54 protein-coding genes (1 of these 54 only partly in view) are annotated in these 55796 nt (G+C 69.7%); 30 read left to right on the top strand and 24 right to left on the bottom strand.

Going from position 1 to position 55796, the window contains the following annotated elements:
- Positions 1–525, bottom strand: the 5' portion of a protein-coding gene (locus QOL69_RS12700) for a radical SAM protein (RefSeq protein ID WP_283403465.1). The gene continues 1338 nt to the left of window position 1, outside the view; 525 of the gene's 1863 nt are visible here — the first part of the coding sequence; it begins with the start codon at positions 523–525; its stop codon lies beyond the left edge, outside the window.
- A 122-nt stretch (positions 526–647) separates the two neighbouring features.
- Here QOL69_RS12700 and QOL69_RS12695 point away from each other — a divergent pair, with 122 nt between their 5' ends.
- The 3 genes from QOL69_RS12695 to QOL69_RS12685 all read left to right on the top strand — a co-directional run bounded on the left by QOL69_RS12695 (position 648) and on the right by QOL69_RS12685 (position 1730).
- Positions 648–1055 (top strand): hypothetical protein, encoded by a 408-nt coding sequence (locus QOL69_RS12695; RefSeq protein ID WP_048077481.1) that lies wholly within the window; start codon positions 648–650, stop codon positions 1053–1055.
- Positions 1056–1154: 99 nt separating this feature from the next.
- Positions 1155–1310: a DUF7559 family protein gene (locus QOL69_RS12690; RefSeq protein ID WP_195155769.1), complete on the top strand. Its 156-nt coding sequence runs from the start codon at positions 1155–1157 to the stop codon at positions 1308–1310.
- Between the two features lie 3 nt (positions 1311–1313).
- A complete protein-coding gene (locus tag QOL69_RS12685) occupies positions 1314–1730 on the top strand; it encodes an Hsp20/alpha crystallin family protein (RefSeq protein ID WP_283403464.1) in 417 nt (138 codons plus the stop codon).
- Positions 1731–1737: 7 nt separating this feature from the next.
- Here the strand turns inward: QOL69_RS12685 and QOL69_RS12680 are convergent, their stop codons facing one another.
- The gene (locus tag QOL69_RS12680) at positions 1738–3009 is read right to left on the bottom strand and encodes an NAD(P)/FAD-dependent oxidoreductase (RefSeq protein ID WP_283403463.1); all 1272 of its coding nucleotides are present in this window, start codon (positions 3007–3009) and stop codon (positions 1738–1740) included.
- 488 nt (positions 3010–3497) lie between these two features.
- Here QOL69_RS12680 and QOL69_RS12675 point away from each other — a divergent pair, with 488 nt between their 5' ends.
- Positions 3498–4529 (top strand): glutathione S-transferase family protein, encoded by a 1032-nt coding sequence (locus tag QOL69_RS12675; RefSeq protein ID WP_283403462.1) that lies wholly within the window; start codon positions 3498–3500, stop codon positions 4527–4529.
- 707 nt (positions 4530–5236) lie between these two features.
- Here QOL69_RS12675 and QOL69_RS12670 read toward each other — a convergent pair.
- From QOL69_RS12670 to QOL69_RS12660, 3 genes are read right to left on the bottom strand one after another with little or no spacing between them, the layout of a single operon-like run.
- On the bottom strand, positions 5237–6304 hold the full coding sequence (locus tag QOL69_RS12670) for a sugar ABC transporter permease (RefSeq protein WP_283403461.1): 1068 nt from the start codon (positions 6302–6304) through the stop codon (positions 5237–5239).
- The gene (locus QOL69_RS12665; protein WP_048077485.1) at positions 6301–7296 is read right to left on the bottom strand and encodes a carbohydrate ABC transporter permease; all 996 of its coding nucleotides are present in this window, start codon (positions 7294–7296) and stop codon (positions 6301–6303) included. Before QOL69_RS12665 ends, QOL69_RS12670 begins: the two co-directional genes overlap by 4 nt.
- Positions 7297–7311: 15 nt before the next feature.
- A complete protein-coding gene (locus tag QOL69_RS12660; protein ID WP_283403460.1) occupies positions 7312–8580 on the bottom strand; it encodes an extracellular solute-binding protein in 1269 nt (422 codons plus the stop codon).
- Positions 8581–8845: 265 nt separating this feature from the next.
- On the opposite strand from QOL69_RS12660, the gene QOL69_RS12655 reads away from it, so the two are divergent.
- The 6 genes from QOL69_RS12655 to QOL69_RS12630 all read left to right on the top strand — a co-directional run bounded on the left by QOL69_RS12655 (position 8846) and on the right by QOL69_RS12630 (position 17022).
- Positions 8846–9979 (top strand): ABC transporter ATP-binding protein, encoded by a 1134-nt coding sequence (locus QOL69_RS12655; RefSeq protein WP_283403459.1) that lies wholly within the window; start codon positions 8846–8848, stop codon positions 9977–9979.
- Between the two features lie 589 nt (positions 9980–10568).
- Positions 10569–12950, top strand: coding sequence for a DNA mismatch repair endonuclease MutL (gene mutL, locus QOL69_RS12650; RefSeq protein WP_283403458.1), 2382 nt, complete (start codon positions 10569–10571; stop codon positions 12948–12950).
- A gap of 104 nt (positions 12951–13054) precedes the next feature.
- Complete coding sequence (locus QOL69_RS12645) at positions 13055–14605, top strand: methyl-accepting chemotaxis protein (protein WP_283403457.1); 1551 nt, start codon at positions 13055–13057, stop codon at positions 14603–14605.
- Positions 14602–15318, top strand: coding sequence for a bacteriorhodopsin (locus QOL69_RS12640; protein WP_283403456.1), 717 nt, complete (start codon positions 14602–14604; stop codon positions 15316–15318). The genes QOL69_RS12645 and QOL69_RS12640 overlap by 4 nt, the downstream gene beginning before the upstream one ends.
- Positions 15319–15397: 79 nt before the next feature.
- A complete protein-coding gene (locus QOL69_RS12635) occupies positions 15398–16558 on the top strand; it encodes a thiolase family protein (protein ID WP_283403455.1) in 1161 nt (386 codons plus the stop codon).
- Positions 16555–17022: a PhlB family protein gene (locus QOL69_RS12630; protein ID WP_006629766.1), complete on the top strand. Its 468-nt coding sequence runs from the start codon at positions 16555–16557 to the stop codon at positions 17020–17022. Before QOL69_RS12635 ends, QOL69_RS12630 begins: the two co-directional genes overlap by 4 nt.
- A 21-nt stretch (positions 17023–17043) precedes the next feature.
- Here the strand turns inward: QOL69_RS12630 and QOL69_RS12625 are convergent, their stop codons facing one another.
- The 4 genes from QOL69_RS12625 to QOL69_RS12610 form a co-directional block, all read right to left on the bottom strand.
- Positions 17044–19098: a histidine kinase N-terminal 7TM domain-containing protein gene (locus QOL69_RS12625; protein WP_345782485.1), complete on the bottom strand. Its 2055-nt coding sequence runs from the start codon at positions 19096–19098 to the stop codon at positions 17044–17046.
- Between the two features lie 328 nt (positions 19099–19426).
- Positions 19427–20230, bottom strand: a complete 804-nt coding sequence (locus QOL69_RS12620; protein ID WP_283403453.1) for a metallophosphoesterase — start codon at positions 20228–20230, stop codon at positions 19427–19429.
- Complete coding sequence (locus QOL69_RS12615; protein WP_283403452.1) at positions 20230–22020, bottom strand: hypothetical protein; 1791 nt, start codon at positions 22018–22020, stop codon at positions 20230–20232. Before QOL69_RS12615 ends, QOL69_RS12620 begins: the two co-directional genes overlap by 1 nt.
- Entirely contained in the window at positions 22017–23291 is a 1275-nt protein-coding gene (locus QOL69_RS12610; RefSeq protein WP_283403451.1) for a Single-stranded DNA binding protein, read from the bottom strand. Before QOL69_RS12610 ends, QOL69_RS12615 begins: the two co-directional genes overlap by 4 nt.
- 128 nt (positions 23292–23419) lie before the next feature.
- Between QOL69_RS12610 and QOL69_RS12605 the strand changes: the two genes are divergently transcribed.
- Entirely contained in the window at positions 23420–23740 is a 321-nt protein-coding gene (locus QOL69_RS12605) for a DUF7510 family protein (protein WP_048077490.1), read from the top strand.
- 335 nt (positions 23741–24075) lie between these two features.
- Here the strand turns inward: QOL69_RS12605 and QOL69_RS12600 are convergent, their stop codons facing one another.
- The 6 genes from QOL69_RS12600 to QOL69_RS12575 form a co-directional block, all read right to left on the bottom strand.
- Positions 24076–25104, bottom strand: coding sequence for a glycosyltransferase family 4 protein (locus tag QOL69_RS12600; protein ID WP_283404244.1), 1029 nt, complete (start codon positions 25102–25104; stop codon positions 24076–24078).
- 168 nt (positions 25105–25272) lie between these two features.
- Positions 25273–25551, bottom strand: coding sequence for a DNA-directed RNA polymerase subunit L (locus QOL69_RS12595; protein ID WP_283403450.1), 279 nt, complete (start codon positions 25549–25551; stop codon positions 25273–25275).
- Between the two features lie 163 nt (positions 25552–25714).
- Positions 25715–26356 (bottom strand): 30S ribosomal protein S3ae, encoded by a 642-nt coding sequence (locus QOL69_RS12590; RefSeq protein ID WP_048078499.1) that lies wholly within the window; start codon positions 26354–26356, stop codon positions 25715–25717.
- Positions 26353–26757 (bottom strand): KEOPS complex subunit Pcc1, encoded by a 405-nt coding sequence (locus tag QOL69_RS12585; RefSeq protein WP_283403449.1) that lies wholly within the window; start codon positions 26755–26757, stop codon positions 26353–26355. Before QOL69_RS12585 ends, QOL69_RS12590 begins: the two co-directional genes overlap by 4 nt.
- A gap of 1 nt (position 26758) precedes the next feature.
- A complete protein-coding gene (locus tag QOL69_RS12580; protein WP_283403448.1) occupies positions 26759–27967 on the bottom strand; it encodes an exonuclease RecJ in 1209 nt (402 codons plus the stop codon).
- A 46-nt stretch (positions 27968–28013) separates the two neighbouring features.
- Complete coding sequence (locus tag QOL69_RS12575; RefSeq protein ID WP_283403447.1) at positions 28014–28481, bottom strand: 30S ribosomal protein S15; 468 nt, start codon at positions 28479–28481, stop codon at positions 28014–28016.
- A gap of 334 nt (positions 28482–28815) precedes the next feature.
- On the opposite strand from QOL69_RS12575, the gene QOL69_RS12570 reads away from it, so the two are divergent.
- From QOL69_RS12570 to QOL69_RS12555, 4 genes are all read left to right on the top strand, one after another.
- Complete coding sequence (locus QOL69_RS12570; protein ID WP_283403446.1) at positions 28816–30384, top strand: Na+/H+ antiporter NhaC family protein; 1569 nt, start codon at positions 28816–28818, stop codon at positions 30382–30384.
- Positions 30381–30659, top strand: coding sequence for a DUF7513 family protein (locus QOL69_RS12565; protein ID WP_048077492.1), 279 nt, complete (start codon positions 30381–30383; stop codon positions 30657–30659). The genes QOL69_RS12570 and QOL69_RS12565 overlap by 4 nt, the downstream gene beginning before the upstream one ends.
- A 565-nt stretch (positions 30660–31224) precedes the next feature.
- Positions 31225–31908, top strand: a complete 684-nt coding sequence (locus QOL69_RS12560; protein ID WP_283403445.1) for a PHP domain-containing protein — start codon at positions 31225–31227, stop codon at positions 31906–31908.
- Positions 31909–31913: 5 nt separating this feature from the next.
- Entirely contained in the window at positions 31914–33158 is a 1245-nt protein-coding gene (locus tag QOL69_RS12555; RefSeq protein WP_283403444.1) for an asparagine synthase C-terminal domain-containing protein, read from the top strand.
- 276 nt (positions 33159–33434) lie between these two features.
- Here the strand turns inward: QOL69_RS12555 and QOL69_RS12550 are convergent, their stop codons facing one another.
- Complete coding sequence (locus QOL69_RS12550; protein WP_283403443.1) at positions 33435–34115, bottom strand: uracil-DNA glycosylase family protein; 681 nt, start codon at positions 34113–34115, stop codon at positions 33435–33437.
- A gap of 312 nt (positions 34116–34427) precedes the next feature.
- On the opposite strand from QOL69_RS12550, the gene QOL69_RS12545 reads away from it, so the two are divergent.
- Positions 34428–34604 (top strand): hypothetical protein, encoded by a 177-nt coding sequence (locus QOL69_RS12545; protein WP_283403442.1) that lies wholly within the window; start codon positions 34428–34430, stop codon positions 34602–34604.
- 232 nt (positions 34605–34836) lie between these two features.
- A complete protein-coding gene (gene psmB / locus QOL69_RS12540; protein WP_283403441.1) occupies positions 34837–35568 on the top strand; it encodes an archaeal proteasome endopeptidase complex subunit beta in 732 nt (243 codons plus the stop codon).
- Between the two features lie 97 nt (positions 35569–35665).
- Here the strand turns inward: psmB and QOL69_RS12535 are convergent, their stop codons facing one another.
- From QOL69_RS12535 to QOL69_RS12525, 3 genes are all read right to left on the bottom strand, one after another.
- Positions 35666–36406 carry a protein sorting system archaetidylserine synthase gene (locus tag QOL69_RS12535; RefSeq protein ID WP_283403440.1) on the bottom strand — a complete coding sequence of 247 codons (741 nt, stop codon included), beginning with the start codon at positions 36404–36406 and terminating at the stop codon, positions 35666–35668.
- A gap of 66 nt (positions 36407–36472) precedes the next feature.
- Complete coding sequence (locus QOL69_RS12530; protein WP_283403439.1) at positions 36473–37525, bottom strand: Brp/Blh family beta-carotene 15,15'-dioxygenase; 1053 nt, start codon at positions 37523–37525, stop codon at positions 36473–36475.
- 122 nt (positions 37526–37647) lie between these two features.
- Complete coding sequence (locus QOL69_RS12525; RefSeq protein ID WP_283403438.1) at positions 37648–38028, bottom strand: SlyX family protein; 381 nt, start codon at positions 38026–38028, stop codon at positions 37648–37650.
- A gap of 178 nt (positions 38029–38206) precedes the next feature.
- Between QOL69_RS12525 and QOL69_RS12520 the strand changes: the two genes are divergently transcribed.
- Both QOL69_RS12520 and QOL69_RS12515 read left to right on the top strand, forming a co-directional pair.
- The gene (locus tag QOL69_RS12520; protein ID WP_079890635.1) at positions 38207–38983 is read left to right on the top strand and encodes a bacteriorhodopsin; all 777 of its coding nucleotides are present in this window, start codon (positions 38207–38209) and stop codon (positions 38981–38983) included.
- A gap of 64 nt (positions 38984–39047) precedes the next feature.
- Positions 39048–39272, top strand: a complete 225-nt coding sequence (locus QOL69_RS12515) for a hypothetical protein (RefSeq protein WP_048077494.1) — start codon at positions 39048–39050, stop codon at positions 39270–39272.
- Between the two features lie 19 nt (positions 39273–39291).
- On the opposite strand, the gene QOL69_RS12510 is transcribed toward QOL69_RS12515, so the two are convergent.
- On the bottom strand, positions 39292–41385 hold the full coding sequence (locus QOL69_RS12510) for an AAA family ATPase (protein ID WP_283403437.1): 2094 nt from the start codon (positions 41383–41385) through the stop codon (positions 39292–39294).
- Positions 41386–41703: 318 nt separating this feature from the next.
- Between QOL69_RS12510 and QOL69_RS12505 the strand changes: the two genes are divergently transcribed.
- The 4 genes from QOL69_RS12505 to QOL69_RS12490 all read left to right on the top strand — a co-directional run bounded on the left by QOL69_RS12505 (position 41704) and on the right by QOL69_RS12490 (position 46116).
- On the top strand, positions 41704–43707 hold the full coding sequence (locus QOL69_RS12505) for a bacterio-opsin activator domain-containing protein (protein WP_283403436.1): 2004 nt from the start codon (positions 41704–41706) through the stop codon (positions 43705–43707).
- Positions 43704–44207, top strand: coding sequence for an SRPBCC family protein (locus QOL69_RS12500; RefSeq protein WP_283403435.1), 504 nt, complete (start codon positions 43704–43706; stop codon positions 44205–44207). Before QOL69_RS12505 ends, QOL69_RS12500 begins: the two co-directional genes overlap by 4 nt.
- Positions 44208–44269: 62 nt before the next feature.
- Positions 44270–45418 (top strand): SPFH domain-containing protein, encoded by a 1149-nt coding sequence (locus QOL69_RS12495; RefSeq protein WP_283403434.1) that lies wholly within the window; start codon positions 44270–44272, stop codon positions 45416–45418.
- Positions 45419–45507: 89 nt separating this feature from the next.
- Complete coding sequence (locus tag QOL69_RS12490; RefSeq protein ID WP_283403433.1) at positions 45508–46116, top strand: winged helix-turn-helix transcriptional regulator; 609 nt, start codon at positions 45508–45510, stop codon at positions 46114–46116.
- 49 nt (positions 46117–46165) lie between these two features.
- On the opposite strand, the gene QOL69_RS12485 is transcribed toward QOL69_RS12490, so the two are convergent.
- From QOL69_RS12485 to QOL69_RS12475, 3 genes are all read right to left on the bottom strand, one after another.
- Positions 46166–46420: a DUF7123 family protein gene (locus tag QOL69_RS12485; RefSeq protein ID WP_283403432.1), complete on the bottom strand. Its 255-nt coding sequence runs from the start codon at positions 46418–46420 to the stop codon at positions 46166–46168.
- 151 nt (positions 46421–46571) lie between these two features.
- Entirely contained in the window at positions 46572–47138 is a 567-nt protein-coding gene (locus tag QOL69_RS12480; protein ID WP_283403431.1) for a DUF84 family protein, read from the bottom strand.
- Positions 47135–47932 (bottom strand): cobalamin-binding protein, encoded by a 798-nt coding sequence (locus QOL69_RS12475; RefSeq protein ID WP_283403430.1) that lies wholly within the window; start codon positions 47930–47932, stop codon positions 47135–47137. The genes QOL69_RS12480 and QOL69_RS12475 overlap by 4 nt, the downstream gene beginning before the upstream one ends.
- A 235-nt stretch (positions 47933–48167) precedes the next feature.
- On the opposite strand from QOL69_RS12475, the gene QOL69_RS12470 reads away from it, so the two are divergent.
- From QOL69_RS12470 to QOL69_RS12450, 5 genes are all read left to right on the top strand, one after another.
- Positions 48168–49142 (top strand): transcription initiation factor IIB, encoded by a 975-nt coding sequence (locus QOL69_RS12470; RefSeq protein WP_283403429.1) that lies wholly within the window; start codon positions 48168–48170, stop codon positions 49140–49142.
- An 81-nt stretch (positions 49143–49223) separates the two neighbouring features.
- Entirely contained in the window at positions 49224–49931 is a 708-nt protein-coding gene (locus QOL69_RS12465; protein ID WP_283403428.1) for a type I 3-dehydroquinate dehydratase, read from the top strand.
- Between the two features lie 417 nt (positions 49932–50348).
- Positions 50349–51347 (top strand): rhomboid family intramembrane serine protease, encoded by a 999-nt coding sequence (locus QOL69_RS12460; RefSeq protein WP_283403427.1) that lies wholly within the window; start codon positions 50349–50351, stop codon positions 51345–51347.
- Positions 51347–52207, top strand: a complete 861-nt coding sequence (locus QOL69_RS12455) for an endonuclease V (RefSeq protein ID WP_283403426.1) — start codon at positions 51347–51349, stop codon at positions 52205–52207. The genes QOL69_RS12460 and QOL69_RS12455 overlap by 1 nt, the downstream gene beginning before the upstream one ends.
- 88 nt (positions 52208–52295) lie before the next feature.
- Entirely contained in the window at positions 52296–52568 is a 273-nt protein-coding gene (locus tag QOL69_RS12450; protein ID WP_283403425.1) for a DUF7385 family protein, read from the top strand.
- A gap of 24 nt (positions 52569–52592) precedes the next feature.
- On the opposite strand, the gene QOL69_RS12445 is transcribed toward QOL69_RS12450, so the two are convergent.
- Complete coding sequence (locus tag QOL69_RS12445) at positions 52593–53885, bottom strand: MBL fold metallo-hydrolase (RefSeq protein WP_283403424.1); 1293 nt, start codon at positions 53883–53885, stop codon at positions 52593–52595.
- A gap of 441 nt (positions 53886–54326) precedes the next feature.
- On the opposite strand from QOL69_RS12445, the gene QOL69_RS12440 reads away from it, so the two are divergent.
- A complete protein-coding gene (locus QOL69_RS12440) occupies positions 54327–55094 on the top strand; it encodes a nucleotide-binding protein (RefSeq protein ID WP_283403423.1) in 768 nt (255 codons plus the stop codon).
- A complete protein-coding gene (locus QOL69_RS12435) occupies positions 55091–55777 on the top strand; it encodes a DUF8054 family protein (RefSeq protein WP_283403422.1) in 687 nt (228 codons plus the stop codon). Before QOL69_RS12440 ends, QOL69_RS12435 begins: the two co-directional genes overlap by 4 nt.
- Positions 55778–55796: the final 19 nt, after the last annotated feature.

Below are 55796 nucleotides of genomic sequence, written 5' to 3'. Positions count from 1 at the left end.
CGTCCGCATCCGGTTGCCGTACCCCTCCAACCCTTCGCGGACGAGGTCGTGCGCGGCGGCCTCGACGTCGCCCATCGCGACGAAGTCGTAGTCGAGGTCGTCGCGCTGCGTCTCCTGTGCGCCCGCGTTCTCCTCGCCGACCCCGAACCGGACCGGCCCCCCCAAAAGCGTCACGCCGTCCGCGGTCCAGCCCAGCTCGCGGACCTCGTCCGGCTCCGCGGGCGTGCCGCCGACGTACTTGCCGGGCACCGTCATGCCGCCGACGTACACCATGAGGTCCGCGTCGGCCACGTCGGCGTGTTTCGACCGGTCGTCTCGGAGCTCGTCGATGGTGTGGTAGGTGATCCGCGACTCGGGGACGCCGGCGTCGACGAGCGCGCCCGCCGTGTACCGGGGGTACGTCGAGAGGTACGGCGGAACGCCGAAGTGGGCCGGCTCGTCGACGTAGCCGTCGACGATAGTGACGGAGAGGTCGGCCGGGTCGGGCGGGAGGGAGCCGCGGCCGGCCGCCGAGGAATCGGTCATGTTACCCGGGGTAGGCGGCCGAGACGGGAAAAGCGTGCGGAAGGTCGGCGGGGAAACGAGACCACCGAAAAACAGACACGACCGCCGACCGATTTATTAGCGTCATCCGCGTGTGAGAACATATGTCCCTCCGCGACGAAAGCTTCCTCACGCCCCGCCGAGCGACGCTTCTCTCGTACACGTTCCTCGGCCTGTTCGCTCTGCTGAGCGCGGGCAGACTCGCCGACTCCGGCTCCGTCCCGTGGTTGGTGATCGTCGGAGCGACGGTCGTCGCCGCCCTCGGTGCGGGTCCGGTCGCGTGGCTCGCCCGCGACCGGATACCGGCGAGCCGGCGCGAGATGTACGGGCGCATCCTCGTCGCCATCAGTCTCCCCGCGTTCATGCTGTTCGTCGGCGTCTCGCTCGCGTTCGGCATCCCGTTCCTGTCCGTGACTGACGCGGTCGTCGTCGGCGTCGTCTGCGGCGGCGCGGTCGCCCTGCTGGCCGAGCGGACCGTCGTCCCGGAGCGGTACCGCGCCGAACGGGCGTGATCCGGGAATATTGGGCAGGCGTGACCGAGGAGGACAGATCGACGCTCGCGTCGCCGCCGCCACGCCGTTTAAGCCGCCGCCGCCACTAGGCAGGCACATATGCCATCGACGATGGAGGTCAAGTGCGTCAGCGACGACTGCGAACTCGACATGTTCGAGAACCACTACACCTACGACGTGCCCGACGACCACGCGGTCGCGGACCTCTCGTGTCCGTACTGCGGCGGGAGTGAGCTCGTCGAAATCGAGGTGTGAGCCGTGTCCGGACTCGTCGAGACCGGTCGGGCCGCGCTCCGTAGCGCCCTCGAACGCGTCGGCCGCGGGTGGGGAAAGGTACAGGAGCGCCGCCCGCTCTCGTACGATCTCCTCGAAAGCGACGACGCCTACCTCGTCGTCTTCGACGCCCCCGGCGTCCGCGGCGAGGACGTCGACGTCACCTTCCTCGATCACACCGTCGAGGTGAGCCTCGAACGCTTCCGGGACTTCTACGACGGCTACGACCTCGTGTTCCCCGGCCGCGGCGTCTCGCTGTCGAGCAGCGTCGACCTCCCCCGCGACGCCGACGTGACACCTGAGGGCGCGAACGCGACGCTCACGCGAAACGGCACGCTCCACGTGGAGATCCCCAAAGAGGAGGGCTCTCGCGATGTCGACGTCGTCGAAGAGTCCGACTGACGCCGTCTCAAACCCCTCTCCCGGTCTCCCCCTCCGTCCGCTCGGACAGCGACATCCCCTCTACGATCTCGAACTCCTCGTCGCCGTCGAACCGCGTCGGATCGAACGACTCGATCCACGGCGAGTCCGGCGCGTCGAATGCGACGCCGTCGAGCGACGCCAACACGCCCTCGGCGACCGTCTCGCCGACCGCGGGCGCTCGCATGAACCCGTGGCCCTGCCAGCCGGCGGCGACGAACAGCGTCGGCTCCGTCTCGCAGGTCTCGTCGACCGGGCCGACGAGCGGGTCGCCGTCGGGCGTCGCAGTACAGAGTCCGGCCCACGCCCGGGAGATTGTCGGGTCGCGGTCGGCGCAGTCGGAGGGGCCGCCGCGGTCGAGGCGCTCGCGGAGGACGGTCGAGGCGTCCTCGCGGAACCAGTCGTCCGCCTCGCGCCGGTAGTTGTCGGGGTCGGCCGGGACCGGTTCCGTGCCGTCGCCGGCGAGCAGGCCGTCCGGGTGCGGGCGGAGGTACGCGTCCGCGGTGGCGTCGTAGACCATCGGGCCGTCGTAGGGGGCACTCGCGACGAGCGCCTGAACGCGGTACGGGACGACCGGGACCGCGATGCCGGCGTCAGCGAGCAGCGATCGCGTGTGCGCCCCGGCAGCGACGACGACCGCGTCGAAGGCGCGCCGCTCGGTCTCAGAGTTCCCGTCGGCGGCGTCGCGAACCAATATCTCTCGGCCCGCGTCGGTTCGAGGGCCGAGCGCGACCGGGGTCCCCGTCTCGACCGCGACGCCCTCGCGGGCGGCCCGCTCGCCGAGCGCGCGGACGTACTCGGGCGAGTCCGTCCATCCGGCCCCTTCTGCGACCGCCGCGACCGCGAGGTCGTCGGTGCGGAGGACGGGGAAGCGCTCGCCGAGCGCGTCGGGGTCGACGAGGGAGACGTCACGGCCGTGGTCTCGCATGCGCTCGACCATCGCCGGGACCGCGTCGGCGTCCGGGTCGTCCTCGCGCACCGCGATCACGTACGGGCAGGGGGTAAACGAGAACCCGGAGAGCGTCCGGTCGAACGCCCGGAAACGCTCCATCGCCCGGGCCCCGACCGCGGCGTCGACGTCCTCGGCGTAGGCGTCGTAGAGGAGGCCCGCCGCCCGCCCGGAGCTGCCGCCCGCCAGTTCCCCGCGCTCGTAGAGCGTCACGTCCGCGCCGCGGGCCGCCAGATCGTGAGCGGCGGTGACGCCGACCGCACCGCCGCCGACGATCGCGACCGACGGCGCGGGCTCGGCTCGCTCGTTCATGGCTCAGTAGACAGCGCGAGCGACCGAAAAGACACCGGGACGACGATGCCGCTATATAATTGGATGCGGTGGCGCGTGCCGACGAGCGGCCGCAGGCCGCGAGTCGCACGCGCGAGGGAGTTAGTCGGCCGGAGCGAAGCGGAGGCCGACTAACGAGGCTGGGGAGGTGTGAGGTGCGGTTGCGGGGCGGTGTCGGGAGGGACTCGAAGGGGCAGCCACGAGGCGGCCAGAGGCGAAGTAAGCACCGCAAGGAGCGAGAGAAACGAGCGACTGAGGAGCGCAGCGAGCGTCTGGTCGCCTCGCGGCTGGGGCTTCGGCGGCGGTCGTCTCGATCAGCGATATATAAACAGCAACACAATCGGCTAGCCGATCGGCTGGGGGTTCGGCGGCGGTCGTCTCAATGAGAGAAATCCAAACAGCAACCCAGTACAGCCGGTGACACGCGTGTCCCCGGCCACGTTATAGGGGTGGAATCCCACGTGTTAGGTATGAACCAACTCGTGAACGGCGAGTGGCGGACGGACACCTACGAGACGACCAACGAGGAGGGGGCGTTCGAGCGCGGCGAGACCACCTTCCGGAACTGGGTCGCGGGCAGCGACGTGCCCGAGCACGTCGACGCCGAGCCGGACGAGCGCTTCCAGCCGGAGGCCGGCCGGTATCACCTGTACGTCTCCTACGCCTGTCCGTGGGCGCACCGGACGCTCCTCGCGCGCTCGCTCTTGGGCCTCGAAGACGCGGTCAGCGTCTCGGTCGTCGACCCGTGGCGTGGCGAGGGGGGCTGGCAGTTCAGCCCCGAGAAGGACGGTTGTACGCGCGACCACCTCCACGACAGCGACTACCTCCGCGAGCTGTACGTCGAGGCCGACCCCGACGCCACCTGCCGGGTGACCGTCCCGGTGCTGTGGGACACCGAGGAGGAGACGATCGTCAACAACGAGTCGCGCGAGATCCTGCGGATGCTCTCGACCGCGTTCGACGACCTCGGAAACGGCGCGTCGCTCCTCCCCGACGAGGGCGACGACGCGACCGTCGCGGACGTCGACGAGGTGATCACGGACATCTACGAGCCGATCAACAACGGCGTCTACCGCGCCGGCTTCGCCACCTCGCAGGCGGCCTACGACGACGCGATCGACGACCTCTTCGACGCGCTCGACCGCTACGACGACCGGCTCGCGGACCGGCGCTACCTCGTCGGTGACTCGCTCACCGAGGCGGACATCTGTATGTTCACCACCCTGATCCGGTTCGATCAGGTGTACCACACGCACTTCATGTGCAACCGGCAGTTCATCCACCAGTATGACAACCTCTGGCCGTACCTCCGCGACCTCTACCAGACCGAGGGCGTCGCCGAGACGGTGAACATGTCCCATATCAAAGAGCACTACTACACCACGCACCCCGACGTGACGCCGACCGGAATCATCGCGCGCGGTCCCGACCTCGACTTCGAGGCGTCCCACGACCGCGACCGGCTCGCGGGAGCGCCGCCGACGCCGACCGCGGACGACTGAGGGAGAGACGGGGTGGTTCCGTCGGAACCGGGGTTTTGAGAGTTTCTCGGCGTGAAACGCCCGATCGACGGAACTGCGAACTGAACACTACTTCTCCGCCGTGGACTCGTTGGAACAGACCCCCCGGAGACGCGACGGGGCGTGTCGCTCACAGTCGTCTCGCACGCGGATCCACATGCCGTCTTCGTAGCACTGGACGAGCGCCGTCGCACACTCGACGGTATCGTGCCACCCATCTCTGACATCGCTGAGCGGTTTCGATGTCCACTCGGCGTCGTCCCTCCGCGCAAATACCTTGTACTCACCCGGTTGTGTTCCCCAATCGCAGTCGGCGGTCGCCGCGTAAATCTGTCCATCGCCTGTCCCGCGGATTTGATGGGTGGACTCGTGGACCGTCTCGCCGTCCCGGTCGACGCGCAGGTCAATCTGGACCGGGTCGGGAGTGTGGTTTTCCGCCGCAAACTGCGCGAGATGAATAGCGGTGTTGCCGGAGACAGCGTCAAGACAGCCAGTAATCGAAACCGCCGCCGAAAGCCCGATACTCGTGAGGAGGGCGCGTCGCTACATACATCATACGGACAGAGTCCTACTAAATCTCTTTTGACAGCCGCAGCACAGGCGGTCACAGCAACAGTACGCACCGCGATGTGCTCAATTGACACCGAGCGATTCGTGAACTAAAACGCGAAAAGCCCCGAACGGCGAGACTACCCCTCCATCCCGCCGAACGAGAGGCCGTCCTCGACGGAGCGCTGCGCCGCGAAGTAGACGATCGCGACCGGGAGCGCGAACAGGTTCGCGAACGCCGCGAAGCGCGTCCACGGCGTCGAGAACCGGCCCTCGGTCGCGATGTTGTACAGCTCCACCGAGAGCGGGTAGTTCTCCGGGCGGAGCAGCGTCTGCGCGATGATGAACTCGTTCCAGCCGGCGAGCCAGACGAAGATGAGGACGACCGCGAGCCCCGGCTTCGTCAGCGGAATGATGACCTCCCGGATCGTGTCGAGGAAGCTCGCGCCGTCGACCATCGCCGCCTCCTCGTAGGAGACGGGGATGTTGTCCATGTACGTCTTCAGCAGCCACGTGTTGAACGGGATCGCCGACGCAGCGTAGAACAGCCCGAGAATGAACAGGTTGTTCGTGAGCCCGTAGGTGCTGAAAAGCGAGTACAGCGCCACGAGCGTCGCGATCGACAGTCCGGCACCGATCTGCGTGAAGAGGACGTAGCCGTAGAGGATGCGCTTGCGCGCCACGAACCGCCGGCGCGAGAACGCGTACGCCGCCGGGACGATCATCCCGAACCCGGCCGCGAGCGTCACGCTGACGATGTAGAGGCTATTGAACACCGCGCCCGGACCGGTGTCGGTCCCGGCCCACCGGAAGCTGAAGGGAAGGAGTCCGCCGCCCCCGCCGACGACGAGCTGGGGGTAGCCCCAGTCGCCGTCGACGAAGAAGAAGTCAGACTCGAAGATCACCCACCGGTACGCGCCGAGGTTGTACGTCGACGGGTCCGGGAAGATGCCGCTGGTGTTGAACAGTCGCGACCCCTCAGCGAGCGACGCGGTCGTGATCCAGAACAGCGGGAACAGCAACACGAGCACCATCGCGAGCCCGAACAGCGTCATCAGCACGCTCTTCGTCACGTCCCACGAGCTGCGCTTGCCGGTCCGAACGTCGTAGAGCGCCCGCTGGACCATGACGACGAACCGCTTCGGCGCGGTCGCGAGCGCGACCAGCTTGGCGGCGACGAGCGACGCGACCGAGCGGATCGCGCTCATTCGTCACCCACCCCCTCCGCGAGACCGCCGTAGCGCACGGCGACGAGCATGAACAGTCCGACGAAGGCGATACCGACGATCAAGATTGCGGCCGACAGGCCGAACTGGTTGAACGTGATCGCCTCGCGGTAGCCGTACACGATGATCAGCTCGTTCTGTCGCGACGGGCCGCCCTGGTTGAACACCCACGGGATCAGGAACTGCTGGAACGACGTCGCGGCCGTGAGGATCGATGCGAACAGCACCGGCCCCTTGATCGCGGGTAAGGTCACGGTGCGGAACCGCTGGAGCGCGCCCGCGCCGTCGACCATCGCCGCCTCGTGGAGCGACCGCGGCACGTCTTGGAGCGCGCTCACGATGATGATCACCATGAACGGGTACGCCAGCCACACCTCGGTGGTGACGTACGCGAAGAACGCCTCCCAGCGACCGCTCAGGAACCCGATCGGCACGTCGAACAGGAGCGCCTGCGGGGCCGACAGCGACGACATGAACTCGTTGTACCGGCCCAAGATGGTGTTGAACACGCCGTAGCGGGCGTCGCTGAACATGCCGCGCCAGACGGTGATCGTGAAGATGCCGGGGAACCCAAGCGGGACGATCACCGCCGCGCGCATGTACCGCTTCCCGGCGACGCGTACGTGGTTCAACAGTAGGGCGATCCCAACCGCCAGGAACACCTTGGCCACGAGCGAGACGGCGACGAACAGCCACGTCGTCGTCATCGAGGTCCAGAACTGCGAGTCGTAGATTAGCTGGACGTAGTTCGCCAGCCCGATCAGCTCGGCACCGCCACCGATCACCGACCCGGCGAACGTCGCGTTGGTCAGGGAGATATAGAAGAGATAGAAGATCGGGTACAGCATGAAACTAGAAAAGAGGAGTACGCCCGGCGCGACGAGCAGCAGGCCCCAGTCGCGGCTGGCGAACGGCAGCACCGATCGGAGCCGCGACAGTCCGCTCGCGGCGGTTCCGGGTTGCGAGGAGGCCATGGCTCCGGGTAGAGCTTACAGCGCCTCCCGGATCTCGGAGGCGGCCTGGTCGAGCGCGGCGGCACTCTCCTGCTCGCCGTTGAAGACGCGTTCGAGCGCCTCCGTCAACGGATTCCAGACGCTGTCCATGTCGGGGTGGCTCGGCATCGGGACGCCGTAGTCCACCTGCTCGGCGAACGCCTGTACCTCGGCCGAAAGGTCCTCGTTCCCGACGACATCGGTGAGGACCGGAATGTACCCCCTCTCGTCGGCGTTGGTCAGGATGATGTCCTCGTTAGTCGTGTACCACTCCGCGAGGTCGGTCGCGACGTCGACGGTCGACGGGTCGGCGTCCGCGAGCATCGAGCTGAAGTAGAACAGCTGAATGCCGGAGTACGACCGTGGGTGGTTCCCGTCGATCGTTGGCAACGTCGTCACGCCGAGGTTGTCGACATCGTTCTGGAAGTCTCCGAGTATCCACGGACCGTTGATCGCAAACGGTGCGAGACCGTCCGCGAACGCAACGATCTGCGACTCGTAGCCCGGGTCTGCGGGCGTGTACCCGTAGAGGGTTTCGAGCGCGTCCATCCCCTGCTTACAGGCGTCGCTGTCGAGGCCGACCTCGAGGTTCGACTCGTCGAAGATGTCGCCGCCGTACGCCTGAATGAATCCGCTCGCCTGATACGGGTCGGTAGCCGGGAACGAGAGCCCGTACTGCCCGTTGTCCGGATCGTGATGCTCGTCCATGATCGAGACCATCTCCTCCATCGTCTCCGGCGGCTCGTCGACGATGTCCTCGTTGTAGAACAGCGCCACGGTCTCGGAGGCGAACGGGAGCCCGTAGAGGCCGCCATCGAACTGGGCCGCCTCGCGGGCGGCCTGCGTGTAGCCGTCGAGCGAGACGTCGACGTCGTCGCTCGCGTCGTAGAGGAACGGCGGGTCCTCGCGGACCGCGAATCGCCCGACCCAGTCGTGCGCCCAGATCCACGAGTCCGGTCCGTCGCCGGCCGGGATCGCCGTTTCGAGCTGCTGGTCGAGCTCGCCGCCGGGCGCTTCCTTGTTGATGTTGTTGCCCGTCTCCGACTCGTACTGGCTGACGTACTCGGACATCGCCTCGTCCTCGCTGTCGGCAAGGTCCGTCCACAGCCGCGCCGAGCCTCCGCTCCCACCCTCTCCGCTGTCGCCGCCGTCACCGCCGTCGGAACCGTCTCCGCCGTCGCCGCCGGTGCTGATACAGCCCGCGAGCCCCGCGAGCGCAGTCGATCCCCCCATCGCCTTGAGCAGCGTTCTACGTTTCTCGTTCATGTTGCCAGAACAAATGAGGAATTATATTTTCATACATTTAGTGTTTGGGATCGTTCCGGATCGTTTTGGATCGTTCCTGAATGATTCGGATCGGCGCAGTCCGATCGATGTACCTCCGATCGGCGTGGATGTGCCTCCGATCGGCGCGGGTAGCCGAGCGTCACCATCGACCGCGTTCTCGTGCCGATATCTGAGAAGTGATTTTTCACCAAATATCAGGAAAACAGCAAAGAACTCATATGCCAGCGGACCAGTCTTCAGGGAAATGGCACGCGTCACGCTCGATACGCTCCGGAAGGAGTTCGACCGAGGGACCATCGTCGCCGTCGACGATCTGGACTTGGAGATCGACGACGGCGAGTTCGTGACCGTGGTCGGGCCGTCCGGGTGCGGCAAGACGACCACCCTCCGAATGGTCGCGGGGCTCGAAGAGCCGACCTCGGGAACGGTCAGCTTCGACGACGAGGACGTCACCGAGGTCCACGCGAAGGAGCGCCCGGTCGCGATGGTGTTCCAGAACTACGCGCTGTACCCGCACAAGACGGTCCGCGAGAACATGGCGTTCGGGCTCAAGATGAGCACCGAGATGACGAAAGAACAGCGCCACGAGCGGGTCCGCGAGATGGCGGAGATGATGGGCATCGAGGACCTCCTCGACGACAAGCCCGACGAGCTCTCCGGCGGGCAGAAACAGCGCGTCGCGCTCGGGCGGGCCATCGCGCGCGAACCGGAGGTGTTCCTCTTCGACGAGCCGCTCTCGAACCTCGACGCGAAGCTCCGGACGGAGATGCGCGCGGAGATCCAGAAGCTACAGAAGGAGTTCGGCGTCACCGCGATGTACGTCACCCACGACCAGGAGGAGGCGATGACGATGGGCGACCGGCTCGCCATCCTCAACGACGGGAAGCTCCAGCAGGTCGGCGCGCCGACCGAGGTGTACCAGAAGCCGGTGAACAAGTTCGTCGCCGGCTTCATCGGCTCGCCGTCGATGAACTTCCTCGACGTCGACGTGGAGACCGACGGGACGGCCGCGACGATCCGGGACGGGTCGTCGGGGCTCGCGCTCACGCTCAGCCCCGAGTACGTCGCCGGCCACGACCTCGAAAGCGGCCCGTACACCCTCGGGATCCGACCGGAGAACATCGGGATCGTCGAGGATCCGACCGGCGAGGAGACGCTCGCCGCGACCGTCGAGGTCGTTGAGCCGATCGGCTCCGACAACTACGTCCACCTCAGCGTGAACGACGACTTCCTCGCGCGGGCACCGCCGGACGTCCAGCCGGAGACCGGCGACGAGGTCGGTGTCGTCTTCGACGAGGCGGACCTCCACCTGTTCGACGCCGAGACCGGCGAGGACGTGTTCCTGACCGACGAGGAGATCGCGGCCGCAGTCGCCTGAGACGGTTCGGTCTTCTCGGACGGGGTTCCGCTGTGAACCGATCGTTCACGCTTTCTCTCTGACCCGAGAACGGATACGCGGAGTGCTAACGTACGACTGTAAACTTCTGTTACCGCGGTGAGCGGCTCCGGACTCCCAGCCGCTCGCTACGGCGCAGTTGCTCCCCGCGGCATGACCGCCGAAGCCCCAGCCGCGAGGCGGGCGCACGCTCGCTGTCGTTTGAAAGGCGCTTCGCGCCTTTCGTGATGACGAGACGCCGAAGGCGTCTTGAACCACGCTCCTCGTCGCTCGTTTCACTCGCTCCTGTGGTGCTTGCGTTACCTGCGCCCGCCTCGCGACTGCCCCTTCGAGTCCCGCCCCGCACAGCCCCGCACCTCACACCTCCCCAGCCTCGTCAGTCGCCCTCGCTCCGCCTCGGGCGACTGACTCCCTCGCGCGGCGCTGCTTCGCGGCCGCCGGTGGCGGCCGCTCGCAGGCGCGCGCCGCCGCAGTTGTTCATAAACTGTATCCTCACCCAACATGCCGTCCCTCTCGCGTCGCCGCCGCCGACAACGGCTTCAAGTGCGCGCTCGTCCGACGGAGCGTACGAATGGAGCCGCCAGACATCGAGCGGTTGGACGAGCGGACCGTCCAGCGGATCGCGGCGGGCGAGGTGGTCGAGCGGCCCGCGAGCGTCGTGAAGGAGTTGGTCGAGAACAGCCTCGACGCGGGCGCGAGCCGCGTCGCCGTCTCCGTCGAATCCGGGGGCACCGAGGGGATCCGCGTCCGCGACGACGGCGTGGGCATCCCGGCGGACCAACTGGAGGCGGCCGTCGCGGAACACGCCACCTCGAAGATCGGGAACATCGAGGACCTCGACCGCGGCGTCGGCACGCTCGGCTTCCGCGGCGAGGCGCTGTACACCGTCGGCGCGGTCTCCCGGCTCACCGTCCGGTCGCGGCCCCCGGACGCGGACGCGGGCGCTGAGATCACCGTCGAGGGCGGCGAGGTGGGGGAAGTCCGACCCGCGGGCTGTCCCGCAGGGACGACTGTCGAGGTCGACGACCTCTTCTATAACACACCGGCCCGCGAGAAGTTCCTCAAGCGGACCGCCACGGAGTTCGACCACGTCAACACGGTCGTGACCGGCTACGCGCTGGCGAACCCCGACGTCGCGGTCTCGCTGGAACACGACGGGCGCGAGACGTTCGCGACCGAGGGGAACGGCGACCTCCGCTCGGCCGTCCTCGCCGTCTACGGCCGCGAGGTCGCCGAGTCGATGATCGACGTCGACTGGACGCCCGAAGGAGAGGGGGGCGCGGAGGGGTCGGGTGCCGACGATCCCCCGGTCGAACGGGTCACCGGACTGGTCTCGCACCCGGAGACGGCGCGCTCGACCCGCGACTACCTCGCCACGTACGTCAACGGGCGGTACGTCACCGCGAGCGCGCTCCGCGAGGCGACCCTCGACGCCTACGGCGGCCAGCTGGCCCCCGACCGCTACCCGTTCGCCGTCCTCTTCGTCGAGGTCCTGGCCGGCGACGTGGACGTGAACGTCCATCCCCGCAAGCTGGAGGTGCGGTTCGACGAGGAGCCGGCGGTCCGGTCGGCGGTCGAGACGGCCGTCGAGGACGCCCTGCTCGAACACGGCCTGATCCGGTCGACGGCTCCCCGCGGACGGTCGGCCCCCGACGAGACCGCCGTCAGCCCGGAGACGCCGGACGACGAGGCCGTGGGCGGCGCGGACACGGACCACGAGCGCGCCGCGCGCGACCGGCGCGAGCCGTCGACGGGGAGTGAGTCGGCCGATTCCGACCGGACTGCTGACGGAATTCCGGACGCCGGTGAGACCGCGACCGAGGACGCCGCGAGTCCGACGGAACTCGCCCCCGACGACGACGCGGCGTGGGCGGTCGAAGACCTCGGCGGCGGCGCAGACGGAGACGCGGGTGCCGGGGCGAGCGGGGACGGAAACGCTGGAGCGAGCGAGGGCGCGAGCGCCGGGACGAGCGACGGCGTTCGCCCCTCCCCGCGAAGTTGGCAGGACGAGTCCGCGGCGACCGACGCGGGACCGGCGACCGACGCGGAACCGCCGGCGGACGGCGGTTCCCCCGGGAGCGAAACCGGTGGCGTCGCCGAAGGTGCGACCGGGTCGGCCGACCGCGACGCCGGCTCCTCGGACGCCGACGCACCGATCGGGACCCCTCCGACTGTCGGGGACGCGGAGTCCGGCGACGCGGAGTCCGACGACGCGGCGGCGGATACCGTGAAGGATGAAACGGGGTCGGACGCGACCCGCTTGACCCCCCGAGCGCGACCCGCCACGCGGCAGCGGACGCTCGACGGCGAGGCGACCGGAGCCGAGCGCGAGTTCGACTCGCTGCCCTCGCTGCGGATACTCGGCCAGCTTCACGAGACGTACGTCGTCGCGGAAGCGCCGGACGGCCTCGTGTTGATCGACCAGCACGCCGCCGACGAGCGGGTGAACTACGAGCGGCTCACGGCCGTCTTCGCGGACGGCGCGGACGCGCAGGCGCTCGCCGAGCCGGTCCGCATCGAGCTGACCGCTCGCGAGGCGGCGCTGTTCGAGGAGTTCGTCGACGACTTGGCTGAGATCGGGTTCCGCGCCGAGCGGGCGGGCGACCGCGAGGTCGCGGTCACGGCGGTCCCGGCCGTCTTCGACGCCGCGCTCGACCCCGACCTCCTGCGGGACGCCCTGTCGGCGTTAGTCGACGACGCCGTCGCGGGCGAGGAGCCGGTCGCGGACGCCGTCGACGAGCTGCTCGCCGACCTCGCGTGTTACCCCTCGGTGACGGGCAACACCTCGCTGACCGAGGGGCGGGTCGTCGACCTCCTCGACCGGCTCGACGACTGCGAGAACCCGTACGCGTGTCCGCACGGGCGGCCGGTCGTGATCCGTCTCGACCGCGAGGAGATCAGGTCTCGCTTCGAGCGCGACTATCCGGGCCACGGCGGCCGGCGGACCGAGTAGCGCCCCGGGCGCGCCGGACCAGTCGAGCCGAACGCTCGAAGTTGGATATCAGAATCGATAATATTGGAGTGTCATTTAACACAAAAGTATCCTTGGGATATCACATGCCGATAGCAGCGGTAAAGAGAAGATACGGGGCGAAATTGGGGGTCGGATACGTCACCACGGGGGGATTCATCGTCGCCGTCGGGTTGATCACGAACGAGGTCAACGCGACGATCGTGGCGTCCATCGCCGGGCTGCTCACACTCGGGTCGATCAACGCGGCCGAGACGGTAGCCAGCGTCACCGAGATCGGGGCACAGACCAGACGCGTCGCGAACGGGGACATCGACAGCAGAGTCGAGTCCACCCGGACGGACGAGTTCGGACAGCTGGCGGACTCCATCGAGGAGATGCGGGTCTCGCTGAAGGACCGGCTGACGCAGATGGAACAGACCCAAGGGGAATTGGAAGCGGCGCAGTCCGAGGCCACCGAGATGGCCGACCGCTACCGCCGGACCGCGGAGCGGTACGGCGAGGTGATGGAACGCGCGGCCACGGGAGACCTCACGCAGCGGGTCGACGTCGACGAGGACGACGAGGCGCTCGCGACGGTCGGCGAGTCGTTCAACCGGATGATGGACGACCTCCAAGCGACCGTCGAGACGGTGACGGAGATGGCCGACCGGATCGAGACGGACGCCGGGGAGATGGCCGAGATGAGCACCGACGTCGAACGGCGCGTCGGCAAGGCCGTCGGAACCACCTCCACCATCCAGTCGCAGTCCGAGGAACAGCGCGAGGAGCTCGAATCGATCGCGACGGACATCGAGAACGTGAGCGCCTCAGCCGAGGAGATCGCCGCGACGGTCGACGACCTCTCCGACCGGAGCGAGGACGTGGCGACGGCGAGCAGCGACGCCCGGAACTCCTCTCGGAGCGCCTTAGACGAGATGGCCGAGGTGGAGTCCGAGGCTGAACAGGCCGTCGACCGGGTCGAACGACTCCGGGAGGGGATGGACGAGATCACCGAGATCGTCGACATCATCGGCGAGATCGCGGAACAGACCAACATGCTCGCGCTGAACGCCTCGATCGAGGCGGCCCGGGCGGGCGAGGGCGGCAGCGGGAGCGACGGGTTCGCGGTCGTCGCCGACGAGGTGAAACAGCTCGCCGAAGAGACGCAGACGCGGGCCAACGAGATCGACGAGATGATAGACGAGATCGCCGATCAGACGGAGGAGGTGACGGTCTCCATCCGGTCGACACAGGAGCGGGTCCAGAGCGGGACCAGCACCGTCGAGTCGACCCTGACCGACATCGAGACGATCGCCGGCTCGGTCGAGGAGATCAACCAGTCGCTCGAAGAGATCCGGCAGACGACCGCCGACCAGGCCGACACCGTCCAAGACACCGCCGGCTCGGTCGACTCGATCACCGAGCTCAGCAGCGAGACGGCCGACACGGCGACCGGCGCGGCGACCGAGATGGAGGAGAGCCAAGAGGTCGTCGAGCGGATCTCCGACTCCCTGCGCTCGTTCCGTCAGGACGCCGTCACCACTCTGCAAGACCGGGTCTCGGCGTTCACCGTCGAATCGGGCGGACCGAGTCCGTCGGACCTCGACGGCGGGACGACGGGTGGACGGGCCACGACCGACGGGGGTGAGCGATGACGGATCCCGTCTCGGTCGCCTACGGGCTGGCCGCGGCCGCCTTCCTCGTCGGGCTCGGGATCACCGTCGCGCTGTACCGGAGCCTCAAGGGATCGGCCCATCAGGGTCGACTGGCCGCGCTGGCGATCATCCCCGGGTTCGCGGGACTGTCGTACGTCGCGATGGCGTTCGGGATCGGAACTACCACGGTAAACGGGGTCGAGTTCGTCGGCTTCCGGTACGTCGACTGGGTGATCACCACGCCCCTACTCGTCGGCTTCGTCGGCTACGTGGCCGGGGCCTCCCGGCGGGCGATCGCGGGCGTGATGCTCGCCGACGCGCTGATGATCGTCTTCGGCGCGGGCGCGACCGTCTCCGAGGGGACGCTCAAGTGGGCGCTGTTCGCCGTGGCCGGTGGCTTCCACGTCGGGCTGTTCGCCTACCTGTACGTAGTGTTCCCGCGGTCCGTCCCCGACGACCCGAGCCAGCGGGGGCTGTTCAACCTGCTGAAGAACCACATCGGACTGCTGTGGCTGGCCTACCCCTTCGTCTGGCTGACGGGACCGGGCGGGTTCGCCTTCGTCGGTGCCGTCGGGATCAGCCTCACGTACGCCTTCCTCGACGTGCTGGCGAAGCTGCCGTACGTCTACTTCTTCTACACCCGGCGGCGGGCGTTCGCCGACGTCGGGGTCGCCGAGCGCGACGACGGGCCGACCCCGGCTCCGGCCGACTGACCGCGCGGCCGCCTTTCGTCCCTCGCTTCATCCGACCGCGGAGAGGTACGCTTTAGTCGGACGCCCCGGACCCACGCGTATGGAACGCGTAGCGATCGTCGGCGCGTCGATGACCCCGTTCGGGCAGCGCGACGCCTGGGTGCGGGAGCTGCTAGCGGAGGCGGGCGCGGCCGCGCTCGACGACGCCGGCGTCGACGGCGACGACCTCGATCACCTGTACGTCTCGAACATGGCCAGCGGCGAGTTCGAGGGCCAGACCGGCGTCCCGAACGCGCTCGCCCACGATCTCGCGGCGACCCCGGCGTACACTGCCCGGATCGACCAGACCTCCTCGTCGGGCGGCGCGGGCGTGTACGCGGCGTGGCAGTCGGTGGCCTCGGGGGCGAGCGACCTCACGATGCTCGTCGGCGGCGAGAAGATGACCCACCGGACGACCTCGGAGGCGACCGACGTGATCGCGTCGCTCACGCATCCGGTCGAGTACAAACACGGCGTGACGCTCCCCTCGTTCGCGGGCCTCACGGCGCGCCTGTACCTCGACGAGTACGACGCGCCCCGCGAGAGCCTCGGCAAGGTCGCGGTGAAAAATCACAGAAACGGCGTGGACAACCCCCACGCGCAGTTCCGGAAGGAGGTCGACCTCGACACGGTGCTGGACTCGCCGATCGTCGCCGACCCGCTCCGACTCTACGACTTCTGTCCGATCACGGACGGCTCCGCCGCGCTCGTGTTCTGTCCGGAGTCCGTCGCCGAGGAGTACGCGCCCGAGGGGAACTACGCCGTAATCTCCGGTATCGGCGGCGCGACCGACACCCACGTCGTCCACGAGCGCGCGGACCCGACGACGATGGGCGGCGTCGTCGACTCCTCCGACGTGGCCTACGAGATGGCCGGGATCGGCCCGGACGACGTCGACGTGGCGGAGCTCCACGACATGTTCACGATCTTAGAGTTCCTCCAGAGCGAGGACCTCGGCTTCTTCGAGAAGGGCGAGGGGTGGAAGGCCGTCGAGGAGGGCGTCACCGACCGCGACGGCGACCTCCCGATCAACACCTCGGGCGGCCTCAAGTCGAAGGGCCACCCGCTCGGGGCCAGCGGCGTCGCACAGGTGTACGAGATATTCCAGCAGGTAACCGGGAACGCCGGGCCGCGGCAGGTCGAGGCCGACACGGGGCTCGCGTGTAACGTCGGCGGGTTCGGGAACTGCGTGACGACGACGATTCTGGAGGGAAGCCAATGAGCGACACCGAGAGCGGCGAGACGGGAGCGGGCGACGAACCGACCTTCGAGGCGGCGGAGTACGCGGACGGGACAGTCACGTACCCGCCCCACACCGTGGGACCGAACGGCTCCGAGCGCGTCGGAACGGTCGACCTCCGCGAGCGCGAGGCGCGCGTCGTCACGTGGACGACTTCGACCGCGACGCCGCCGGGCGTCCGCGAGCCGAACACCCTCGCGATCGTCGAGTTCGAGATGGGCGACGGCTACGACGGACCGCCGGTCCGCGCGCTCGGGCAGATCGCGCCGCGCGACGGCGCGGACGGCGGCGGTGAGGACGGCGACGGCGAGGACGCCGAGCAGTTCGACGTGGAGATCGGCGACCGCGTCGAGCCCGTCTACGCCGACGAACTGCGCGAGCCGGGCGCGGGGATCCGGGAGCCGGAGAGTCAGGGCTGGGACGGCTTCCGGTTTCGCCCCGTCTGAAGGGCCGGTGTGACCGGGGTTTCAGGCCGTCTGCGGCCGCTCTTCCAAGGGTACCTCGGAGCACTCGACCTCGAACCTCGCGCCGTCCTCGTCGCTCTCGGAGACCGCGATCCGCCACCCGTGCGCCCTGACGATGTCCCTGACGATCGCGAGCCCGAACCCGGTCCCCTCCCGGTTGGTCGTGTACCCCTGTTCGAGCACCCGATCGCGTTTGTCCTCGGGGATCCCCTCGCCGGTGTCTTCGACGTAGAAACCGAACGTCTCGGACAGCGATCCGACCCGAACGGTCAGACCCGTCGTCTCGTTGTGTTCGGCGCTGTTCCGGTACAGGTTCTCGAAGACGTTGAGCAGTCGGTCCCTGTCAGCGTCGAGAGCGAGCGACGTGTCGACGACGAGGTCGGCCTCGGCGGTGTCGACGTTCTGCCACGCGGTGTGGGCGATGTCCTCGAGCCGGACTTCCGTGGCTTCGGAGATCACCTCGCCCGACCGAGCGAGCGTGAGGGCGTCGCTGATGATCGCCTCCATCCGTTCGAGCTGACGCTGAACCGTCTCGATCGAGTCGCCCTGTTCGCTTCGGGCGTCCGTGTCGAGCATGTCTACGTGACCTGTCGCGACGTTCAGCGGGTTTCGGAGGTCGTGCGAGACGATGCTGGCGAACTGGTCGAGGCGCTCGTTCTGCCGTTCGAGCTTCCGCTTCTGCCGCTCCTTTTCGGTGACGTCGCGAGAGTTCAGCACGATACCCTCCACGAACTGGTCAGCCAGGAGGTTCCGCGCCCGCACTTCGAGGACCCGCCATTCCCCGTCGGCGTGGCGGAACCTGACCCTGTAGGAGCTTGTGTATCCATATTCGGTGCCGTGGGCGGAGAGCTCGGCGCTGAGTTCGTCTCGGTCGTTGGGGTGAACGTTCTCGATGACGTTCGCACCGATCAACGCCGTCGGCACGTAGCCGAGAATCTCTTCCACCGACTGGCTGACGTGCGTGATGTCCCCGTCCTCGTCGATCACCGCGATGACGTCCGAAGACCGTTCGATGAGCCGTTCGAACCGCTTTTCGGTGATGTGTCGCTCCGTGACGTCGCGGTAGATCAACAGCGACCCGATCGCCGTTCCGGTCCGGTCGGTCAACGGCGTTCGGTTGATATCGAAGAACCGCAGCGACCCGTCGCGCTCGACGGTCACGTCCGAGTCGCCGGTGCGCTCGTCGAACGAGTCATACAGCGGTACGACCTCGGCCGCCGGCCGCCCGACTGGCTCACCGGCCCCCTCCTCGAGCAGCTCCACACCGGCCACGTTCACGTCGACGACGCGGTCGTCGGTGTCGACGACGTACACCGGGTCGACCATCTCGTCGACGAGAGTATGCCTCGCGACGGGGGCCAGATCGAGGAAGCCGAACCTGAAGAGCGCGACGGCGAACACGACGCCGGTGGCCGTGTTGGCGAACGCGGTCGGGTCGAAGGCCGCCGACAGGTCGCCGCTGTACAGGAGGAGGAAACTACCGATGACCGGGATGATTCCGCCCGAGAGCATCAACAGAACCTGAGTACGGTATCGGCCGCCGCGCCTGACCCCGAAGACGAGCAGCAACGAGTACGTGGTGAGTATCAGGGCGTAGGTGTACGCCAGCGTCAGCCAAAACAGCGGCCCGTTCGCCCGGTCGACCGCGGCCAGCGGGGCGCTGCTGCTAAACCCTTGGACGGTCCACAGAAGGTCGTGTACCGGTGCGGTCACGATGAGCGCGAAGGTGGCGACCGGCCACGCGAGCAGGAGTGCCCAGTAGCGGCGAGTGAGAACTGACTCCCGACCGGTGTATATCAGTCCGAAGCGGAGTTGGGTCGGCCCGAGTCCGAGGATCCCGGCGAATTTGACGACTGTCCCGACCTGATACAGCGAGAGCGTGGTGCTCCCGGCGCGGATTCCGGTGCCCAGCGAGTAGAGAGACACGCAGATCATCACCAGCGAGAACGCGACTGCGCCGCGCACCTCTCTGCGTCGAACCGCGACAGCGGCAATCCCGAGGTTCAACCCGGAGATCCCGAACAGCGCCCAGGTGATCATACCGGGTGAAAATCCCATACGACGACAAATTCGTACGCGACAAATAAACCCACGGACATTTTCTCAGGTGTGGTAATAAGACTCGATCTGATTCGCCATTGGTGGTCCGACGAGTCAGAGGCAATCGAATTCAGGCGCTTTGTAGATGATTTAGAGTATTTTAGACAGACAACAATTCCCAAAATTCGATTCTTGTGACGCGAGAACCGGCGGGAAATTTCGAGTCAGTTTGACTGAGCGGCTGTCGAGAGCGGGTGTAGAGCGGGCCGGGACAGTGCGTGGGGGTGACGAACGAGCGCGTCATCGATCCGAGGCGGGCGGGCAGGCCGCAACCAACGACGGCGACTCACACCCGCCGGTAGTCACCGAGTCGCGTCCCGTCCAGCAGGTACGCGTCGCCGGCGGGCAGCGCGTCGGGGAGGAACGGCGCGAGGAACGACTGCCCCTCGACGTTGACCCACGTACCGCCGGATCGCTCGTTGAACGCCGGGAAGATGACGAGTTCCGGCGGATCCTCGACGGCCGCCGCGTCCGGACCGGGGTCGCCGACGAACGCCGTCGGATCGACCGGACCCCGGAGCCACGCGCGCTCGACGCGAGAGCCGCCGACCGCGTCCTCAAGCCGGACCTGCGGGTGCTCGTGGCCCATACAGACCACGTCCGCGTCGAGCAGGGCGGGGTCGGGCCACGTGTGACCGTGGACGACGCCGACGGTTCCCCCGCGCTCGTCGGGGGCCTCCGCTCCGAGCAGTCCGCCGGCGGGGTCGACCGCGTCGAGGTCGTCCGCGAACGCCTCGGCGACGCCCGCGTCGTGGTTCCCCTCGACGAGCGTCATCGGCACGCGGTCGGTGACGGCGCGGACCAGCGTCTCCAGTTCCTCCCGCTCGTCGCCGTCGGGCGCGCCGATCCGGTGCGCGAGGTCGCCGAGGACGACGAGCCGGTCGGCGTCGGTCTCGGCGACGAGGTCGCAGAGCCGCTCGCGGCGCGCGTCGGCCCGGGAGTCCAGTTCGACGCCGCGCTCGTAGCGCAGGCCGACCTCGATGCCGGCGTGTACGTCCGCGACGAGCAGCGCGCGCTCGGTCCCGAGGTCGGCCACGGCCGCCGGCTCGCCGACGACCGGCTCGACGGCGGGCGACGCGGCGGAGTCCATCAGATCGGCTTCAGCAGGCCGTCGCCCGGCTCGTAACACTGCCCGCTCATCAGCGCGTCCTGAATGGCGTCCTCGACCGCGCCCGGCTCGACGCCGTGGTCGTCGGCGACGCGCTCGACGACCGCCTCGCGGGGCGCGCCGTCGCCGTCGTCGAGGTCGTCCATCGCCGCGACCGCCGCGGCTTCGAGGTCGGCCTCGGCGTCCTCGTCGCCGGCGTCGGAAGTCGACTCGTCGCCGCCGGAGTCCGCCCCGTCGGACGTATCGACGGATTCCGTCGCGGAGTCGGCGACCGCGTCGTCAGCGCCCGCTCCGGCTCCGTCGACCGGCTCCTCGGCGAGGTCCTCCGGGTCCGGCACGTCGATGTCGGCCTCGCCCGGGTCGTCGATCTCGGTTCCGGTCGAGAAGTCCGTGCCGAACTCGGACTCGATCTCCTCGCGCTCCTCGTCGTCGAGTTGGTACATGTCGTCGGCGTCCGCGTCGGGATCGGGGTCCGCAGTCGCGTCGGGATCGAGGTCCGCGGTCGCGTTCGTGCCCTCGTCCGCGGTCGCGTTCGTGCCCTCGTCCGCGGTCGCGTTCGTGCCCTCGTCCGCGGTCGCGTCCGCCCCGTCGTCCGGGACCGCGCCCGCATCGGCCTGCGCGGTCGATCCGTCGTCGCCGCTCGCGTCGAAGTCACCGAGTCCGCCGTCGTCGGTCGCGGCGTCGGCGTCGTCGGAGACATCGGCCGCGGTGCCAGCGGTGTCACCCACGTCGGCGTCGGTCGCGGCGTCGCCCGCGTCGGCTGCGGTGTCGCCCGCGTCGGTCGTCGGGTCCGAGTCGGCGGTCGGTTCGTCGAGCGATCCGTCGGCCGATCCGAGATCGGCGGACTCCGCCGAGTTTGCGGTCGGCTCGGAGCTGATCTCGTCGGAGACGGGTTCAGAGCTGACCTCGTCGGTGGCGGGTTCGGAGTCGATCGCATCGGAGCTGGGCTCCGAATCGTCCGCGCCGGCGGACGGCTCCGCCTCGGGGGGCGAATCCCCGTCGGTGGTCCCGTCGCCGCCCGTCGTCGCTTGCGGTTCTGCGATCGTCACGTCCGTCTCCGGGAGGGGACCGAGGTCGGCGTCGCCGCCCTCCTCGGGGAGCAGTTCGAGGGCGCGGACCTCCTCGCGGTCGCCCGCGATCAGTTCGAGGGCGTCGACCGCGAGCCGGCGGACCGCCTCGGCGTAGGCCGCGGTCGTCCCGTAGTGGTCGAGCGCCTTCGGGATCCCGGCGGCCAACGGCGCGGGCGCGCCGCCCGCCTCCAGCGCCGCGCGGAGGTCGTCGCCGCGCAGGTCCGAGTCGAGCGCCTTCGCGAACACCGCGAGGCGGTCGAGCGTCGCCCGCGCGGCCGAGACCACCCAGCGGTCGCGGGTGTCGGCGTCGACCTCGTTGAGGCTCTCCGGGCGGACGGAGGTGAACACGCGGTCGGAGTCCTCCGGCTCGAAGGTTCGCGCCTTGCCCGTGAGCGCGACGAACGCCGGCGGCTCGGCGCGCTCCAAGAATGTCTGCGCCTCCGGCTGGTACTGGCCGGCGTAGGTGACGAACGCGCCGGAGGGGTCGACGACCCGGCCGCGGCGCGTCTCGTCGTTCACGCGCTCGACCTCGGTGAGCACGCCGGCGGTGAACAGGCGGTTCACCCGCGCGCCGGTCGGCGTGACCACGTAGTTCGGGGCGCGCTCCTCGTCGCTCTCGGAGTACGACAGCGAGGCGTCGTCGAACTCGGCCGCGAACACCCGGTAGGCGACCTCTCGGGCACCCGGTCCGTCGTCGCTCATTCGCCCACCTCCGCGAGCGCGGCGCGGGCGGCGTCCGCCGGGTCGTCGTCCGCGAGTTCGAACTCGTCCGCGTCGAGGTTCGCGCCGTAGTCGTCGACCGAGAGGTTGCCGCGGACGCGGTAGGCGCGCCCGACGAGCGCGTCGGCGATGTCGTCGGCGACCACCGCCTTGTCCATCGCGTCCTTCGCGGCGGCGAGGGCGTCGTCGAGGCCGCCCCCGTACACCTCGGCGGTGAGTTCGTCGTCGAGGACGACGGTGACGGTGTCGGTGCCGTCGTCGAGGATCGCCTTCACGCGGAGGTCGTCCTCACCGTCGACGTCGCCGTGGCTCCGACACTGGCCGTTCTGAACCACGCGACCGCACTCGGGGCAGCGCTCGATGAGCCCGGAGCCGTCCCGGATCTCTAAGACGTTCCCGACGACCTCAACGTCGAACATCCCGCCGGAGGCGACCGCGTCGGCGACCGAGAGCCGCGGTGCGTCGTCCGCGACCTCGACGGCGTCGGGCAGCGGCGTCACCGTCGAGAACTCGGTGAGGTTGAGCGAGGGGACGCCGCGGAACTCCCGGACGTACACGTCCTCGATCCGGAGGTCAGCGCCCGGCTTCAGCTCCGAGCGCGGCTGCCAGTCCGTGAAGGGGAGCTTCGCGGTCTCGTCGCCGACGACGCCCTCTAAGATCTCCGTCTCGCCGTCGCGCCCGGAGATGGTCTTCTCGTCGACCTCCAGCACGCGGACCTCGACGTTGCGCCCGCGGTCGCCCGCGCTGATCTCGACGAGGCTGCGGTCGCCGCCGATCTCGTGATCGACGTCGACCGGTTCGTCCGCGATGGCGACGGTGGTCGAGTCGTTGAGGTTGAGCTCCGGTCTCCCCTCCCACTCGCGGACGCCGGCGTTGCCGATCGTCAGCGAGTCGCCCGGCTCGAATCCGAAGTCCTGCCACGCGGTGTAGGAGATGACGCCGGTCTCGTCTGCGATCTCCCCTTCGCGGATCGTGAGGTCGTCGCCCTGGTACCGGATCGTGCGCGTCCCCTGCGTGAGCACGCGGACGGTGACCGTCACGCCGTCGTGGTCGGTCGTGATCTCGCCGACGTCGACGGCGTCCGGGGTGGGGGTCGAGCCGCCGCCACCGCCGCCGTGTTTCCGGCGGACGCTCTGTTTCGCCTCGTCGATCGGGACGCTGTACTCCAGTAGGTTCTCCAAGTCGGCTTTGACCTCCTCTTTGTCGACGCCGAGGTCGGAGGCGAGCTCCTCGGCATGGCTGTTGACGTCCATCGAAGCGAGGTTCGGCGCGGCCGCACAAAAGGATTCACCACCGGCGGAGCCCGCAGCGGGCGCGTTCGATCGAGCCGTCGACTCCGCTCGTCGGCACAGCTAAACCCCTCCCGGTCGCACGGGGCCACATGGACGACACCGACATCGAGGTCAACGCGCGGGTCACTGAGGACCGCACCGTCATCGACGTGACGGGGACTCGGGACGTCGCCGTGGTCGTGCGGTCCGGCGGCGGCGAGCGGATCTACCTCCCGCCAGAGGGGTTCGACGACCCGGTCTCCGGGTCGCCGTACACCTCGCCGTACCAGGGGAGCGGGGCCGGCGGCGAGGAGAGTCCCTACGGCGGCGGGACCGGAAGTACACGCGGCGTGATGGACACCGCCGACGGGTTCCGTGTCACCCACCCGGAGCCGGTGACCGAGTTCGACGTGTACCGGGGCGGTGAGTAGGTAGAGGTCGGTTATAACTGGCCGATCGACACGAACACTACCGAAGCCCCAGTCGCGAGGCGGGCGCACGCTCGCTGTGCGCTTCAGTCGCTCGCTACGCTCGCTCCTTCCAGTGCTTGCGTCGCCTGCGCCCGCCTCGCGACTGCCCCTTCGAGTCCCGCCCCACACCGCCCAGCACCGCGCCTCACGCCTCCCCAGCCTCGTCGCTGACGGTCGTCGCTCCGCTCCGACCGCCAGCGACTCCCTCGCGCGTGCGACTCGCGCCCTCCGGGCGCTCGTCGGCACGCGCCGTCCGCAATAGTCTATTCAGCGACGAGGAAAAAGTTCAACGGCGGCTACGCCACGTCTTCGTACACGGCGAGCGTGTCGTCGACGACCGCCGACCACTCGCGGCGCTCGTAGGTCGGCGGTTCCTCGCGGTCGAGCGCCTCGATCATCCCGTCGACGATCGACTCCGAGTCCGTCTCGACCTCCACGAGGCAGTCGTCGGGCAGCACCTCGGCGACGCCCGAGCGGGTCGCGACGACCTGCGTCCCCGCCTCCAGCGCCTCGGTGATAGTGATCCCGAACGGCTCCGCGTACGACGGCGAGACGAACGCGTCCGACGCGGCGTAGTAGTCGCCCAGTTCGGCTTCGGGGACGTAGCCGACGAACTCGACGCGGTCCTCGATGCCGATCAGCTCGACGAACCGCTTCAGCTGCTCGGTCTGGTGGCCCGACCCGCCGACGACGAGCGTCGCGTCGCGGCCGCGGAGCTTCTTCATCGCGTACAGGAGGTGGGAGATCCCCTTCTGGTCGGTGTGTCGCCCGACGAAGAACAGCATCTCGCCGTCGATCCCGAGGTCCGAACGGACGTCTTTCCCGGAGAACGTCGGCGTCGAGAAGCCGTTGTACACGACCCGCGAGTCCGCGTCGTACAGCTCCCTGATGTCCTCGCGGACGATCTCGCTGACCGCGATGTTCGTGTCGGCGGCGTTCGCGAGCCGGCGCTCGGTCTCGACCTCGCGGCTCGGCGGGTCGATGTTACGGTCGCTCGCCAGCGAGTGGAACGACGATACCCAGGTGGCGTCCGACTCGCGGGCGGCGGCGCGACCGGGGCCGTAGCCGAACCAGTCGTGCGTGTGGATCACGTCGTGATCCGGCGCGAGCTCGGCGAAGCGGTCGGAGAGCTGTCCCACGCGTGCGGCCACGTCGCCCTCGCCCGTCTCGACCGGTTCGAGTCCCGGCCCGTCGTCGGGCGCGAACTCCGCGGGCAACACCAGCGTGACGTCGACGCCGAGGTCGTCGCGCAGCCCGGTGAACAGTTCGCCGACGTGGACGTCGAGTCCGCCGGTGATGTTCGGCGGGAACCCCCATCCCAGCATGAGTACGCTCGGCGGCATACCCCCCCGTTTCGAGAGTCACCACTTAGGTATGCCCCTCCCGCGGGGGCGACCGCGCGGTGAGGGTGCCGCCGGTTGATCCGAAAGCGACAGCTGTTCGGAGCGAAAAAACGACGCCGGCCGTCGGCGTGAGAGACCGGTGAGAGAGGCTCAGGCCGCGCGGACCGCGTCGCGCAGCGCGTCCGTGCGCTCGGTGATCGACCCGGCAGCGTCGGCGAGCACGTCGAGCGGGTCGCCCTCCTCCGACTTGACGGTGAGGACCGGCTCGGTCTGGCCGCCCGACTGCTCGGGGTTCACGTCGTAGGTCGCGGCCGCGACGTCCTCGGACTCCAGTAACGCCCCCTTCAGCACGTTCATGAACGTGTGGTCCTCCCCCGCGATCTCGATGTTGAGCTCCGTGTCGGTCTTTTCGATGACCCGCAGTTCCATACCTGTCAGGTCGGGCGAGCGGCGTTTCAAGCTTTCGTCTCCCGGATATCGGAAGATGCGGACAGGTCGCACGCTCGCCCCTGCCGGTCGGTCGAAACGGGGATCGGCGGCACCGCTCTCAGGTCGATAAACGGAGAAAGTCGGTCGCGGGTCGGCGACGGCGTTACTCGTCGACGGCCACTTCGTCGGCGTCGACGTCGACGGCGGTCTCCTCCTCGGCGGCGACCTCACGCGGGCGCGCTTCGAGGGTCAGCTTCTGGACCTCGACGCGGCGCAGCGGGTAGATCTCCTTGGCGTCGCCGTAGATGGCCGACGAGAGGTTCCCGTCGACGATCGCGTCGACGAACGCCTCGAAGGTGCGCTCCTCGGCGGCGGCGTGGACCTTGTCGATCATCACGCGGCGGATCGCCTTCTCCTGCGAGCGGTCCGCCTTCTTCGTCGTCAGCGCGACGGGCTGGACGCGGATGCGGTAGTCGTCGGTCGTCAGCACCGTGATCGACGCCTCGACCTTCGAGGCACCGCGGCGGACGAGCGAGCGCAGGTAGTCGCGCGTCAGCTCGTACTTGATGAACTCGGTGTACGCCGAGTCGCTGCCCACGTCGGTGATCTTGAAGGTCAGCTTCGTGTTGTTCGCGTTGGAGTCGCCCGTCAGCTGATCGAGCGTCGTCGTGATCGTGCGCCCGACGACCTGCTGGGGCTCCTCGGCGAGGGTCTCGCCGAGCTCCTGCCGGTCGAACTGTTCGGGCGCTAACACGGTGTACCAGCGCTTCTGTTCTCTGCTCTTGGATACGGATCGTTCGCTCATGTGTCGGTTGGTGTGTCGGTGTCGGTCGTCTGCGGTTCGTCTGTGGAGTCGGAGCGGTGCGTGGAGTCTGCGGTGTCCGCGGAGTCGTTCCCGAGGTGTGCGCGTCCGCGCTCGATAACGCGGTCGGCGACGCGCAGGTTCACGAGATGGTCGTCCAGCGTCGACTGGAGTCCGCCCGTCGTCGGTCGCGCGACGGTACAGGCGACGACGTCGCCGTCGACGCGCGTGCGCATCGAGTCGGTCTCGTCCGGCCCGAGCGCGGCCGCGACCGTCGCGGCGTCGGCGTGCGTCGTTCGCACCGTCGCGGTCCGGTCGGCGTCGCCGCCGGCCGGCGCGGCGTCGTCCAGAGTCGCAGCGTCCGGAGACGCGGCGTCGTCCGGGGTCGAGGCGTCGTCGACCATCTCAGATCGCCTCCCTGAGCGCTGCCAGCGCCGCGGTGAGTCCGTCCCCGTCCGCGTCGTCGACCGCGATTCCGCCGCGCGCGGCGGTCCCCCAGCCGTCGCCGCCGACTTCGGCGGCGGCAGTCCGGCAGGCGTCGCCGAGCGCGACCGCGTCGTCTCCCGTGCGCCCGCCGGCGGCCGCGAGCCGGCCCGCGGTCTCGTCGACCGCGACCGCGACCGGCTCCGGCGACCGGAAGTCCCGGACGAGCCGGGCGACCGTCGGCAGGATCGCGGGGGACGCGTCGACCGCGTCGGCGTCGACGCGGGCGACGACGCAGCCGTCGTACCGGCCGACCGTCGCCGCGTCGAGCGCGCGGTGGGCCGCCAGTCCGTGGCGAGACCACGCGTCGAGCGCGGCCGTCCGAAGCGACTCGTCCGGGTCGCTCGCGACCGCGAGCGCGATCCCGGTTCCGGGTGCCTCCCGGGCGAGCGCGTCGAGCACGTCGGCGTAGCCGCCGACCGTCTCGAACGGGCCGTCCGTCGCGTACGGGCGGAGCGCGCGCTCGACCGACGAGGCCGCGCGGTCGCTGGCGTCGTCGCCGTCGACCGCGTCGACCGCGACCAGCGACGCGAAGCGCCGCCGGTCGTCGTCGTCGGGGTCGGCCGGCAGCCCGAGGGGGGCGAGCGCGTCGCGCGCCGCCTCGGGGTCGCCGGAGTAGCGCGTCGAAACGAGCGTCGAGGCCGCGAGGGCCTCGGCCTGCGACGGGTCCACGTCGGTCCCGCCAGAGGCAGGGAGCGCGACGCCGGGCCGCCGCTCGACGCGGCCGGCCCGTTCCGCGGCGTCGAGCGCGTCGCCAGAGCCGTCGGCACCGGGGATCGACCCCGCCGCGACGACGCCGGCCAGCGCGACTACGGGGTCGGGTTCGACGCCGAGCGCGCGGGCGACCGCGAAGGCCGCCGTGCTGGCCGGTCGGCCGGCCCCGGGAACCGCGTGCGGTCCGCGGTCGACCCCGACGGTCACCGCGACGCCGTCGTCGACGTCGTCGGGGACCGGGTCGGGATCGACTCTCGCCTGAAACGGCGTGCCCGTCGCTCGGAGCGCTCGCGCGAGCAGCCCCGCGGCCGCCAGCGCGTCGCCGTCGTCGGTCGCGACGAGCCGGACGAACGGCGCGTCTGCGAGGACGCCGGCGAGCGCGTCGGGGGCGGGCGTGGCGGACGTCGCTTCGGTCATGTGGATTGGATGGTCGGTGTCGCGGATACCGCCGCGTGTGGCCGCGTTACTCCTCGAGGTACTCGACCGCGTTCTCGTAGGTGTACGTGAACTCCTCGTCGATCTCGTCGCCGCGGTAGTAGTTCGCGAGGCGACGGATCTTCGACTCCGTGTTCTGGAGCGCGCGCTTGTTCTGGTGGTCCTGCCCGTTCTCCTCCATGTGCTCGCGCAGGCGGATCGCCTGCGACATGAGGTTACGGAGGTCCTCGGGGATGTCGGCGTCGGCGTCGTGCTCTTCTAAGATCTCGGTGAGCTTCTTACCGGTCGCCAGCTTCACGTCGGGGACCAGGACGCCCTTGACGCCCTCGTCGCGCAGCTTGAGGCCGATGACGCTGGGGTCGTGGCCCTGCTCCGCCAGTTCGACGACGCGGGACTCGATGTCCTCGGCGTCGACGTCGCTCCACTCCGGGGTCTCGTCCGTCGCCGGTTTGTCCGAACCGGACGAACCGCGACGGCGCGTGTGCATTCGTGCCATTGGCTGTGAGTTGGAACGGCACAACCGCAACGTGACCGCGACTCCGCGCGGCGCGGCTACGAACCCCTCGCGGACCGAGCGGTCCGACCGGACGGCCCGCGCGAGCGGACCGCGCGACCGCGACGCCGGAGGCGTCGGCGCACTGCTACATTCCCAAGCCGCGGGCGAAGAGGCCCCCGGCACGTCGGATCTGCAGCTGTGCTGTTCCCGTCTGTGCCGTCGGTGTCGGGGTTGATAAGCGTGTTCTTGTGGCGCGGCCACGCCGATCGCGTCGGACGGAGCGGACACGGGGATTTACGTGGGTCGTCGGTCTGCGGAGGCGTGTGAGACTCAGATGACCGAGACAGCAGACGGCGGCCCGCCCGCGGCGGACGGCGGGGAGCCGCCCGACGGCAGCGAGTTCGGCGTCGGCGACGGGAGCGACGACGGCCCGCGGATCGAGTTCCGCGGGGGCAAGTGGGCGAGCACGGTCCCGCTCGTCTTCTTCATCGCCTGGGCGATCTTCCAGAGCGGCGTCCTCGGGATCGGCGACACAAACGGGCTCGTCGTCGGCGCGCTGGTCGGGACGACGCTCGGGATGTTCCTCGTCCGGGGCGACTGGAAGGCGTACGCTGACACCATCTTCGAGGGGATGACCCAGCGCGTGGCCGCGACCGCGATTGTGGCGTGGCTGTGGGCCGGGATGTTCGCCGAGACGATCCAGGTCGGCGGCTTCGTCGAGGGGCTCATCTTCGCGGCCGACGCCCTGAACGTCGGCGCGAACACGTTCCCCGCGGCCGCGTTCGTACTTTGCGGCCTCCTCGCGACCGGGATCGGCACGGGCTACGGCGCGACCGTCGCGTTCGTGACGCTCTTTTTCCCGGCCGGCGTCCTCATCGGCGCGAACCCCGTCCTGCTCTTCGCCGCGATCCTCTCCGGCGCGGTGTTCGGCGACAACCTCGCGCCCGTCAGCGACACGACGATCGTGAGCGCGGTGACCCAAGACGCCGACATCGGCGGCGTCGTCGCCTCGCGGTTCAAGTACGCGATCGCGGCCGCGATCCCGGCGTTCGCGGCGTACCTGATCGCCGGGTCGATCATGGGCGGCGTAAGCTTAGAGGGCTCGGCCGCGCTCCGCGAGTCCGCGAACGCGCTCGGGCTCGTCCACCTGCTCTCGATGGGCGTCGTCATCGTCACCGCGGTCGCCGGCCGCCACATCGTCGAGGCGATCTCGTGGGGGCTGGTCGTCGCCGTCGTCTTCAACCTCCTGCTCGGGCTGTCGAGCGCGAGCGACATCGTCGCCTTCACCGTCACCGAGGCCGGCGCGTTCGCCTCGCTGCCGTTCGTCGCGGTCGGCGAGACCGCCGGCGTCGGCGGGAGCCTCTACTCGGGCGCGGTCGGCTTCTTCCCGCTTATCGTCCTCACGCTGCTCATCGTCGCGATGGCGCAGGTCATGATCCGCGGCGGCGGCTTCGAGGCGATCCAGGAGTTCCTGCTGAACCGCGTCGCGACGACCGTCCGCCGGGCGGAACTGACGATGGTCCTCGGCACCGCGACGATCAACGGGATGATCACGATCAACACCGCCGCCGAGATCGCGATCGCGCCCTACATCGCCCGCATCGGCGAGAAGTTCAACATCAACGGGTACCGGCGCGCGAACATCTTGGACGCGAACACCTCCGCGCTCGGCTACATCTTCCCGTGGGCCGGGGGCGTCCTCGTCGGGTATCAGGTGATGGTCGGCCCGGACGGCCTCGGCGCTGAGTACGGCACCGACGCGATGATCGTGAACCCGATCGAGGTCGTGCCCTACGTGTTCCACGGCTGGTTCCTCGTGGCGATCTTCGTCCTCGCCGCGATCACCGGCTTCGGGCGGGAGTACATTCCCGACCGCATCTCCGAGGAGGTGTCGCGCGCATGAGCGTCTTCGACAAGTTCCTCGCCGGGTTCTCGTTCCGGGGGTCGACACCGGACTACGCGGTCGGCGACACGATCGAAGTGATGGTGACCGGGACCGAGGGTGACGGCGAACGCGGGGCGGCGGTCGCCCGCATCGGCGACTCGACGCTCCGGATCGAGGACGCGCCGGCGGACGCCGTGAACACCCGGGTCCTCGTCGACGTGACGTCGTGGGACGAGACGGAACATCGCGGAGTCGGGACGTATCGGAAGACGGTCGGCGAGAGCGCGTTCTAGATCGATTCTCGCGGAGTCGTCTTTTCGGAGTTCGTCGATTCCGCTTTTCACTTGTGAGTGACTGGCAGTGGTTCGACGGTGTTCGCCGCCGAAGCCTCGACCGCTCGATACTACGGAACCGATGCTGTGACCGAGACCGCCGAAGCCCCAGTCGATCGGCTTTACGTGACTGGTTTCGCCACGAACGACTTTGTGACCGAGACCGCCGAAGCCCCAGTCGCGAGGCGGACAGACGCTCGCTGCGCTCCTCGTCGCTCACTTCGTTCGCTCCTGCGGTGCTTACGTCGCCTCTGCCCGCCTCGCGACTGCCCCTTCGAATCCCGCCCCGCACAGCACAGCCTCACACCTCCCCAGCCTCGTCGGTCGCCGTCGCTTCGCTCCGGCGACCGACTCCCTCGCGCGGCGCTCCTCGCGCCCAGTAGGGCGCTCGGAGGCGCGCGCCACCGCAGAGTAGCCCGATGATCGACGTAGCTCACGATCGGTCGGATCGGACGAGTTCGGCCGGTATCGCCGCGAACCGGCGCGGACCGGGGCGCTTTTTATCCAGACCCGCGAACGGAGAGTCGTGCTATCGGTCGAGCTACACGCGCACTCCGCGCTGTCGTACGACGGGCGCGACCCGGTCGACCTGCTCTTGGAGCAGGCGGCCGCGGTCGGGCTCGACGCGCTCGCCGTCACCGACCACGACGAGATCGACGCCAGCGTCGAGGCGGCCGAGAAGGCCCCCGACTACGGGCTGGTGGGTATCGTCGGCATGGAGGTGACCTCGGCGGTCGGCCACGTCCTCGCGTTCGGGATCGAGGAGCGCGTCGAGAGCGGCCTCCCCTTCGACGAGACGCTCGACCGGATCCGCGATCAGGGCGGGATCGCGGTCGTCCCCCACCCGTTCCAGAAGTCCCGCCACGGCGTCGCCGCGCACGTCACGGAGGAGCAGTTGGCGAGCGCCGACGCCATCGAGGTGTACAACTCCCGGCTGTTCACCGGGCGCTCGAACCGCCAGGCGGAGAAGTTCGCCGTCCGCAACGGGGTTCCGATGACCGCCGGCAGTGACGCGCATATCTCTGAGATGGTCGGGCAGGCGGTGACCGAGGTGGGCGCGGACAAGCGCTCGGCCGACGCGATCCTTCAGGGGATCGCCGACGGCCGGACCAGCGTCGTCGGCAAGCGCACCCCGTGGCGGGTGTCGCTCAAGCAGTTCGGCGGGGGCGCGAAGCGCCGCGCGCTCCGCGCGCTCGACTCGCTTCGGTGACCGCGATGTCGCCGACCACGCCGCCCGACGACGACGGTTCCGTTCTCCGAGGGACCGACGCCGACCGGGTCCGCGCCGCCCTCCGCGACGGTGACCCCCTTCCCGGCGGCCGCGGTTTCGCCGGGCTGCTGACCGACCCTCCGGGCCGAACGGGACCGGTCCTCGTCCGTGACGTCCTCGGCCGGCAGCCGCTGTTCGCCGAGCGCGACGCGCTCGACCCCGAGACTGACCGAGACCCGACCGCGCCCGGCGCGTGGAACGTCGACCGGAACGCGCTCGACGACCCCGAATCGGTCCCGGCCGGCGGCGTCGTCTCGGCGGGCGGAACCGAGCGCGTCTGGCGGCTCCCGGAGCCGGACGCGACCGCGGACCGCGAGGTCGCGCTGTCGGCCGTCGACGACGCGGTGAGCGGCGCGCTCGACGACCTCGCGGCCTCGGCCCGGTCCGCGAGCGCGGACGACGGAGACGAGGGCGACGGCGGCGACCTCGCGGTCGCTTTCTCCGGCGGCGTCGACTCCGGCGTCGTCGCGGCCGCCGTCCCCGAGGCCCCCTGCTACGTCGCCGGCTTCGAGGGGTGCCACGACGTCTCGGCCGCGCGAGAGGCGGCGGGCGCGATGGGTCGCGACCTGCGGGTCGTCGAGGTGACGCACGACGACCTGAAACGCGCCGTCCGCGCGGTCGCGGCCGCCACGGACCGCCGAAACCCGATGGACGTCGCCATCGCGGTGCCGCTGTACCTGACCGCCGAGGCGGCCGCCGCGGACGGGTTCGGCCGGCTCGCGGTCGGACAGGGGGCGGACGAACTGTTCGGCGGTTACAGCAAGGTCGTCGACCCCGCGCAGGACTCCCGCGTCGACGCCGACACCGTCCGCGGGGCGCGGACCGAGACCGTCCGCACGCTGCCCGACCAACTGGAGCGGGACGTGCTCGCGCTCCGCGCCGCCGGGGTCGAGCCGGCGACGCCGCTGCTCGACGACCGCGTGGTCGCGGCCGCACTGGCGCTCCCCGACGACCTGCTCGTCGACGGCGACGAGCGGAAGGTCGCGCTCCGCCGCGTCACGGGCGAGCGCGTGCCGGAGTCGGTCGCTACCGCGGACAAGAAGGCGGTCCAGTACGGCACGTACGTCTCCCGCGAACTCGACCGACTCGCGCGGCGGGCGGGCTACAAGCGGCGGATGGACGACCACGTCGGGAAGTACGTCGAGGCGCTGTGCGCCGAGGAAAAACCGGCCGATGAGGGCCGGAACTGACCAAGTCGCCGCGTGGAGTACCAGTCCTGCGGCCGACGCCCGATCGTCCGGGCGTCTGCGTAAGGATCGACAGGACGGATATAAAATCCGAGCAGTAGCGACAAATATGACACTCTTTCGGTTTGGAGAGAAACAATCGTGCGTAGATTCGACTAATTACTGCCGTATCTCCGTATCAAGCGCGCGCTTTGCCGAAGAAAGTTCACGTCTATCCGGGGAAAACAGGCGGATTCCCGGTGTTCGAAGCGGAGCGACCACGTCAGCGGAGGGGTCGCGTCAGCGGACCAGATACGGTTCGTCGCCGGCGATGAACCGGCCGAGGTCGCTCTCGCGGCGGAAATCAGTCGACCGAAGCTCTCCCAACGCGGCGACGAGGCGGTCGGCGTCGCCGTCCGCCCAGTCGGCGGGGTCTTTGATCGGCACGACGAGCCAGCCCGCGCCGAGCAGCTCCTCGCCGTGGAGCGCGTCCATGTCGATCTCGGTCTTCCAAGCCCGCGCGGTGTAGGTCTCAAGGACGCGTTCCGTCGCTCGCGCGCCCACCGGGAGAAGCACGTGGGCCGCGATGGCGCGGAGTTCGGCGTCGAAGAACCGCTCCATGTCGGCGTAGGAGTCCTCGTCCGGCGGCTCCTCGCTCGCGCACATGTGGAGGTACGAGAGGAACGTTCGGGCGGTTCGGATCGGGTCGCTCGCGGTCGGGTCTCCCTCGCGCGGGACGCCGTCGGGGGTAACCCCGTCCGCGACCCCCGCGATCAGCCCGGCCGCCGACAGCGCCGACAGGAAGGCGGGCGACCACGTCTCGCCGGTGAACGGGACGCCGGCCGCGGTCCCGCCGTGGACGCCCGGACGGTCGCCGACGACGTGGAAGTCGGCGTTGGCGTCGCCGTAGCCCGGGACGAACGACGGGCAGTCGGGGCGCATCCCGAACGGGTTCCGGATCCGGTCCGTGACGTTCTGCACACGACGTGGTAGGTGCCCACCCAGTTATATTCAGTTCGGTCCGACGCGGGGCCGTAGCCGGGCGGTTCGCGGGCTAGATGAAGCCGCCGAAATCGGGCCGATGCGAGGCGCACGAACCGCCGTGAATTCGCATAAGTTATGGAGATACACTGGGTCCGACCGGCGTTGGATACGCGTCGATCGCCGCGTCGGGAGCGAAGTTTCGGGATCGGTAAGCGACGATCGAATACCGCACGACTGCGTCGGGATCGTCTCGGACGCGGCCACGGAAGATATTTATACGTCCCCGCGTTCGGGTCGGGCAGAAGTTCAATGTTCGACCGCATCCGAACGGCGGCCCTCGTCGGGCTCCACCAAGCGACCGTCGCCGCCGGGATCTCGCTTTTCCCGGTGGCGGTCTTCGCGCGTCAGCGTCTCGGTATCAACATCCCCGTCGGCCGGCTCGTCGAGACCACCACCGAGGCGTTCGAGACCGCGGACGAGGAGTAATCGACCGGCACGGTTCGTTTTCGCGTCGCCGACTGAATCCCGGACCGACCCCGAGCGACCGCGTCATCGGCGTCGGCGGTCGTTCGTCTCGTCTCCGGTCGCCGCCGGCTTCGAGACCACGCGTCTCGTCGCCGTCCGCCGGTCGTAGCCCGGCGACGGATAGGTTCGTCGGAACCGGTCGGCGGCCCCCGAAGGGTTGCCTTTATCCGCGCGCCGGGCCAACAGATGCGTAATGCGAACACCGACTGACAACCTCTCGGACGGCCCGTCCGTCGAACTCGGCCGCGACCAGCCGGTCTTCGGACCGGAGCTCGGCGAGTTCGACCAGAGCGAGCAGCGCGCCGCCGCTGGCGGCGAGGGCGAAGGCATGAAGACGGGAACGACGACCGTCGGCATCAAGACGGCCGACGGCGTCGTCCTCGCGACGGACATGCGAGCCTCGCTCGGCGGCATGGTCTCGTCGAAGGACGTCCAGAAGGTCGAGGAAGTCCACCCTCGCGGCGCTCTCACCATCGCCGGCTCCGTCTCCCCGGCGCAGAACCTGATTTCGACGCTCCGCGCCGAGACGAGCCTCTACGAGGCCCGCCGCGGAAAGGACATGTCGATGGAAGCGCTGTCGACGCTGACGGGGAACCTCCTCCGCTCCGGCGCGTTCTTCGTCGTCAGTCCGATCCTCGGCGGCGTCGACGACGAGGGGTCGCACATCTACTCTATCGACCCCCTCGGCGGCACGACCGAGGAAGAGTACACCGTCACCGGCTCCGGGTCGCAGTACGCGCTCGGCGTCTTAGAACAGGAGTACGACGACGGCGTTACCATCGACGAGGCGAAGACCATCGCCGCGAAGGCGATCCAGTCCGCCGTCGAGCGCGACCTCGCGTCCGGCAACGGGATCAACGTCGCCGTCGTCACCGATGACGGCGTCGACATCACCCGGTACAAGGACTTCGACGGCCTCCTGTAAGGCCTCCCACGTCCTCGGCGCAGTTCCCCCGACGACTCTCATCGCGACTTTTTCCGACAACTCACCACCGGCGAGTTCGTTGTCCGCATCCCCGCCGTCACCGGCGCAGTCCCGGCGGCGCGCGGATCCCGTCGCCCCAGTAGAAGCGCGGGCCGAGGAGGAGGTAGCCACAGGAGAGGAACAGCAGCGCGAACGCGAACCCCTCGCCGATCCACGCGGGGAGCGCGTCCGTCGCCATGTGGCCGGCGGGGGTGACGATCACCGCCGCCTGAACGACGCCCATCACGAGCGCGTCCTGCGCGTGGAGGTCCGGGTACGTGACCGTCGACCCCATGAGCAGCGCGAACGTCACCGTGGCCACGACGAGGAGGAGCGGGGCGGTGTAGCCCGCGATGACGGCGGCCGCGAGCACCGTCGCCGCCAGCGTGGTCGGGACGCCGACCGTCTCGCGGGAGCCGTCCTCGTCGGCGGTGTAGAGGCCGAGCCGGGCGACCGCGGCGGCGACGAACAGCGCGCCCGCGCCGACGCCGGCGGCGACGAGGACGGGGTCGGTCGCGAACGAGCGGCCGTCGCCGACGACCGCGGCGACTAACGCCGCGGGCGCGACGCCGAAGGAGGCGACGTCCGCCAGCGAGTCGAGGTACGGACCGGCCGGGGTCGACCCGCGGTGGCGGGCGACGACGCCGTCGAGTCCGTCCGCGACCGCGGCGAGGAGGACGAGCCGGGCCGCGAGCGCCACGTCGACCGTCGCGGCGACGACGGCGAGGAAGCCGACGGCGGCGTTGGCCACGGTCACGGCGTCCGCGAGCCCGAGCCGCCGGGCGAACCGCAGAGGCATACCGTACCGGTCGACGAGACGGGTTTTAGGGCTTGTTATCTCGTTCACCGGGGGGATTACCGGGGATCAGGGCACGTGCCAGATGCCGCGCCCGAAGTCGAGCCACTCGCCGACGACGACGTGCGGAAGCGCGATGACGCAGACGAAGATGGTGTAGAAGGCGACGGCACCGGACAGCAGCGAGCCGCCGGCAAGCGGGTTCGGCGCGACGGTCCAGAGGGTGACGGCGACCGTCGCCGTCGCCAGCGCGCCGACGACGAGGACGCCCCACGCCACGACGAGCGAGACGCCCTCGGTCCGGCTGGGGCGCTCGCGCTCGACGACCATACTCCGGGCCGACTGGCGCATCGAGTACCACAGCGGGAAGTAGAGCCCGATGGCGACGACCACGGGCACGAGCGCGAAGTACGCGACGAGCAGCAGCGTCTCGGCGGCATCGAGCAGCCACGACCGGCTGACGCCGCCGGTGGAACGCCAACTGGTCGCGAGCCCGCCGCCGAGGTGCGCGACCACGGCGAGTCCGTACGCGGCACCGAGCGCCGTGGTGAACGCCTCCGGCGACGAGGCGGCGGGACCGGCCAACTGCCCGTCGAAGACGCCGAGCATGATGCCGGTGAACCCGTAGAAGGTGTCGGTCCAGAAGACGGCGGGGACGATCATCACGGCTCCGCCGCGGACCAGTGCGGCGAGCGCGCGCTGTGGCCGCGTCGGGAGGTGGTCGGTGCCGACCAGCGCGTCCATCACGCGGAGGTCGCCGTGTCCCCCCTTCGCGACCGCGGTCCCGAACGCGAGCGCGAGCGCCGGCAGGGGAGCGACGACGAACAGCGCCACGAACGTCGCGACGAAGCCGACGTACAGCCCCACGTACCGCGCGCCGAACGGGAGGCCCCGCCGACGGAGGTTCGAGAAGTGTTCGTACCCCCCGTGCGGGAGGTTCAGCGCGACCATCCCGACGAGGTACGCGATCATCTGCGTCCGGAGCGAGATGTCGGTGCCCGCCGCGGACAACGCGCCGAATCCGACCGCGAGCAGGAGCAACGCGGCGCGCGACGCACCGATAGCCGTCCGTTCTGGTTCACCGAGAAGCCGCCGTACCGGACCCGCCGTCGACGTCGACATACCAGCAGATACGGTTCTTACGGAGTTAGGGTCTCGTCGTCATTATTGGGTGTTTTATACGCCGCCTCGCCCCTTTGCGCCCGCCGTCGCTCAGCCGCGCCGACGGGGAGAGGAAGGAGGACTCAGTACGTGTGGATCACTTCGCCGCAGCGCGTGCACTCGATCGTGTCCGATCTGAACAGCCGTTCCTTCTTCTCCGTCGGCCCGTTACACTCGGGGCAGACGCCGAGGTTCCGTCCGTCCGCGACGCGCGCGGACAGATCCAAGAACTGGTTTTCGAGCGTCTCGATCTGTTCGGACTGCTCTTCGACGACCGACTGAAGCTCCTCGATCGTGTCCTCGCGCTCCTCGACCGCGGTGGACAGCTCCTCGATGCGCTGTTCGTACGCGTCGATCGCCTCGACGTCGATGGTGACGTCGTCGGTCGCCTCGGTCTCGGCCTCTCGTTCCGCGGTGGTCTCGGCGGTCGATTCCGCTTCCGCTTCGGCGTCATCGTCTACCATGTACCACCCGTAGGTCCCCAGGTTCATTACTTTCGGGCCGACAAGGTTTCCCCCGAACCGAAGTGTGACGCCGACGATGGCGGCCCGAACGCTCCCGCTATCGGGCGTCCACCGCCGCCGATACCTGACTAGGTTGGCATCGATCTCAATAGAGTATATACTGTATCAGGATGTGGGTATGGACCCGATAGCGCTACAGGCGGGATACGACCTACTCGGGGACGGACGCCCCGAGACACTATGGTTGGGAATCGGCACGATACTAATGCTCATCGGGACCTTCTACTTCCTCGTCAAGGGATGGGGGGTCACCGACAAGGAGGCCCGTGAGTACTACTCGATCACGATCCTCATTCCGGGGATCGCGTCGGCGGCGTACCTGTCGATGTTCTTCGGCATCGGCCTGACGGAAGTCACGGTCGGTGGCGAAGTACTCGACATCTACTACGCGCGGTACGCGGACTGGCTGTTCACCACGCCGCTGCTGCTGCTCGACCTCGCCCTGCTGGCGAAGGTCGACCGCTCGACGATCGGTACGCTCGTCGGCGTCGACGCGCTGATGATCGTCACCGGTCTCATCGGCGCGCTCTCACACACGCCGCTCGCGCGGTACACGTGGTGGCTGTTCAGCACGATCGCGATGATCGTCGTGCTGTACTTCCTCGCCACGAGCCTGCGCGCCGCGGCGAAGGAGCGCGGCCCCGACGTTGCGAAGCTGTTCAACACGCTGACCGCGTTGGTCTTGGTCCTCTGGACGGCGTATCCGATCCTGTGGATCGTCGGCACCGAGGGTACCGGCGTCGTCGGCCTCGGCGTCGAGACTCTGCTGTTCATGGTTCTCGACGTCCTGGCCAAGGTCGGCTTCGGCTTCATCCTGCTTCGCAGCCGCGCCATCATCGGCGGGACCGAGGCACCCGAGCCGTCCGCCGGCGCTGACGCGCAGGCCGCGGACTGATCGGCTCGCACGTCGGAAGGAGCCGAACAGCAGATAAATAACCGTTCGCGGTTCATTTTTTGACATGACTGACACAAACACCGAACAGCCGCCAGTGCTGCGTACACGCTCCGTCGTCGGGATCGCCGTCTGCGTCGTGACCGCGTTCGTCGGGATCTTCCTGATACCGACGCTACAGGAGCCGGGGGGCGGGTTCAACGTACGGTTCTGGACGATGGCGGCGCTGGAGCTGCTCGCCATGGTCGGGGTCGTCTACTTCGTCCTCAACCTCCACGAGGAACCGAGCTAACGCCCGCGTGGCGGGCGTCTCACTCCGCCGATCGATCGCTCTCCGGTCGGTCGTCCGCCGACGGCTCGACGCCGGCCCGCCCGTCGCGGGTCGACGGCGACGTCTCTAAGAGCGCGCGTTCGAAGTGGCCGCGACCGACGGTCGAGTCGGTCGTCGGGCCGTCGTCGACGATCCCGTCCTCGATCGCGAGCAGTCCGGCCTCCCGGACCAGCGCCGCGAGGTCGCCGCCGCTATACCCGGCGGTGCGGTCGGCGACGGCGTCGAGGTCGACGTCGGACGCGACCGGCATCTCCCGCGCGTGGATCCGCAGGATTTCGCGGCGCGCGTCCCGGTCGGGGAGCGGCGTCTCGACCGCCTTCTCGATCCGTCCCGGGCGGAGCAGCGCCTCGTCGATGTTGTCCGGGCGGTTGGTCGCCGCGATCACCACGACGTCGGTGAGCGGCTCCAGCCCGTCTAGCTCTGTCAGAAGCTGCGACACGACGCGCTCGCCGGCACCCGTGTCGTCGCCCCGGCGCTTCGGCGAGACGGCGTCGACCTCGTCGAAGAAGACCACCGCCGGCGCGTTCTCGCGCGCGGTGGCGAACAGGTCGCGGACCGCCTGCTCGCTCGCGCCGACGTACTTGTCCAGCAGCTCGGGACCGTTCACCGGGATGAAGTTCGCGTCGCTGAGGCTCGCCGCGGCCCGCGCGAGCAGCGTCTTCCCGGTTCCCGGCGGCCCGTGAAGGAGCACGCCCGACGGGGGGTCGATCCCCATCTCGGCGAAGCGGTCGGCGTACTCTAGCGGCCAGTACACCGCGCGCACGAGTTCGCGTTTGGCCGGCTCCAGGCCGCCGACCTCGTCCCAGCCGACCGCGGGGAACTCGACCGTGACCTCCCGGAGGCCGGTCGGCTCGACCTCGTCGAGCGCGGCGTCGAAGTCGGTCATCCGGATCGCGGACCGGCCGTCGCGCCGGACCGCGCGCTCCAACGCCGCGTCCACGAGGACGGTCAGGTCGGCGAACACGTACCCGTTGAGCCGTGCGGCGATCGACTCGAAGTCGACATCCATGGCGAGCGACGCGCCCGAACACAGCGATTCGAGGGCCGCTCGCCGCTCCGCGGTCGTCAGCGGCTCGACCGCTATCTCGCGGTCGAACCGCCCGCCGCGACGCAGCGCCGACGGCACGCCGCTCGGGTCGGTCGTCGCGCCGATCACGACCGTCCGCTCGCCGGCGCGGAGCTCGTCGATGGTCGATCGGAGCCGGTCGGCCAGCGCGGAGCCGCCGCCGTCGTCGGTGCCGAGCGCTTCGAGGTCGTCGAGGAGGACCACGGTCGGCTCTCCCGCCGGGACGCTCTCGACGACGCGGTCGAGCTGGTCCGTCTGGTTGCTGGCCCGCTCGCCGCGGAGCCTGGCCGCCGAGACGCGGACGAGCGTCGCGCCGGTCGCGGCCGCGACGCCCTCGACAAGCGTCGTCTTCCCCGACCCGCGCGGCCCGTGAAGGAGCAGCCCCAGCGTCGGGTACCCCGCCGACTCGAAGGTGTCCGCGGCGTCGAACCGGGTCGCGACCGCCTCACGGAGGCGCTCGAACGTGGCCGTCGGGACGACGTCGACCCCGAGACCGTCCGGGCGTTCGGCGACGACGGCCGGGGCCCCCTCGTCGGCCGCGACGGTGATCTCGGTCTCGTCGCCGACGACGGCCGGCGACGACGGGGCCACGTCGCGCACGTCGAACCGGAGCGTGAGGGCACCGCCGAGGCGGGTGACCTCGAACTCGTCGCCGACCGCGACGACCCGGCGGTCGAGCCGGCGGCGGATCGCGTCCTCGCTCCGCGCTAAGTCGACCGACTGGCGGAGCCGAAGGGTGATCGCCGACGCGACGGGGAGGTCCGAGGCCGACACGGTCACGGTCTCGCCCGGCTCGACGCCCGCGGTCCGGCGGAGTCGTTCGGGGAGGAAGACGGCCCGCGACCCGTCGTCGACCGCGACGACGGGAGCGACGACGCGGTGCGCGCCTTCGACGGCGACCGAGTCGCCGAGACCGACCCCGAGTTCGGCGAGGACGGCCTCGGGGAGTCCGATGCGGTCCCCGGGGACCGACGTGGGCGGCTCGCGGACTGGGATGCGTACCGTCATCGGTCGTCGGTACGTACCGTCATCGGTCGTCGGTACGTACCGTCATCGGTCGTCGGTCGGATCGCGGGACGCCCCGCCGGCGACGGTCATCGACAGCATACGTCGATCCTACGCGCACCGATCACAAAGTAATCACGGCCTGACTGGACACCGTCGCGTCCGACGAGGGGGCCCCGGCCGTCGGCGGGTGCGGTCGAAGCGAGCGCCTGACGCCGACGCGATCGGGAGGGTCGCCGTCCCCGGACGCGACCTTGGACCGGGATCCAACTTCCCGGGAAAGCGGCAACCATTAACCCGTATCGTCACGAAGTGCCAAGTATGGCGAACGCTCGGGCTCTGCTCGTCCACCCGGATGAGGGGAGCGATCGGATCGAGACGGCGCTCGATGCCGCGGGGTTCGACGTGACGCGCACGGAGACCGCGGCGTCCGCCGTCGCGAAGGCGACGACGGGGGAGTACGACTGCGTCGTCAGCGAGTACGCGCTGGCCGGCGACGACGGCGTCGCGTTGGCGACCGCGATCGAGGAGTCGGACGCCGGCGTCCCCGTCGTGATGTTCACCGAGACGGACGAGGAGGGCGTCCCGGAGGCGGCCTACGAGAACGGCGTCAACCGGTTCCTCAAGAAGAACGGGTCGGCGTCGATCGACCAGCTCGTCTCCGACGTGTCAGCGGTCTCCTCCGGCGTCCCCGCCTCGGAGCCGCGACAGGACGTGTCCGACCACGAGCCGTCCGCGGCGGAGGTGACGCGGGCCGTCGAGGACGCGCCGATCGGGATCAGCATCAGCGACCCGGACCTCCCCGACTACCCGCTCGTGTACGTCAACGACGCGTGGAAAGAACACACCGGCTACCCGATCGAGGAGGTTCTCGGTCGGAACCCGCGGTTCCTCCAGGGACCGGGCACGGACCCGGAGACCGTCGCGGAGATCGCGGAGGCGATCGGGAACGAGGAGCAGGTGACCGTCGAGGTCCGCAACTACCGACGGGACGGGACGCCGTTCTGGAACGAGCTGACGGTGGCCCCAGTCTACGACGAGGACGGCGATCTGGCCCACTACGTCGGGTTCCAGAATGACGTCAGCGAGCGGAAGGCGGCCGAGCGGCTCGCGGAGGAGCGCGCCGAGAAGCTCGCGACGGAGCGCCGGGCGCTCGACAGACTCCTCGGCCGGGTGAACGGGCTCCTCAGCGACATCACCCGGATCCTCGTCGAGAACTGGGACCCGGAGGTCATCCCGGAGCGGGTCTGCGAGGTCGTCGCCGACGAGCCGGGGTACGCCGGCGCGTGGATCGGGGAGGTCTCCTCGGCGACCGGGCAGTTCGAGATAAGCGCCGCGAGCGGCGTCGCGGTCGAACCGGGAACGACCCTCGACGTCGGGGAGCTTCCGGCCGAGGTCCGGGAGGCGATCGAGACGGAGGAGCTCCGGGGCGGATCGATAGAGGGCGGCGACGGCGGCCCGCTCTCGCCGGCGTCTGCCGGCGGGACGCAACTGCTCGTCGTCCCGCTCACGTACGGGAAGCGTCGGTACGGCGTCTTGGGGATCTACGGGAACGGCGCGGACGTCCTCGACCGCCGGGAGCGGAAGGTGTGCGAGTCGGTCGGGAAGATGATCGCCAACGGGCTCCACTCGATCGAGACGACGCGGATCCTCACCACCGACCGCGTCTCCGAGATCGTCGTGGAGATCCGCGACCCGTCGTCGACGCTCACGCGGATCGCCGACGCGGTCGGCAAGGAGGTCGAACACCTCGGGACGACGCGGCTCGACGACGACGCCGGCGAGCTGTACTTCCGAGTCGGCGGCGGCGACGTGGACCTCGACGAGGTGGCGGACCTGCCGATGGTCCGGTCAGTGCGACCGGTCTCGGAGACGACCGACGCAGTCAGCTTCGCCGTCACCGTCACCGAATCGCCGCCGCTCGCGCGGTTGGCCGACCACGGCGGCGTCGTCTCCGAGGCGACCGCCACCGCGGACGCGGCGACGCTCACGATCGAGGCACCGCCCGAACGCGACGTCCGGTCGATTCTCGACGTGTTCCGCGACGAGTACGAGGGCGTCGAGCTTCGGTCGCGCGTCGAGCGCGAGAGCCGCGACCGCACCGTCGCGGAGTTCGCGGCGGCGGTCGACGAACAGCTCACCGAGCGACAGCGCGCGGCGCTGAAGACCGCCGAGCTGAACGGCTACTTCGAGTGGCCGCGCCCGGTCGACGGCTCGGAGATCGCAGAGCGGATGGGGATCACCCGGCAGACGTTCCACCAGCACCTCCGCGCGGCAGAACGGAAGCTGGTCGAGGCGTACGTCGACCCCCGATCGAGCGAATGAACTGGGGGCCACCGGACGAGTCGGAGGAGCCGAGCGACGACGCGTCCGACCCGGCCGACGACCCGTTCGCCGCGAGCGACACGATCCTCGTCGCGGCCGACCCCGCGACCGTGTTCGCGTTCCTCGACGACCCGGCGAACCACGCGGCTATCACTCCCGGACTCACGGACGTGAGAGACGTCGAACCGCTGGAGGACGGCGGGAAGCGCCTCTCGTACACTTACCGGATGGCGGGGATGGGGATCGACGGCGAGATCGTCCAGACGGTCCACGACCCGCCCGAGCGCCACGTCTTCGAACTTCGGGGGCGGCTCACCGGGACCATCGATCTCCGGCTCGCGCCCGTCGAGAGCGGGACGGAGCTGACGTACGCCGCGACGTACGGCCTGCCGGAGAACGCCCTCACGAGGGTCGGCGCGCCCGTGATCCGTCGGTTCAACGAGCGACAGCTTCGCGCGGCGCTGGAGAACGTCGCGGCGCGCTTCGACGGAAGCGAGTGACTGCGGAGCGATTCGGCCCCCGACGTGCGAACTATTAAGCGTGCGATGTCCTAAACGCAGGTATGGATCCGATACCCCTCCAACTCGGTTTCGAGCTCGTGAGCGTCGGCCTGCTCGCGCTGCTTCTCGTGGTCGTCACGCTCTGGCAGTCGTTCGAGATCGTCGACGCCTACGAGAAGAAGACGCTCACCGTCTTCGGCGAGTACCGAAAGCTGCTCGAACCGGGCATCAACCTCATCCCGCCGTTCGTCTCCCGGACGTATCCGTTCGACATGCGGACCCAGACGCTGGACGTGCCCCGCCAAGAAGCGATCACGCGAGACAACTCCCCGGTGACCGCCGACGCGGTCGTCTACATCAAGGTGATGGACGCCAAGAAGGCATTCTTAGAGGTCGACGACTACAAGAAGGCCGTCTCGAACCTCGCACAGACCACCCTCCGCGCGGTGCTGGGCGACATGGAGCTCGACGACACGCTGAACAAGCGCCAGGAGATCAACGCGAAGATCCGGAAAGAACTGGACGAACCCACCGACGAGTGGGGGATCCGGGTCGAGAGCGTCGAGGTCCGCGAGGTCAACCCCTCGAAGGACGTCCAGCAGGCGATGGAGCAGCAGACCTCCGCCGAGCGCCGCCGCCGCGCGATGATCCTCGAAGCGCAGGGAGAACGCCGCTCCGCGGTCGAGCAGGCGGAAGGTGACAAGCAGTCCAACATCATCCGCGCGCAGGGTGAAAAGCAGTCCCAGATCCTCGAAGCGCAGGGTGACGCGATCTCGACGGTCCTCCGTGCCCGCTCCGCCGAGTCGATGGGCGAACGCGCCATCATCGAGCGCGGCATGGAGACCTTAGAGGAGATTGGCAAAGGCGAGTCCACCACCTTCGTCCTCCCGCAGGAGCTGACCAGTCTGGTCGGCCGCTACGGCAAGGCCCTCTCCGGCTCCGACGTTCAGGAGATGGAGGGGCTCGACGGGAAGGAGTTCGACGCCGACACGCGGAAGATGCTCGGCCTCGACGACATCGACGAGATTCTCGGCCAGATCGAGGAGTCCGCGGAGATGAACGTCGAGGAGTTAGAGAAGGAGGCCGAGGCCGTGAAGGCGGGCGACGCCGGCGCGAGCATCAGGTCCGCCGACGAGGTCATCCAAGAGATGGACGATGAGGAGGCGGCCGCGGAAGTGGAGACGGACACAGAAGTGGAGACGGAGAACTGACGCGGCGCGAGACGCCGCGAACACCGGCTTTTCGTCCCAGTCCGATTCCCGAACGAAGTGCTTTTGTCGAGCCGTAGGCTACTACGTGTGTGACAGAGGGGTTCGACGGACGGAAACGCGAGACGCTCCGGCGGTTCGCCGCGGTCGGAGCCGCCGCGCCGTTCGTCGGGACCGCGAGCGCGAGCGACGACGGTGACGCCAACGAGACGCGGGAGGCGATCCGCGGCTACGTGCCGACGACCCCCGGCGCGCACTTCTCGAAGCTCCGCGACGACCTCCGACTCGGCACCGGCGAGGCGCAGTATCACCTCCGGAAACTCGAGGAATCGGGTGCGATCGAGTCGGAGAAGGACGCCGACTACCGGCGCTTTTTCCCGGCGGACCGCTTTGACGAGACGGACAAGCGCGCGCTCGGATACCTCCGCCGGGAGACGCCGCGAGGGATGATCCTCGCGCTGTTGCGCGACCCGGACGCGACCGGAGCCGACCTCGCTGGCGCGCTCGGTGTTTCCCGGCCGACGATAAGCGCCGCGGCCGCGGATCTGGAGACGGCGGGGTTGTTGGACCGGAGCGACGGCTACGCGTTGACGGAGCCGGAGCGGCTGCTCACCCTCGTCGTCCGGTACGCGGACTCCTTCGACGCCGAGACGGTCGCGTTCGCCGACGACGCCGCGTCGCTGGTCGCGTACGATCCGTGACGCGCCGTCGCCGGTCGGCGGTCGACCCGACGACGATATCGGTCGCCGATCAGGCCGTGATCATCCACGTCGTGCCCGACGAGTAGCCCCACTTCTTGACGTCGACCTCGGTGGCCGCGTCGGCCACGGCGCTCATGTTCGCGCCGACCTCCTTCGCCGAGAGGTCGAGGTCGTCGGCGATCAGCCGCGACTTGAAGTACGTCCGGTCGGCCGCGTTCTCGCGGAGGTACCGCAGGATGCGGGCCTGCTTCGCGGAGAGGCCGGCCGATTCGGCTGCGACCGCGTCCGGTTGGGCAGTGCTCATACACGGATCAGGTCTGCGTCCCACATAAGGCGGTTGGTAGACCGGGTTAACACGGCGCTGTCGGGCGTTTTTCCCGAAATCGAAGGCGGAGAGCGGCGGCCCACACCCGCGTTTAGGTACGGTCTTCGAACCCGCTCGGCGGGAGTTCGAGTCAGTACAGCGACGAGGCGAACGGACCGAGCGCGCCGCTCACCGCGGCCGCGAGCGCCTCGGCGCGGTCGACGCGACCGCCGGTGAGCGCGCCGGCCGCGCCGCCGCGCGTCGCGACCCCGTCCGTGCCGAGGCGGTCGTCCATCACGGGTCCGAGCTCCTCCCCGTCGTCGATCCGGGCGGCGACGTCCGCCGGGAGCGCGACGCTCGGCCCGGCGGCGCGACCGACGCGGTCCCCGTCCGTCACCGCCGCCCACATGATCAGGTAGCGGCCGTCGACCCCGTCGAACCCGGCGACGCCGCCCTCGATGCCGACGCCGAGGTCGTAGCCGGAAGGAGATCCGGTGTCGGCTTCGAGGACCGCCGCGGCCCGGTTCTCCGCGCCCGCGACGGTCTCCGCGTGGCCGGTCGGCTGTTCGCTCACGCCGGAGTCGACGGGGACCGCTTCGATCGCGACGCCCGTCGGGTCGCCCGGGAGGTCCGCGTCCGACGCGGATCCGAGCGCCAGTTCGACCGCGCGCCGCTTCACCGGGTTCCCGCTGCCGACGCCGACTCGCAGGGTCGTCATGTACGGGCGTCGTCGCCGGCGGCCGAAAACGCCTCGGGATGGAGCAACCGCGCCAGCCGCTCGACGCCGTCGAGGAGGGCGGGGCTCGGCTGGTTGAGGAGGGAGTCGTCGATCACGCTGACGGGGGCGTCGACCCAGTCGCGCGATTCCACCGTTTCGGGGTCGACGCGGTCGCCGCGGCCGCAGACGTGGACGACGACGCGATCCGGGTCCGCGGCGACGACGGCGTCGGGCTCGACCTCGCGGGAGCGCTCGCCCGAGTCGACGAACGGGTAGCGCCCGCCCGCGGCGCGGACCGCGTCGGGGACCCAGTTACCGGCGGCCATCGGCGGGTCGGACCACTCCTCGCAGTAGACGGTCGGGCGGGGGCGGTCGGCGACCGCCTCGGCGATCCGGTCGAGTCGGTCGCGGGCGTCGGCCGCGAGCCGCTCGCCCGCCTCGGGACGGCCGACATCGCTCCCGCGGGCGGCGAACCCGCCGACGGCGTCGTCGAGGGTCGACGGCTCGCGGTGCGCGACGTCGAGCCCGCGGTCGCGACAGGCGTCCGCGAGGTCGCTCTGGAGCGCGTCGCTCGTGAGGACGACGTCGGGGTCGAGGGCGGTAACGCGGTCGAGGTCGGGGTTCAGCCACCCGCCGACGACGGTCGCGGGACCGTCGCCGTGCGCGGAGCCGGCCGCCGCGTCGTCCGAGAGATCGCAGTGCGCGGTGACGCCGACGAGCCGGTCGGCCGCGCCGAGGGCGGCGACCGTCGCGGTCGCGCTCGGGGCGAGCGAGACGACGCGGGGCGTTGACATGCGATCCGGTCCGACCGCGACCGTCTCAACGGTTTCGGTCCGGACGGGGAGGCGGCGAGGCCGACCGCGGTCGAGCCCGCTTCGCGGCCGAGCCGGCGAGCGGCGAAAACGCGTGATAGATCGTGTCCTTTCGTCGGGTTTCGAGCGACACGTTCCGGTCGTTTTAAGTTGTGTTCCGCCGACGGTAAACTAAGATCGCTCTCGGGCAGTTTCAGTTTCCGAGGGCAACCGAGCTATGAGTGAACGACTACACACACGGGGGAGTCGCTCCCGAACGGAGACGAACGAGACGGAATCGGAAGACACCGACGAGACGCTCCAGTGCCCGGAGTGCGGCGGTCACGTCATCAACGACGAGGAACACGGCGAGACGGTCTGCAGCGACTGCGGGCTCGTCGTCGAGGCGGACTCGGTCGACCGCGGCCCGGAGTGGCGCGCGTTCGACTCCCGCGAGAAGGACGAGAAGAGCCGCGTCGGAGCCCCGACCACCAACACGATGCACGACAAGGGGCTGTCGACGAACATCGACTGGCGCGACAAGGACGCGTACGGCCGGTCGCTCGGCGCGCGCCAGCGCCAGAAGATGCAGCGCCTCCGTAAGTGGAACGAGCGCTTCCGCACCCGCGACTCCAAGGAGCGCAACCTCAAGCAGGCGCTCGGCGAGATCGACCGGATGGCGAGCGCGCAGGGCCTGCCGGACAACGTCCGCGAGACGGCCTCGGTCATCTACCGCCGCGCGCTCGACGAGGACCTGCTCCCCGGTCGCTCCATCGAGGGCGTCTCGACCTCCTGCGTGTACGCCGCCGCCCGGATGGCCGGCGTCCCGCGCAGCCTCGACGAGATCGCGGACGTCTCCCGCGTCGAGAAGGCGGAGATCGCCCGGACGTACCGCTACGTCGTCCGCGAGCTGAAGCTCGAAGTGAAGCCCGCCGACCCCGAGCAGTACGTCCCGCGGTTCGCCTCCGACCTCGAACTGAGCGAGGAGTCGGAGATGCGCGCGAAGAGCCTCCTCCGCAACGCCAAGGAGAAGGGCGTCCACTCCGGCAAGTCGCCGGTCGGGCTCGCCGCCGCCGCCGTCTACGCCGCCGCGCTGCTGACGAACGAGAAGACGACGCAGGCCGCCGTCAGCGAGGTCGCCGACATCAGCGAGGTCACCATCCGGAACCGGTACCACGAGCTGCTGGAGGCCGAGGACGGCCTCGTCGCGTAAGCGGTCGCGCTTTTCGCCGCCCCTCTCGATCGGCCCGTTTCGACCCGACCAGCTAAGGCCACGGCCGCGGAACGGCCGCGTATGTTCGAGGAGTTCGTTCTCGCCGCCAGCACGGCCGACCTCTCCGAGGAGCCGGCGGCCCGCGAGCACGCCGACGCGGTGGAGTTCCGGATGGATCTGGCGGACGCCCCGCTCGACCAGCTGACGGGCTACGACGGCGACCTCCCGCTGCTCGTCACGAACCGGGCGTCGTGGGAGGGCGGCGAGGCCGACGGGATCGGGCGCTACGACGCGCTCTCGGACGCGATCGGTCGCGACGCGGTGGCCGCGGTCGACGTCGAACTCGCCGCGTTGCGCGGGACGCACCCGGACGACGCCGAGGCGTCGCACGCGACCGCGCTCCGCGACGCGGCCCGCGAGGCGGGCGTCGACGTGGTCGCGTCCGTCCACGACTTCGAGTCGACCCCCGAGCCCGGCGCGCTCGTCGACCTGCTCGCGGACGCCGCGAGCGAGGGCGACGTAGGGAAGCTGGCGACGACCGCCGCCGCCCCCGAAGACGCGCTCGCCATGCTCGAAGCCACCCATGAGGCGACCGCCGCCGGCCACAGGGTCGCGACGATGTGTATGGGCGAGGCTGGCCGCCACACCCGCGCCGTCGCGCCCGTCTACGGCTCGAAGATCGGCTACGCGCCCGTCGACGCCGCCGACGCGACCGCGCCCGGCCAGTACCCGCTCGCGACGCTCCGGCGGCTCGTGGACGACCTGGGAGACGGCGAAACAGACGAGTGACTCATTTATAAGTCGTTATCCGCGGCTGCGGCGACTGTTTATAAGCAGATACGGTGCGGTTGGCGCGCGCCTGCGAGGCCGCATCGCGGCCGAGCAGCGCCGCGCGAGGGAGTCAGCGGCGACCAACGGGAGCCGCTGACGAGGCTGGGGAGGTGTGAGGTGCTGTGCGGTTGCGGGACGGGACTCGAAGGGGCAACCGCGAGGCGGGCGTAGACGACGCAAGGACCGCAACGAGGGAGCGGTAGCGACCGAGTGAGGACCACAGCGAGTGTACGCCCGCCTCGCGGTTGGGGCTTCGGCGGTGTTCGCCGCTATGATAGCGAATTCCACATATAAACCACCGCAACCACCGACCGTCGCTCCGTATACCATCTAAAGAGCCAAACCGCTTTACGACCGCCGCCGTAAGTGCCGCCAATGGCGACGTGCGACGTGTGCGGGGAGTACGAGAACCTCCCGTACCAGTGTAAACGGTGCGGCCAGACGTTCTGTGCCGAACACCGACTGCCCGAGAACCACGACTGCCCGGGCCTCGCCGAGTGGGACGACCCCGGCGGCGTCTTCGACAGCGGCTTCGACGAGAGCGTCGAGAGCGGCGACGGCGGCAGGGTGGGCGGCGGCGGCCGCGCCGGCGGTGGCCGCGCTTCTGCCGGCCGCACCGGCGGTGTCGTGAACCGGTTCAAACGCCGGATCGACCGCGCGACCGGCACGGGCGGGCTGGTGAGCTACTTCCGCAACAACGCGACGTACGCGATCCTGCTGGCGATGTGGGTCACCTTCGTCGCGCAGTGGATCACGCTGTTCTTCGGCGGCCCGAGGCTCCACCAGACCCTGTTCGTCCTCCACACGGACGCGCTCGGTAACGTGTGGACGTGGGTCACGTCGGTGCTGTCACACTCCCCCGGACTGCTGTTCCACATCATCGGCAACAGCATCGTGATCCTGTTCTTCGGTCCCCTCGTCGAGCGCGCGGTGGGGTCGAAGAAGTTCGTCGCGTTCTTCTTCGCGTCGGGAGTCCTCGCCGGTCTCGGCCACATCCTCTTCGCGATCGGGATGGGCGCGTCTGCCGGCATCCTCGGTGCCAGCGGTGCCGGATTCGCCATCCTCGGCGTCCTCACCGTCTGGCGGCCGAACATGCAGGTGCTCCTCTTCTTCGTCATCCCGATGAAGATCAAGTACCTCACGTGGGGGATCGCGGTCGTCTCCGCGGTCCTCGTGCTCCAGAGCGTCCAGAGCGGCGGAGCCGGAAGTGCCAGCGGTATCGCGCACCTCGCGCACCTGATCGGCTTCGCGATCGGACTCGCGTTCGGCAAGCGGAACGAAGGGGTGGCTCGCTCCGCGGGCGGCACCGGCGGCGTCTCGATGGGCGGCGCGGGCGGCCCGCGCGGTCCCGGCGGTCCCGGCGGGCGGTTCTGATGGACCTCGCGCGGCCCGACCTCCGGCCGGACCCATCGCTGTCGCGCGACGAGATGGAGGACCTCCAGCGTGAGATCGCGGCGGCCGCGGCGTTCGACGACGACCACGACCTGACGCCCGACGGGGTCGCCGTCGACGAGGCCCCCTCGCTCGCGGACGGCCTGCCGCCGGCGCGCGACGGCGCACAGGAACGACTCGGAACGGGGCCGGGGGCGGGGGACGACCACGACCCGGACGCGCCCGTCGTGGTCGGGATCGATCAGGCGTTCCTCACCGACCGCGACGACGCGCCCGACGCCGCCGTCTCCGCCGCGGTCGCGTTCCGCGACGGCGAGGTCATCGAGTACGCGAGCGCGACGACGACGCTGTCGATCCCCTATATCCCCGGCCTGCTCGCGTTCCGCGAGGGCGGACCGATATTGGCCGCGCTCGACCGGCTCGACGCCGACCCGGACCTGCTGGTCTGTGACGGCTCCGGGCGCATCCACTTCCGCGAGGCCGGTCTCGCGACCCACGTCGGCGTCCTCCGCGACGTGCCGAGCATCGGCGTCGCGAAGAGCCTCCTCTGTGGCGAACCGGACGAGTCGACCGACGAGCGCCCCGAAGGCTGGCGGACGCCGGTCCGCGCCGACGAGTCGGTGACGACCGCGGAGCCGGGGGCCGTGATCGGCCACGCGTTCCAGTCGCGCCAGTACCCGACGAGCAGGCGAGTGAACCCGTTGTACGTCAGTCCCGGCCACCGCGTGTCGGCCGCGACCGCGACCGATCTCGTCGCGGCGCTGTGTGCGGGGTACAAGCTCCCCGAGCCGACGCGGTTCGCGGACGCGTACGCCGATACGGCGAAGCGAGAGGTCGACTGAACGGACAGAGGTGAAACGCGGCGACGTTCTGTGTCAACAGTTGCCACGGGTAGGCGGTTTTTAGACGGTCGGCGGCGAAGGCGATCGCATGGCAGACGACGACGCGGAGAGTCCGATGTCCGCAGAGGAGTTCCGGTCGCTGACGGACGGCCTGGTGCGCCAGAGTTCCGGCGGCGGGACCACCGTCTACAAGAACGCGGCTGGGGTCGGCTGTCCGAATCCCGACTGCGACCGCGGCGTGTTCCAGACGCTGTTCGTCAGCGACCACGGCTGGCAGCAGATCGGCGCGACCCGCGACGGGATCGACCTCTGTCTCGTCAACACGGAATCGAAGCGGCTCGTCTTCATCCACGACGAGTAGCGGTTCGAACTGCCCGCCGCCGGTTCAGTCGTCCGCGGTCGACGACGCGTCCGGCTCGGCCGCACAGCGGTTGGGTCCTAGCTCCAGTTCGATAGCCGCGGTCTCGTCGGGCGGCGACTCGACGCCCCGATTGGCCGCGATCACCGACTCGTAGTTCGGCGGCTTCTCCGGGAGCGTTCGCGTAATCCGCTCGACGAACGACTTTCGGTCGAGTCCGAGGACCCCGATCTCGCGGCGGGCGGTCCCGACCGTCGTGACGACCGGTTCGCCGGGGACGACCTCCCCGGTGCTCCCGTCGTTCGCGACCGCGAAGTGGCCGGGGCAGACGACGACGTCGTCCGGTTCGGCGAGCAGCGTCTCGTGGAGCGAGTCGTAGAGGCGGCGAGCGGCGGCCGCGGCGTCGGCGGTTGTGGCGTCTCCGTCGTCCTCTTGACCCCCAGCCGAGAACTGGAGTTCCGTCCGCCCGACGCTGTCGGTGAAGAGCGTGTCGCCGGTGAGAACCGCCGCGTCGCCGACGAGGTAGCTCGCGCCGTCCTCGGTGTGGCCGGGCGTCGCGAGGGCCTTCAGGTCGACGCCGCCGACGTCGAGCGTCTCGTTGCGCCCGATCGGCTCGAACTCCGAGGCCACGTCGCGGTCGGCGGCCGCGGCGGGCAGGTAGTAGGGGACGTCGAGTTCGTCGGCGAGCGCTCGCCCGCCCGAGAGGTGGTCGGCGTGGACGTGCGTGTCGAGGACCGCCGCGATCGACGCGTCGAGATCGGCGGCCGCCTCGATCCACTCGTCGACGTGTCGGGAGATGTCGACAGCGACGGCGACGCGGTCGGAGCCGTCGGAGTTCCCGGAATCAGCGGGCACGTGGTCCGCCGATCCCGGCTCGCGTCCGCCGACCACGAGGTAGCCGAGACACCCCTTCGCGCGACGCTGGATCTGAACGAGATCGAGCGGCGGGGCGGCGTCGGACCCGTCGGGTAGCGGGACGGCGGTCCGGTCGTAGACCGCGGACCAGCCCCGCATGCCGTCGTCGACGACGACCACGTCCGCGTACCCCGCCGCGTCGAGTTCGGCGGCGAAGTCGTCGGAGGCCTTCCCCTTCGCGCATAGGGTGATGACGCTGTCGTCGGGCGAGAGACCCGTCTCGCGCTCGAAGTCGTCGAGGTCGAAATCGTGGAACGGCTTGTAGAAGTAGTGGATCGCGTCCGCCACGTGCCACCCCGCGAAGCTCTCCTCCGGGCGCGTGTCGACGAGGGCGAACGAGCGGTCGCCGCGCCGTCGCGCGTCGATCATATCGCGGAACTCGGCGGCGGAGATGGTCTCGACCATGGTGAAACCTCGCGTTCTACTAGCAAAAGCACTCTGACGGAAGCGACCTGCTGACCGAGACCACCGAAGCCCGATAAGCGGCTGATTTCGATGAATCGGACTCCTCAACCGTGACCACCGAAGCCCCAGCCGCGAGGCGGACAGACGCTCGCTGCGCTCCTCGGTCGTTCACTCCGTTCACTTCCTGCGGTGCTTGCGTCGCCTCTGTCCGCCTCGCGGCTGCCCCTTCGAATCCCGCCCCGCACCGCAGCCTCACGCCTCCCCAACCTCGTCGGCGGTCCTCCGCTCCGCTTCGGACCGCCGACTCCCTCGCGCGGTGCTGCTTCGCGGCCGCCGGTGGCGGCCGCTCGCAGGCACGCGCCACCGCGACCGATCGGCGTGTGGGTGTCGCCCCGACCGACGATGGATAGGTTTTAGCCCGGCGGACCGGAGAGCGGGCGTATGGTCGAGGCGTTCGCGGTCGCCAGCGGCAAGGGCGGCACGGGGAAGACGACGAGCACGCTCGCGCTCGGGATGGCGCTCGCCGAGGACCACGACGTGACGGTCGTGGACGCCGACACCGGGATGGCGAATCTCCTCTTTCACGCCGGGCTCGACGACGCGACTGTCACCCTCCACGACCTGCTCGTCGAGGGGACCGCGACGGACGTGAGCGAGGCCACCTACGAGCGCTTCGGGCTCTCGGTCGTCCCCTGTGGCACCTCGCTCGCCGGCTTCGAGGCCGCGGAACCGGAGCGACTCCGCGACGTGGTGGCGGAACTCGCGCGCGACACCGACGTGCTCCTGCTCGACTCGCCGGCCGCGCTGGGGTCGAAGTCGGCCGTGTTGCCGGTTGTGTTGGCCGACCGCGTCGTGATCGTCGTCGAGCCGACGATCCCCGCGCTCTCGGACGGGCTGAAGGTCCAGGAGTACGCGCGCTCGTACGGTACGGAGACCGCCGGCGTCCTGTTCAACAAGGTCCGCAGCGAGGCCGACGACGTCGCCGCGCAGGCGGAGCGCCACTTCGGCGGCCCCGTCCTCGCGAACGTCCCCGAGAGCGACGCGGTCCGGGCGGCGCGCCGGGCCGGGAAGCCCCTGCTCGCGCACGCGCCGGAGAGCGAGGCCGCGGCGCGCTTCCGCCGGGCCGCCGACCGGCTCGACGTGCGCGACGGCGACAGCGACGCGGTGGCGGACCGGTTCCGCAGCGCGGTCGTCCCCGACACGCCATGAGCGGAGACTCGGTGGAGTCGTCCGCGGACCCGGCCACGCTCACCATCCCGCGGGGGACCCTCCTGCGCTCGCGCGTGGTCTCGGACGTGGGGACGACGCTGTCGCGAGCGCTCGACCGCGAACTCACCGGGTACGCGACGCTCGTTCCCCAAGAGACGCTCCTGCTGTCGGGCGAGGCCCGCGGCGTGATCACCTTCGAGGACGGCGTCCCCGTGCTGGCGTACAACACGGTGACGGACAGCGGCGGTCCGGACGCGCTCGCAGAACTCGCGGTCCCCGGCCCGTACCGCGTCGAGCTGTACGCCGTCGGCGACGAGGGGCTGGCGGCGGCCCACGAGGAGGACGCGCTGCGCGTCGCGCCCGACGCGGCGGCGACCGAGGTGGCCGACGACGCCGACCTCGCCGAGCGGACCCGCGAGGCAGCGCCCGACGACCGCCTCCGCGACGACGCGGACGACGACGACGCCGTCGCCGCCTTCCTCGCCGACGACGACCGGATCGAGGCGATCCGCGAGCAGGCGCGGTCGGAGGCCCGCGACCGCGCCGCGGAGTGGGGCCTCGACGACGCGCTCGACGATTCCGAGAGGGTCAGCGGCGACGGCGCGAGCGATTCGGCCGCGGTCGACGAGCCGCTCGACGCTCGGAGCGTTTCGGGGCAGTTCGGCCACGGCGAAGACGAGTGAGATCGGCTGCGGTCGAACC

The organism is Halorubrum sp. DM2 (genome assembly GCF_901686465.1).
GTDB lineage: Archaea > Halobacteriota > Halobacteria > Halobacteriales > Haloferacaceae > Halorubrum.
This window is presented reverse-complemented; position numbering and strand designations above follow the sequence as displayed.

Excerpts from the sequence above, each read along its gene's own strand:
- QOL69_RS12695 (WP_048077481.1), top strand. The coding sequence starts at position 648 with ATGTCCCTCCGCGACGAAAGCTTCCTCACGCCCCGCCGAGCGACGCTT.
- QOL69_RS12690 (WP_195155769.1), top strand. The coding sequence starts at position 1,155 with ATGCCATCGACGATGGAGGTCAAGTGCGTCAGCGACGACTGCGAACTC.
- QOL69_RS12680 (WP_283403463.1), bottom strand. The coding sequence starts at position 3,009 with ATGAACGAGCGAGCCGAGCCCGCGCCGTCGGTCGCGATCGTCGGCGGC.
- QOL69_RS12675 (WP_283403462.1), top strand. The coding sequence starts at position 3,498 with ATGAACCAACTCGTGAACGGCGAGTGGCGGACGGACACCTACGAGACG.
- QOL69_RS12670 (WP_283403461.1), bottom strand. The coding sequence starts at position 6,304 with ATGAGCGCGATCCGCTCGGTCGCGTCGCTCGTCGCCGCCAAGCTGGTC.
- QOL69_RS12665 (WP_048077485.1), bottom strand. The coding sequence starts at position 7,296 with ATGGCCTCCTCGCAACCCGGAACCGCCGCGAGCGGACTGTCGCGGCTC.
- QOL69_RS12660 (WP_283403460.1), bottom strand. The coding sequence starts at position 8,580 with ATGAACGAGAAACGTAGAACGCTGCTCAAGGCGATGGGGGGATCGACT.
- QOL69_RS12655 (WP_283403459.1), top strand. The coding sequence starts at position 8,846 with ATGGCACGCGTCACGCTCGATACGCTCCGGAAGGAGTTCGACCGAGGG.
- mutL (WP_283403458.1), top strand. The coding sequence starts at position 10,569 with ATGGAGCCGCCAGACATCGAGCGGTTGGACGAGCGGACCGTCCAGCGG.
- QOL69_RS12645 (WP_283403457.1), top strand. The coding sequence starts at position 13,055 with ATGCCGATAGCAGCGGTAAAGAGAAGATACGGGGCGAAATTGGGGGTC.
- QOL69_RS12640 (WP_283403456.1), top strand. The coding sequence starts at position 14,602 with ATGACGGATCCCGTCTCGGTCGCCTACGGGCTGGCCGCGGCCGCCTTC.
- QOL69_RS12635 (WP_283403455.1), top strand. The coding sequence starts at position 15,398 with ATGGAACGCGTAGCGATCGTCGGCGCGTCGATGACCCCGTTCGGGCAG.
- QOL69_RS12630 (WP_006629766.1), top strand. The coding sequence starts at position 16,555 with ATGAGCGACACCGAGAGCGGCGAGACGGGAGCGGGCGACGAACCGACC.
- QOL69_RS12625 (WP_345782485.1), bottom strand. The coding sequence starts at position 19,098 with ATGGGATTTTCACCCGGTATGATCACCTGGGCGCTGTTCGGGATCTCC.
- QOL69_RS12620 (WP_283403453.1), bottom strand. The coding sequence starts at position 20,230 with ATGGACTCCGCCGCGTCGCCCGCCGTCGAGCCGGTCGTCGGCGAGCCG.
- QOL69_RS12615 (WP_283403452.1), bottom strand. The coding sequence starts at position 22,020 with ATGAGCGACGACGGACCGGGTGCCCGAGAGGTCGCCTACCGGGTGTTC.
- QOL69_RS12610 (WP_283403451.1), bottom strand. The coding sequence starts at position 23,291 with ATGGACGTCAACAGCCATGCCGAGGAGCTCGCCTCCGACCTCGGCGTC.
- QOL69_RS12605 (WP_048077490.1), top strand. The coding sequence starts at position 23,420 with ATGGACGACACCGACATCGAGGTCAACGCGCGGGTCACTGAGGACCGC.
- QOL69_RS12600 (WP_283404244.1), bottom strand. The coding sequence starts at position 25,104 with ATGCTGGGATGGGGGTTCCCGCCGAACATCACCGGCGGACTCGACGTC.
- QOL69_RS12595 (WP_283403450.1), bottom strand. The coding sequence starts at position 25,551 with ATGGAACTGCGGGTCATCGAAAAGACCGACACGGAGCTCAACATCGAG.
- QOL69_RS12590 (WP_048078499.1), bottom strand. The coding sequence starts at position 26,356 with ATGAGCGAACGATCCGTATCCAAGAGCAGAGAACAGAAGCGCTGGTAC.
- QOL69_RS12585 (WP_283403449.1), bottom strand. The coding sequence starts at position 26,757 with ATGGTCGACGACGCCTCGACCCCGGACGACGCCGCGTCTCCGGACGCT.
- QOL69_RS12580 (WP_283403448.1), bottom strand. The coding sequence starts at position 27,967 with ATGACCGAAGCGACGTCCGCCACGCCCGCCCCCGACGCGCTCGCCGGC.
- QOL69_RS12575 (WP_283403447.1), bottom strand. The coding sequence starts at position 28,481 with ATGGCACGAATGCACACGCGCCGTCGCGGTTCGTCCGGTTCGGACAAA.
- QOL69_RS12570 (WP_283403446.1), top strand. The coding sequence starts at position 28,816 with ATGACCGAGACAGCAGACGGCGGCCCGCCCGCGGCGGACGGCGGGGAG.
- QOL69_RS12565 (WP_048077492.1), top strand. The coding sequence starts at position 30,381 with ATGAGCGTCTTCGACAAGTTCCTCGCCGGGTTCTCGTTCCGGGGGTCG.
- QOL69_RS12555 (WP_283403444.1), top strand. The coding sequence starts at position 31,914 with ATGTCGCCGACCACGCCGCCCGACGACGACGGTTCCGTTCTCCGAGGG.
- QOL69_RS12545 (WP_283403442.1), top strand. The coding sequence starts at position 34,428 with ATGTTCGACCGCATCCGAACGGCGGCCCTCGTCGGGCTCCACCAAGCG.
- psmB (WP_283403441.1), top strand. The coding sequence starts at position 34,837 with ATGCGAACACCGACTGACAACCTCTCGGACGGCCCGTCCGTCGAACTC.
- QOL69_RS12535 (WP_283403440.1), bottom strand. The coding sequence starts at position 36,406 with ATGCCTCTGCGGTTCGCCCGGCGGCTCGGGCTCGCGGACGCCGTGACC.
- QOL69_RS12530 (WP_283403439.1), bottom strand. The coding sequence starts at position 37,525 with ATGTCGACGTCGACGGCGGGTCCGGTACGGCGGCTTCTCGGTGAACCA.
- QOL69_RS12525 (WP_283403438.1), bottom strand. The coding sequence starts at position 38,028 with ATGGTAGACGATGACGCCGAAGCGGAAGCGGAATCGACCGCCGAGACC.
- QOL69_RS12520 (WP_079890635.1), top strand. The coding sequence starts at position 38,207 with ATGGACCCGATAGCGCTACAGGCGGGATACGACCTACTCGGGGACGGA.
- QOL69_RS12515 (WP_048077494.1), top strand. The coding sequence starts at position 39,048 with ATGACTGACACAAACACCGAACAGCCGCCAGTGCTGCGTACACGCTCC.
- QOL69_RS12510 (WP_283403437.1), bottom strand. The coding sequence starts at position 41,385 with ATGACGGTACGCATCCCAGTCCGCGAGCCGCCCACGTCGGTCCCCGGG.
- QOL69_RS12505 (WP_283403436.1), top strand. The coding sequence starts at position 41,704 with ATGGCGAACGCTCGGGCTCTGCTCGTCCACCCGGATGAGGGGAGCGAT.
- QOL69_RS12500 (WP_283403435.1), top strand. The coding sequence starts at position 43,704 with ATGAACTGGGGGCCACCGGACGAGTCGGAGGAGCCGAGCGACGACGCG.
- QOL69_RS12495 (WP_283403434.1), top strand. The coding sequence starts at position 44,270 with ATGGATCCGATACCCCTCCAACTCGGTTTCGAGCTCGTGAGCGTCGGC.
- QOL69_RS12485 (WP_283403432.1), bottom strand. The coding sequence starts at position 46,420 with ATGAGCACTGCCCAACCGGACGCGGTCGCAGCCGAATCGGCCGGCCTC.
- QOL69_RS12480 (WP_283403431.1), bottom strand. The coding sequence starts at position 47,138 with ATGACGACCCTGCGAGTCGGCGTCGGCAGCGGGAACCCGGTGAAGCGG.
- QOL69_RS12475 (WP_283403430.1), bottom strand. The coding sequence starts at position 47,932 with ATGTCAACGCCCCGCGTCGTCTCGCTCGCCCCGAGCGCGACCGCGACG.
- QOL69_RS12470 (WP_283403429.1), top strand. The coding sequence starts at position 48,168 with ATGAGTGAACGACTACACACACGGGGGAGTCGCTCCCGAACGGAGACG.
- QOL69_RS12465 (WP_283403428.1), top strand. The coding sequence starts at position 49,224 with ATGTTCGAGGAGTTCGTTCTCGCCGCCAGCACGGCCGACCTCTCCGAG.
- QOL69_RS12460 (WP_283403427.1), top strand. The coding sequence starts at position 50,349 with ATGGCGACGTGCGACGTGTGCGGGGAGTACGAGAACCTCCCGTACCAG.
- QOL69_RS12455 (WP_283403426.1), top strand. The coding sequence starts at position 51,347 with ATGGACCTCGCGCGGCCCGACCTCCGGCCGGACCCATCGCTGTCGCGC.
- QOL69_RS12450 (WP_283403425.1), top strand. The coding sequence starts at position 52,296 with ATGGCAGACGACGACGCGGAGAGTCCGATGTCCGCAGAGGAGTTCCGG.
- QOL69_RS12445 (WP_283403424.1), bottom strand. The coding sequence starts at position 53,885 with ATGGTCGAGACCATCTCCGCCGCCGAGTTCCGCGATATGATCGACGCG.
- QOL69_RS12440 (WP_283403423.1), top strand. The coding sequence starts at position 54,327 with ATGGTCGAGGCGTTCGCGGTCGCCAGCGGCAAGGGCGGCACGGGGAAG.
- QOL69_RS12435 (WP_283403422.1), top strand. The coding sequence starts at position 55,091 with ATGAGCGGAGACTCGGTGGAGTCGTCCGCGGACCCGGCCACGCTCACC.